This window comes from Rheinheimera sp. 1928-s (genome assembly GCF_029269265.1).
In the GTDB taxonomy this organism is placed as follows: Bacteria; Pseudomonadota; Gammaproteobacteria; order Enterobacterales; family Alteromonadaceae; genus Pararheinheimera.
Window position 1 is genome coordinate 1035481 of the sequence record NZ_JARIXP010000001.1, and the last position, 57671, is coordinate 1093151.

The 57671-nt window shown below is 45.1% G+C and carries 44 protein-coding genes, 4 tRNA genes and 1 other RNA gene (2 of these 49 only partly in view); 33 read left to right on the forward strand and 16 right to left on the reverse strand.

Annotation, left to right across the window (positions count from 1 at the left end):
• Positions 1 to 1177 carry the final stretch of a TonB-dependent receptor gene (locus P3C17_RS04590; RefSeq protein ID WP_300928312.1) on the forward strand. 1637 nt of this gene lie to the left of the window's left edge, so 1177 of the gene's 2814 nt are visible here — the last part of the coding sequence; the start codon falls outside the window, past its left edge; the stop codon is at positions 1175 to 1177.
• 137 nt (positions 1178 to 1314) lie between these two features.
• Here the strand turns inward: P3C17_RS04590 and P3C17_RS04595 are convergent, their stop codons facing one another.
• A complete protein-coding gene (locus P3C17_RS04595) occupies positions 1315 to 2619 on the reverse strand; it encodes an alkaline phosphatase (RefSeq protein WP_300928313.1) in 1305 nt (434 codons plus the stop codon).
• A 260-nt stretch (positions 2620 to 2879) separates the two neighbouring features.
• Between P3C17_RS04595 and P3C17_RS04600 the strand changes: the two genes are divergently transcribed.
• The 6 genes from P3C17_RS04600 to P3C17_RS04625 all read left to right on the forward strand — a co-directional run bounded on the left by P3C17_RS04600 (position 2880) and on the right by P3C17_RS04625 (position 9892).
• Positions 2880 to 3476 (forward strand): Slp family lipoprotein, encoded by a 597-nt coding sequence (locus P3C17_RS04600; protein ID WP_300928314.1) that lies wholly within the window; start codon positions 2880 to 2882, stop codon positions 3474 to 3476.
• The gene (locus P3C17_RS04605; RefSeq protein WP_300928315.1) at positions 3439 to 4299 is read left to right on the forward strand and encodes a methyltransferase; all 861 of its coding nucleotides are present in this window, start codon (positions 3439 to 3441) and stop codon (positions 4297 to 4299) included. The genes P3C17_RS04600 and P3C17_RS04605 overlap by 38 nt, the downstream gene beginning before the upstream one ends.
• The gene (locus tag P3C17_RS04610; RefSeq protein WP_300928316.1) at positions 4299 to 5138 is read left to right on the forward strand and encodes an alpha/beta hydrolase; all 840 of its coding nucleotides are present in this window, start codon (positions 4299 to 4301) and stop codon (positions 5136 to 5138) included. The genes P3C17_RS04605 and P3C17_RS04610 overlap by 1 nt, the downstream gene beginning before the upstream one ends.
• A gap of 347 nt (positions 5139 to 5485) precedes the next feature.
• Positions 5486 to 7144 carry a long-chain-fatty-acid--CoA ligase FadD gene (gene fadD / locus P3C17_RS04615; protein WP_300928317.1) on the forward strand — a complete coding sequence of 553 codons (1659 nt, stop codon included), beginning with the start codon at positions 5486 to 5488 and terminating at the stop codon, positions 7142 to 7144.
• A gap of 78 nt (positions 7145 to 7222) precedes the next feature.
• A complete protein-coding gene (rnd, locus tag P3C17_RS04620; RefSeq protein ID WP_300928318.1) occupies positions 7223 to 8368 on the forward strand; it encodes a ribonuclease D in 1146 nt (381 codons plus the stop codon).
• A 156-nt stretch (positions 8369 to 8524) separates the two neighbouring features.
• Positions 8525 to 9892: a DUF4397 domain-containing protein gene (locus P3C17_RS04625; RefSeq protein ID WP_300928319.1), complete on the forward strand. Its 1368-nt coding sequence runs from the start codon at positions 8525 to 8527 to the stop codon at positions 9890 to 9892.
• Between the two features lie 47 nt (positions 9893 to 9939).
• Here P3C17_RS04625 and minE read toward each other — a convergent pair whose 3' ends face one another.
• Genes minE through minC form a run of 3 tightly spaced genes read right to left on the reverse strand, consistent with a single transcriptional unit; the run spans position 9940 to position 11728 of the window.
• Positions 9940 to 10200 carry a cell division topological specificity factor MinE gene (minE, locus tag P3C17_RS04630; RefSeq protein ID WP_008900582.1) on the reverse strand — a complete coding sequence of 87 codons (261 nt, stop codon included), beginning with the start codon at positions 10198 to 10200 and terminating at the stop codon, positions 9940 to 9942.
• Positions 10201 to 10204: 4 nt separating this feature from the next.
• Positions 10205 to 11014: a septum site-determining protein MinD gene (gene minD / locus P3C17_RS04635; protein WP_300928320.1), complete on the reverse strand. Its 810-nt coding sequence runs from the start codon at positions 11012 to 11014 to the stop codon at positions 10205 to 10207.
• Positions 11015 to 11026: 12 nt separating this feature from the next.
• A complete protein-coding gene (gene minC, locus P3C17_RS04640; protein WP_300928321.1) occupies positions 11027 to 11728 on the reverse strand; it encodes a septum site-determining protein MinC in 702 nt (233 codons plus the stop codon).
• A gap of 141 nt (positions 11729 to 11869) precedes the next feature.
• On the opposite strand from minC, the gene P3C17_RS04645 reads away from it, so the two are divergent.
• The 5 genes from P3C17_RS04645 to P3C17_RS04665 all read left to right on the forward strand — a co-directional run bounded on the left by P3C17_RS04645 (position 11870) and on the right by P3C17_RS04665 (position 15149).
• On the forward strand, positions 11870 to 12148 hold the full coding sequence (locus tag P3C17_RS04645) for a YcgL domain-containing protein (RefSeq protein WP_300928322.1): 279 nt from the start codon (positions 11870 to 11872) through the stop codon (positions 12146 to 12148).
• Between the two features lie 3 nt (positions 12149 to 12151).
• On the forward strand, positions 12152 to 13303 hold the full coding sequence (locus tag P3C17_RS04650; RefSeq protein WP_300928323.1) for a lytic murein transglycosylase: 1152 nt from the start codon (positions 12152 to 12154) through the stop codon (positions 13301 to 13303).
• A 2-nt stretch (positions 13304 to 13305) separates the two neighbouring features.
• Positions 13306 to 13968, forward strand: a complete 663-nt coding sequence (locus P3C17_RS04655) for a fumarylacetoacetate hydrolase family protein (protein WP_300928324.1) — start codon at positions 13306 to 13308, stop codon at positions 13966 to 13968.
• A 13-nt stretch (positions 13969 to 13981) separates the two neighbouring features.
• Entirely contained in the window at positions 13982 to 14479 is a 498-nt protein-coding gene (locus P3C17_RS04660) for a YcgN family cysteine cluster protein (RefSeq protein ID WP_127686171.1), read from the forward strand.
• 64 nt (positions 14480 to 14543) lie between these two features.
• Positions 14544 to 15149 (forward strand): mechanosensitive ion channel domain-containing protein, encoded by a 606-nt coding sequence (locus P3C17_RS04665; protein WP_300928325.1) that lies wholly within the window; start codon positions 14544 to 14546, stop codon positions 15147 to 15149.
• Positions 15150 to 15210: 61 nt separating this feature from the next.
• Here the strand turns inward: P3C17_RS04665 and cysZ are convergent, their stop codons facing one another.
• Complete coding sequence (cysZ, locus tag P3C17_RS04670) at positions 15211 to 15927, reverse strand: sulfate transporter CysZ (protein WP_300928326.1); 717 nt, start codon at positions 15925 to 15927, stop codon at positions 15211 to 15213.
• Positions 15928 to 16106: 179 nt separating this feature from the next.
• Here cysZ and smc point away from each other — a divergent pair, with 179 nt between their 5' ends.
• The 4 genes from smc to P3C17_RS04690 all read left to right on the forward strand — a co-directional run bounded on the left by smc (position 16107) and on the right by P3C17_RS04690 (position 22971).
• Positions 16107 to 19520: a chromosome segregation protein SMC gene (smc, locus tag P3C17_RS04675; protein ID WP_300928327.1), complete on the forward strand. Its 3414-nt coding sequence runs from the start codon at positions 16107 to 16109 to the stop codon at positions 19518 to 19520.
• Positions 19521 to 19539: 19 nt separating this feature from the next.
• A complete protein-coding gene (gene zipA / locus P3C17_RS04680; RefSeq protein ID WP_300928328.1) occupies positions 19540 to 20379 on the forward strand; it encodes a cell division protein ZipA in 840 nt (279 codons plus the stop codon).
• A gap of 104 nt (positions 20380 to 20483) precedes the next feature.
• On the forward strand, positions 20484 to 22514 hold the full coding sequence (gene ligA / locus P3C17_RS04685) for an NAD-dependent DNA ligase LigA (protein WP_300928329.1): 2031 nt from the start codon (positions 20484 to 20486) through the stop codon (positions 22512 to 22514).
• 1 nt (position 22515) lies between these two features.
• Positions 22516 to 22971, forward strand: coding sequence for a DUF2919 family protein (locus tag P3C17_RS04690; protein ID WP_300928330.1), 456 nt, complete (start codon positions 22516 to 22518; stop codon positions 22969 to 22971).
• 7 nt (positions 22972 to 22978) lie between these two features.
• Here the strand turns inward: P3C17_RS04690 and P3C17_RS04695 are convergent, their stop codons facing one another.
• The 5 genes from P3C17_RS04695 to P3C17_RS04715 all read right to left on the reverse strand — a co-directional run bounded on the left by P3C17_RS04695 (position 22979) and on the right by P3C17_RS04715 (position 25725).
• On the reverse strand, positions 22979 to 24595 hold the full coding sequence (locus P3C17_RS04695) for a response regulator (protein WP_300928331.1): 1617 nt from the start codon (positions 24593 to 24595) through the stop codon (positions 22979 to 22981).
• A 621-nt stretch (positions 24596 to 25216) separates the two neighbouring features.
• A tRNA-Val gene (locus tag P3C17_RS04700) sits at positions 25217 to 25292 on the reverse strand.
• 116 nt (positions 25293 to 25408) lie between these two features.
• Positions 25409 to 25484: transfer RNA gene (locus P3C17_RS04705), tRNA-Val, on the reverse strand.
• A gap of 33 nt (positions 25485 to 25517) precedes the next feature.
• Positions 25518 to 25593, reverse strand: a tRNA-Val gene (locus P3C17_RS04710).
• Positions 25594 to 25649: 56 nt separating this feature from the next.
• Positions 25650 to 25725: transfer RNA gene (locus P3C17_RS04715), tRNA-Val, on the reverse strand.
• Positions 25726 to 25909: 184 nt separating this feature from the next.
• Here P3C17_RS04715 and gltX point away from each other — a divergent pair.
• Both gltX and P3C17_RS04725 read left to right on the forward strand, forming a co-directional pair.
• Positions 25910 to 27316 carry a glutamate--tRNA ligase gene (gene gltX / locus P3C17_RS04720; protein ID WP_300928332.1) on the forward strand — a complete coding sequence of 469 codons (1407 nt, stop codon included), beginning with the start codon at positions 25910 to 25912 and terminating at the stop codon, positions 27314 to 27316.
• Between the two features lie 130 nt (positions 27317 to 27446).
• Entirely contained in the window at positions 27447 to 28226 is a 780-nt protein-coding gene (locus P3C17_RS04725) for a DUF481 domain-containing protein (protein WP_300928333.1), read from the forward strand.
• A 78-nt stretch (positions 28227 to 28304) separates the two neighbouring features.
• Here the strand turns inward: P3C17_RS04725 and serA are convergent, their stop codons facing one another.
• From serA to P3C17_RS04750, 5 genes are all read right to left on the reverse strand, one after another.
• Positions 28305 to 29531, reverse strand: coding sequence for a phosphoglycerate dehydrogenase (gene serA / locus P3C17_RS04730; protein ID WP_300928334.1), 1227 nt, complete (start codon positions 29529 to 29531; stop codon positions 28305 to 28307).
• Between the two features lie 32 nt (positions 29532 to 29563).
• Positions 29564 to 30220 (reverse strand): ribose-5-phosphate isomerase RpiA, encoded by a 657-nt coding sequence (rpiA, locus tag P3C17_RS04735; protein ID WP_300928335.1) that lies wholly within the window; start codon positions 30218 to 30220, stop codon positions 29564 to 29566.
• A gap of 116 nt (positions 30221 to 30336) precedes the next feature.
• A complete protein-coding gene (locus P3C17_RS04740) occupies positions 30337 to 30942 on the reverse strand; it encodes a 5-formyltetrahydrofolate cyclo-ligase (RefSeq protein ID WP_300928336.1) in 606 nt (201 codons plus the stop codon).
• Positions 30943 to 31041: 99 nt separating this feature from the next.
• Positions 31042 to 31226: non-coding RNA, 6S RNA (gene ssrS, locus P3C17_RS04745), on the reverse strand.
• A 26-nt stretch (positions 31227 to 31252) separates the two neighbouring features.
• The gene (locus P3C17_RS04750; protein ID WP_300928337.1) at positions 31253 to 31558 is read right to left on the reverse strand and encodes a cell division protein ZapA; all 306 of its coding nucleotides are present in this window, start codon (positions 31556 to 31558) and stop codon (positions 31253 to 31255) included.
• 103 nt (positions 31559 to 31661) lie between these two features.
• On the opposite strand from P3C17_RS04750, the gene P3C17_RS04755 reads away from it, so the two are divergent.
• From P3C17_RS04755 to P3C17_RS04815, 13 genes are all read left to right on the forward strand, one after another.
• Positions 31662 to 32243 (forward strand): UPF0149 family protein, encoded by a 582-nt coding sequence (locus tag P3C17_RS04755; protein ID WP_300928338.1) that lies wholly within the window; start codon positions 31662 to 31664, stop codon positions 32241 to 32243.
• Between the two features lie 13 nt (positions 32244 to 32256).
• The gene (pepP, locus tag P3C17_RS04760) at positions 32257 to 33570 is read left to right on the forward strand and encodes a Xaa-Pro aminopeptidase (RefSeq protein WP_300928339.1); all 1314 of its coding nucleotides are present in this window, start codon (positions 32257 to 32259) and stop codon (positions 33568 to 33570) included.
• Between the two features lie 14 nt (positions 33571 to 33584).
• Positions 33585 to 34832 (forward strand): 2-octaprenyl-6-methoxyphenyl hydroxylase, encoded by a 1248-nt coding sequence (gene ubiH / locus P3C17_RS04765; protein WP_300928340.1) that lies wholly within the window; start codon positions 33585 to 33587, stop codon positions 34830 to 34832.
• A 16-nt stretch (positions 34833 to 34848) separates the two neighbouring features.
• On the forward strand, positions 34849 to 36054 hold the full coding sequence (locus P3C17_RS04770; protein WP_300928341.1) for an FAD-dependent monooxygenase: 1206 nt from the start codon (positions 34849 to 34851) through the stop codon (positions 36052 to 36054).
• A 275-nt stretch (positions 36055 to 36329) separates the two neighbouring features.
• Positions 36330 to 37409, forward strand: a complete 1080-nt coding sequence (gene gcvT, locus P3C17_RS04775) for a glycine cleavage system aminomethyltransferase GcvT (RefSeq protein WP_300928342.1) — start codon at positions 36330 to 36332, stop codon at positions 37407 to 37409.
• Between the two features lie 198 nt (positions 37410 to 37607).
• A complete protein-coding gene (gene gcvH / locus P3C17_RS04780) occupies positions 37608 to 37997 on the forward strand; it encodes a glycine cleavage system protein GcvH (protein WP_127021213.1) in 390 nt (129 codons plus the stop codon).
• A gap of 174 nt (positions 37998 to 38171) precedes the next feature.
• Complete coding sequence (gcvP, locus tag P3C17_RS04785; RefSeq protein ID WP_300928343.1) at positions 38172 to 41063, forward strand: aminomethyl-transferring glycine dehydrogenase; 2892 nt, start codon at positions 38172 to 38174, stop codon at positions 41061 to 41063.
• 350 nt (positions 41064 to 41413) lie between these two features.
• Positions 41414 to 42406 carry a PD-(D/E)XK nuclease family protein gene (locus tag P3C17_RS04790; protein ID WP_300928344.1) on the forward strand — a complete coding sequence of 331 codons (993 nt, stop codon included), beginning with the start codon at positions 41414 to 41416 and terminating at the stop codon, positions 42404 to 42406.
• A gap of 29 nt (positions 42407 to 42435) precedes the next feature.
• Complete coding sequence (locus P3C17_RS04795; RefSeq protein ID WP_300928345.1) at positions 42436 to 45054, forward strand: AAA family ATPase; 2619 nt, start codon at positions 42436 to 42438, stop codon at positions 45052 to 45054.
• Positions 45055 to 45362: 308 nt separating this feature from the next.
• Positions 45363 to 50471 (forward strand): hypothetical protein, encoded by a 5109-nt coding sequence (locus tag P3C17_RS04800; protein ID WP_300928346.1) that lies wholly within the window; start codon positions 45363 to 45365, stop codon positions 50469 to 50471.
• 269 nt (positions 50472 to 50740) lie between these two features.
• A complete protein-coding gene (locus P3C17_RS04805; RefSeq protein ID WP_300928347.1) occupies positions 50741 to 51418 on the forward strand; it encodes a hypothetical protein in 678 nt (225 codons plus the stop codon).
• A 157-nt stretch (positions 51419 to 51575) separates the two neighbouring features.
• Complete coding sequence (locus P3C17_RS04810) at positions 51576 to 52637, forward strand: ImmA/IrrE family metallo-endopeptidase (protein WP_300928348.1); 1062 nt, start codon at positions 51576 to 51578, stop codon at positions 52635 to 52637.
• Positions 52638 to 53029: 392 nt separating this feature from the next.
• A complete protein-coding gene (locus P3C17_RS04815) occupies positions 53030 to 53272 on the forward strand; it encodes a hypothetical protein (protein ID WP_300928349.1) in 243 nt (80 codons plus the stop codon).
• Positions 53273 to 53628: 356 nt separating this feature from the next.
• Here P3C17_RS04815 and P3C17_RS04820 read toward each other — a convergent pair whose 3' ends face one another.
• Positions 53629 to 54498, reverse strand: coding sequence for a CPBP family intramembrane glutamic endopeptidase (locus P3C17_RS04820; protein WP_300928350.1), 870 nt, complete (start codon positions 54496 to 54498; stop codon positions 53629 to 53631).
• A gap of 958 nt (positions 54499 to 55456) precedes the next feature.
• On the opposite strand from P3C17_RS04820, the gene P3C17_RS04825 reads away from it, so the two are divergent.
• Complete coding sequence (locus tag P3C17_RS04825) at positions 55457 to 56806, forward strand: alginate export family protein (protein ID WP_300928351.1); 1350 nt, start codon at positions 55457 to 55459, stop codon at positions 56804 to 56806.
• A gap of 680 nt (positions 56807 to 57486) precedes the next feature.
• On the forward strand, positions 57487 to 57671 hold the beginning of the coding sequence (locus P3C17_RS04830) for a type II CAAX endopeptidase family protein (RefSeq protein ID WP_300928352.1). Its footprint extends 673 nt past the window's final position; 185 of the gene's 858 nt are visible here — the first part of the coding sequence; it begins with the start codon at positions 57487 to 57489; its stop codon lies beyond the right edge, outside the window.

Consider the following 57671-nt stretch of genomic DNA (forward strand, 5'->3'; position numbering starts at 1 on the left):
TGGTTTTGTTGAGGTGATAGTTCCGGTACTTGAAGATCTGGAACTGACAGGTGCTGTGCGTTATGACAACATCGGTGAAGTGACCTCTGATTTCGTTTACAACGAAGACGGTGTTGCCGGTCCTGGCAGCTACAAAGTAAACGATTCAATGAATGACACGACGTACAAGCTGGCATTGCGTTACAACGCAACTGAAGACTTGTTACTGCGTGCTTCAACAGGTACAGGTTTCAAAGCTCCATCTATGTTAGCTTTAGGTCAGCCTAAAGTTGAATTTGGTGTAACAAGCGGTGCCTACCTGTGTCCATTCGCTGGTACTACAGATCCACTGGCCGCCGTATGTAGCGTTTCTCCACAGCAGTTTGAAGCGTTCAGCCAGGGTAACCCTGGATTAAAACCAGAAGAGTCGAAGCAGTACACTTTAGGTTTTGTCTATGCTCCTGACAACAACTTCAGTTTCAGCATGGATTACTGGAACATTGAACTGACTAACCTGGTGACTTCAGTCACTGAGTCTCAGATCGTTGCAGATCCAGTACGTTACCGTGATTTGTTTACTACTAAAACAAACAAAGCCACTGGTCAGGAAGAACTGGCTATTGTATTTGCAAGCGTGAACGTAGGTCAGTCTAAAAATTCTGGTCTCGACTGGGATTTAACAATAGGCAATGACTTATCTTTTGGTCGTTTAAGCACTACCTTAGCTGGTACTTATGTACTGGACAGCGAATACACTCGTCCTGGTACTACTAATGACTGGATCAGCAGCTTAGGTCGTTTTGGTGATGACAACGCAGTTGTATTCAGAACTGTAGCTAAATTCATCAATACCTTAACCCATGGTGATTTCGCTCACAGTGCAACTCTGAATTACCGCAGTGGTTATCAGGATCAAGCGCAATCTGCAGCAAGCCGCTATGTGCGTTTAGGCTCTGTGAATGGTGTTGGTGTGGACATGCAGCTGAGTGTTCCTTCGTATGCAACCATTAATTACCAGACAAAGTATCAGGCTATGGACGCTTTAGGTGTAACCTTCGGTATCAATAACCTGGCAGATCGTGCTCCGCCATTATCATTACGTTCAGGTGGTGCTGGTCACCAGGTGGGTTTCGACCCTCGTTATACTGACGTTTATGGTCGCACTTTCTATTTAGGTCTGGACTACAAGTTCATGTAATCTGAAGAAATGTGAAGGGAGCAGAGCTAAAGTACCAGCTTTGTTTCCCCGACAAAATAAAAACCCCACTGCATGCAGTGGGGTTTTTTATTTGATTTTTAGTTTGCCTCAGGCTTGATCTGCGCCGTTGGAAAACACTATTTTTGCTGAATAAACTTGATTAACTTAGCGGCGATGTCTGTATTGTCCTGAAAACCGGCAAACTGCTGTTTATCAGCACCATAAGCCAGGACTGGCACATCGGCTGCTGTATGGCCGCTGCTGGTCCAGCCTGTGGAAGAATAGTGGTCTATACGCTGTTTTACGGCAACAGCTAAGGCTTTCTGCCCTTCAGTACGAGCTTTGCTCAACAGTTGTTGCTCATCAGCATTCAGTTCCAGACCGGTTAAACCTAACCAGGCCTGATACAATACTTTGTCATCTTTGAGTGCCAGCAATTGGCCAGCTATATAGTCACCTGTATGTTTTACCTTTTGAACTACATCCCGTTTCCAGCTGTAGTTGCCGTTGGCACCTAAAGACAAACCACCGGTTTCATGGTCAGCTGTGATCACTAATAAAGTATCAGGGTGGGCATCAACATAAGCTTTGGCCACTTTAATCGCTTCGGCAAAGTCGTGCATTTCAGCCATAGCACAGGCGATATCATTGGCATGACCACACCAGTCAATCTGGCTGCCTTCAACCATCACCACAAAACCTTTCTCAGCAGGAGACAACAGTTCCAGCGCTTTTTCTGTCATTTGTTTTAATGGCAGAGGTTCTGGATTATCTAAAGTACTGACAAAACCTTTAGGGGCAAACAAACCTAAAGCCGGCAACTTATTCAGTGATTTTAACTCTGTCCAGCTGTCTGTGTACTGGTAACCCGCTTGTTTAAACTCTTCCACCAGATTACGGTCTTTACGAATGAAATAGCTGGTACCGCCACCGAGCATTAAGTCTGCCACAATACGGCCATTCACTTTATTGTCGATGTAGTCGTCTGCTATCTGATCATAATTCTGGCGGCTCTTGTCATGCGCTAAAAAACCGGCAGGGGTGGCGTGATTAATCTGCGCTGTCACCACCACGCCAGTTTGCATACCCTTAGCTTTGGCAATTTCCATCATAGTGGTTAACGACTTGTGATCGTGATCTACAGCTATAGCTCCGTTGTAAGTTTTGTGCGTACTGGATAGTGCTGTCGCTGCTGCAGCTGAGTCTGTCACTACTGTGTCATCATCAGGGTATGTACTTGCATTACCAATCCATAACTCATCAAAAACGGTGGATTCCACTACTTTGGTGTCCGGGTTATCCATGTAATAACGGTAAGCAGCTAAATAAGCTGGGCCCATACCGTCACCTATCATATAGATAATGTTTTTTGGTGCGGCAATTGCACCTGCTGACACACAACTAAGGCAAGCAATACTGATTAAACTAAGTTTTTTTAACATAAAAGGCTCTGTAGATAGCTGGAAATCTGGTGTTACCAGAGTCAATAGGTAAGGATATCTTACGTCAGTGACTAATTTATGACAAAACTGTAAATGCAAAAAACGCGACCAACAGAGGTAAAAGCAGGACTGAAATGCCTTCTGGCTGAACTTCTTATATAAGTGTTGCAGAGCAGATCATGCATGGCTTAGAGTAATGATGGAACTAAAGTAAGTCCACCTTATCTAACAGGCTGTAAAGTTAACGAGGTTAAGAAGTCATGAGTAAGAAGTTTGCTGTTATTGCTTTGAGTCTGATGATTCTGGCAGGTTGTGCCAGTTATCCCGAACAAGTACGTATAGCCGATAATGTGGCGCTCACCAGCTATGAGAATGCTGCTCAACAAAATATTGATTTTGGTACGGCGCGATGGAGCGGAGTTATTGCTGAAGTCAGTAATAAAGCAAACCAAACCCGGCTGGAAGTGGTTTATTTCCCCTCAGGTACCAACGGACGTCCTCATGTTTCTGACCAAACGAAAGGCCGTTTTGTTGCCTATATCAAAGGCTTTTTAGACCCTATGGTGTATCAGCCTGGAAAGTCAGTCACAGTACTGGGTGAATTGACTCGTTCAGAAATAGGCAAAGTGGATGAATATGAATACCGTTATCCTGTGATCAAAGATGCAACTGTGTATCTGTGGCCAAAACTGCAGGATCGGGTTGAAGTCATTGAGACCTGGCCTATGATGCGCCCATATCCTTACTACTGGGGTTACGGCCCGGGTATACGTATCCGAACGACCACAAAACAACAATCGACAACACAAGGCCCAGTTCATGTTGACAATAATAAACAGAATAAAGTGCAACCTTAATGTAGTGCTGCTCGGAGCTGCGCTTTGTAGCGCAGCCGCTGTAGCCGAAACTCCCTCCGCTCCTGATTTAACGGCTTTAGCTGAGCACTCATTTCGTAGCGAGGAAGATAAAGCCAGGAACAAACATCGTCATCCGGTAGAGACGTTAAGCTTTTTTGGCATCAAGCCAACTATGTCTGTACTGGAGATTTGGCCAGCCCGCGGTTGGTATACCGATATTCTCGCCCCCTATTTAAAAGACCAGGGCAAACTGACTATCGCCAACTTCCGTGTGGATGATGGCACTATGCAGGATGACAGAAAAATATTCTGGAGTCGCATTAGTGAAAAGCTGACTCAGCGCATTCTGAAAAACAAAGAGCATTATGGCTCAGTTGAACAAACTGAATTTGATCCGCCAGGTTATATGTTTCTGGGGTTAACCCAGCAATACGATATGGTGCTGAGTTTCCGCAATGCTCATATCTGGAATGAACAAGGTTATTTGCTGGATGTATTTCGTTCCGTGTTTGATGTACTTAAACCCGGTGGCGTATTTGGCATTGTCGAGCACAGAGCAAGTCGGGTATCTGAAATTTCCAGCTCTGCTGTGGAAGGTTATCTGGACGAGTCTTATGTAATTGCGGTAGCAGAACATGCTGGTTTTAAACTGCTGGCTAAATCAGAAATTAATGCCAACTCAAAAGACACCAAAGATTACCCTAAAGGTGTGTACGCTTTACCTCCCACTTTAGCTATGGGCACAGTGGAGCGCGAGAAATACCTGGACATAGGCGAAAGTGATCGCATGACCTTAAAGTTTGTTAAGGCCAGCAGCGAATAATGTCGGCGCTGGTGTTTTCCTTGCCTGCCTTGTCGTTGGCTGGCTGGCAGCAAGGCTTGGCTTCAGCACGAGTTACTTTGTGTTTGCATGGTTGGCTGGATAATGCCGACAGTTTTTTACCTCTTTCTGTCTATTTGCCCCAACTGAATTTGGTGGCTATAGATTTGCCTGGCCATGGTCAGTCACAGCACCGCAGCTCTGATGCCCATTATCATTTTTTAGACTGGATCTACGATGTCGCTACCCTGATTAAAACTCAAGGCTGGCAGCAGGTGGATATTATCGGCCATTCGATGGGCGGTATGATAGGTTCAGTACTCGCAGCTGTTATGCCTCAGATGGTACGAAAGCTGGTGCTGATTGACAGTATCGGCCTGGTAACAGGTGAGGCCTGCAATACGACACAACAAGTGCGAACTGCAATCAGTCACAGATGGCAAAGCCCAAATAAACAAAAACCTGTCTACAGCGACTTACAAAGTGCCGCTTTGGCCAGACAAAAACAAAGTGATTTTGATATCAATTGTGCGTTAATTCTTGCCAAGCGTGGCACAGAGTTGTGCGCTGGTGGGTTGACCTGGTCTGCCGATATGAGATTACGTGAATCTTCCGCATATCGTTTAATGCAGAGTCAGGCCATGCAACTGCTAAACGATATCCAATGCCCCGTACTGGCTGTTCTGGCCAAAGATGGTCTGGAGATGATGCAAAAGGCAAAGCAGGAGTATCAGGCTCACTATAGGCAGCTAGAGTTGGTTGAGATCCAGGGGGGGCATCATTGCCATATGATGCAACCAAAAATAACAGCGGACGCAATTCGTCAATTTTTACTGTCCTGATTGTTTTTTATGCTCTGCAATCCTGCAGAGCACCCTTACGGGCCAGCTAAAGCTGTTAAAAATCGTTCCTGACGATTTTTTATGCTCTGCAATCCTGCAGAGCACCCTTGCGGGCCAGCTAAAGCTGTTAAAAATCGTTCCTGACGATTTTTTATGCTGTTATAGTCAATGCCAGAACTGCCGTTCTGCAGACAATTGTTAAATCTGAACAATTGTGGGATGATGCCGTATTAGAGTAAAAACTCAGTGTCCTTTGTGCCAGAATTAAACTATGTCTGTGCAAAGGGCCGAAGCACTAACTATAACTACTATAACTAAAAAATAATAAATACCACGAGGAGAGGACAGTGGATCGAGTCTGGTCAAAAAATTACCCTGAAGGCGTTCCGGTTGATATCAATGCCGACCATTACGCATCATTACTGGAAGTCTTTGATGAAAGCATCAGAGACTACGCCGACAGAACCGCCTTTATCAATATGGGCAAAAGCATTACTTATGCAGAGCTGGATAAGCTGAGCTTAAAGTTTGCCGCTTATTTGCAACAACAGTTAGGTATGAAACAAGGTGACGCCGTCGCTGTGATGATGCCAAACTTGCTGCAATACCCGGTTTGTATTTTAGGTATTTTGCGCGCTGGTTGTGTGGTGGTGAACGTTAATCCACTGTATACACCACGTGAACTGCAGCATCAACTTCTTGATTCTAAAGCTAAAGCTATAGTGATTGTCGAAAACTTTGCCCATACCTTGTCTGATGTACAAGACAAAGTGAAGTTGGATCATGTGATCCTGACGCACATGGGCGATATGTTAGGTCTGGTGAAAGGCACTATTGTCAATCTGGTGGTCAAGCATGTGAAAAAGCTGATCCCGGCCCACAACCTGCAAAAGTACATAAGTTACAAACAAGTGATAGCTGCTGGCGATGAAGCGGCTTATAAAAAACCAGTGGTTGTTGGAGATAATTTAGCTTTCCTGCAATACACAGGCGGTACTACAGGTGTTTCCAAAGGTGCGATGCTGACGCATCGTAATATGGTTGCGAACCTGGAGCAGGCCGATGGTTGCATTGGTCCTGTGTTAACCAAAGGCCAGGAGTTTATTGTTACAGCCTTGCCGCTGTACCATATCTTCGCTTTAACTGCTAATTTCCTGATGTTTATGAAATATGGTGGTACTAACCTTCTGATCACCAACCCAAGAGACATGCCCAATTTTGTCAAAGAGCTGGCGACCTATCCTTTTACCGCTTTAACAGGTGTCAATACACTGTTTAATGGTTTACTGAATACCCCTGGTTTTGCCCAGCTGGATTTCAGCAGACTTAAACTGGCTTTAGGTGGCGGTATGGCCGTTCAGCGTCCTGTGGCTGAGCGCTGGCAGAAAGTCACTCATACTCGCTTGGTGGAAGGTTATGGTTTAACAGAATGTGCGCCTCTGGTCACGGTCAGCCCTTATAACCTGCCAGCTTACAATGGCAGCATTGGTTTTCCTGCGCCTTCGACTGATATCAAGCTGGTAAACGATGATGGTGTTGAAGTGGCTGCTGGCGAAGCTGGTGAAATGTGGGTCAAAGGTCCACAAGTGATGAAAGGCTACTACGACAGACCAGAAGAAACGGCAAAAGTACTGAACGAAGATGGCTGGTTAGCGACAGGCGACATAGCCCGTATGGATGACGATGGTTTCTTCTATATAGTTGACCGTAAAAAAGACATGATTTTAGTCTCTGGTTTTAACGTTTATCCGAATGAAATTGAAGAAGTAGTGGCGATGAACGAAAAAGTGCTGGAAGTTGCCGCTGTAGGCGTTCCGAACGAAGCTACTGGTGAAGCCGTGAAGATTTTTGTGGTGAAAAAAGACCAGAGCCTGACAGATGCTGAATTAATTCAACACTGTAAGGAACGTTTGACGGGCTATAAAGTGCCGAAGCTGGTAGAATTCCGCACTGAATTGCCAAAAACCAATGTGGGTAAAATCTTAAGGCGAGAGCTGAAAGGTTGATCCAGAAAAAACCGGCGCAGGCCGGTTTTTTTATGCTTAAAAGTCAGAGACAGAAATAAAGAAAATCAAGGATATCAAATGACGTATCAGCTTATTACCACTTCATCTGCTTTAGCTGCTTTTTGTGCGCAAGCCGCCAGTGCTGAGGTGTTAGCTGTGGATACTGAATTTGTCCGCCAAACCACCTTATACCCCAAGCTTGGTTTAATTCAGCTGTTTGATGGCAAACAGCTGGTGTTAGTTGATCCTTTAGCTATTGATGACTGGAGCTCCTTGCAACAGCTGTTTGCTAATCCGTCGGTTTGTAAGGTCGTGCATTCCTGCAATGAAGATTTAGAAGCCTTAGCTACTAAAAGTTTATTGCCAATATTGCCTCTGATTGATACTCAACTGGCGGCAGAGCTGGCAGGTTGGGGTGGCAGTCAGGGCTATGCCAAGCTGGTGCAAAGAGTCTGTGCTGTGGAGCTGGATAAAAGTGAATCCCGCACCGACTGGATAGCCCGGCCTTTATCGGTTTTGCAGTTGGATTACGCCGCTAAAGATGTAGAGCATTTGCTGGACGTGTATCAGGCGCTGAAAGCTGAACTGGTCGCAAAAGACCAATACGAGCTGCTGCTTGCTGAAGGTGAACATTTAATAGCACGTCGCTCTTTTGGTTTACCTTTGTCATTTCGCCATCTGGAGCTGAAAAACAGCAATTTGCTGACGCCACGTGAGCTGGCTATTTTGCGAGAGTTAGTGATCTGGCGACAGGACTATGCGCAGCAGCACGATATGGCATTGGGTTTTATTTTTAAAGATCATCATTTACTGGATATTGCTAAACGCCGTCCCGGCAGTCTGGAATCGATGTTTAATATTCCTGAGTTACCGGGGCGTGAAGTGCGTCGACATGGTAAAACAGTGTTAGCTCTTATTGAACAAGCCAAAGCGTTACCGCTGGAACAATGCCCACAGCCTTTTTATCACACTGATGTGTTCGCTGGGTTTAAAGAAGAGCTGCAGCGCATTACAGATGCAATTAAAGCGGCGGCTAAAGCGTCCGGTATTCCGGCAGAATTTATCGCGGTTCGACGGCAAAGTACCGAGTACTTTAACTGGTGCTGGCGGGTCAGTGACGAAGACAGAGCTCAACTGCCTGTTCCTGAGTTTTTGCGAGGCTGGCGCAGGAATATTTTGCTTAAACACTTACCTGTTCCTGCCCACATTCAGTCACTGATCTGAATTCACTGATCATACGTAATACAGCCCTATTCACAGGATGGTTTAGTAGATTTTTTCGGCTAAACCATGCTGTTTTTTGCAAAAATCTGCGCTGATCCTGTTGAAAAACCATTTCGTAACTCTTTTGCTACATCAACAATCAAAAGGGTAAATACAATGAAATGGAGTAATAAATTAGTTGCTTTGACTATTGCGCTGCTGGCTATCGGCGGATGCAATGACTCAGACCCGGAACCAGTAATCCAGCCACCACCTCCTGTAAACGCTAATATCAAAGTAGTTCATGCAGTGTCAGATGCTCCTGATGTTGCAGTGAACGCTAACGGTAATGTTGCCGTAGCGAATCTTGCATTTGGTGAAGCTGCCGGACCACTTTCCGTGGCAGCCGGAAATTTCAATACGTCCGTTGATGCGAAACTGCCCGGCGATACTTTGACTACAGTGATCCCCCAAACCAGTCTTTCGCTTACTCAGGCCACAGACTACGTAATCTTTGCCACAGGGAAAGTTGCAGATGACAGTATTGAACCTCTGGTGGTTAATTTCCCACAAACCGCGGTGAGTAGTGGTAACGTGCGTCTGCGCGTCGTGCATGCTGCTGCGTCTGCACCCACTGTCGATGTGCATTTAACAGCTCCGGCTGATGCGTTATCTGCTGGAACTGTCGCTGCAACCCTGGAGTTCAGCGATGCAACAGGTGATGTGACTGTGCCAGCCGGGGATTACAGAGTTCGTATTACTCCGGCAGGTAACTTAACCACAGTGGTTTTTGATTCTGGCACCGTGGCTTTAGCTTCAGGAAGCGACTTAACTATTGCTGCTTTGGATAGCAGGTTCGCCGGACCTTCACCTGTGTCTTTATTAGCTTTAGTTCAGGGAGGTAACACAAGTCTTGAGCTGTTGGACACAGGTTCAGTCTCTGCTGTGCGTGTAGTGCACGATGTATCCGATGCACCTGCTGTGGATATCTTAGTGGACGACGCAGAAGCTATTAATGCACTCGCTTTCCCTGACTTTACTGGTTATGCCGAACTGGCCCCTGATACTTACAACGTGAAAGTTGCTGCTGACGCTGACAATTCCGTGGTGGTGATTAACGCCGATTTAGAATTAGAAAGCGGTGCTTATTACACAGTGCACGCGGTAGGTTCTTTAACAGAAGAAAGCATTGAACCTTTGGTTGTGATGGACCACCCGCGTCGCATCGCCACAGCAGCACAAATCCGCGTGATCCATGGTTCAAGTCTGGCTGGTCCGGTGGATGTTTATCTGACTGCGAACTCAGACATTTCTGCGGCCGCAGCGGCGCTGAGTAACGTGCCTTTTAAAGCGGATTCCGGCTATATTCAGGTACCAGCAGGGGATTATTTTGTCACAGTGACACCTACAGGCAGTAAAACAGCAGCTATAGGCCCAGTAGCAGTCACATTAGACGCCAATAGTATTTATACCGCAGTAGCTCGCGATGGTGAGGGCTTAACAACGGATCTGGGGTTGATCCTGATGGATGACTTTAGTAACTAAGAGTCGCATAAAAGAGGCAAAGTCACAGACTCTGCCTCTTTTCTTTACTACTTCTTATCGTCAGGAAAAGTAACGTTTAATTCCAGCACAGATAGTTCATCTGAGCTCTTTTCCAGTGATACCGAAACCTGATCGTCAGCTATATCCACATACTTGCGAATCACTGCCAAAATATCGCGCTCCAGTTGCGGTAAATAATCCGGGCTGTTGCGGCGGTTGCGTTCATGCGCAACGATAATTTGTAACCGCTCTTTGGCAGTTGAAGCGGTATTTTTTTTCGTTGAACGGAAATAATCCAATAACGACATTCGCTTAGCCTCCAAATATACGTTTCAGCAAGCCTTTTTTCTCCACGTTCAGGAAACGGAAAGGCACTTCTTCGCCAAGCAAGCGGGCGACCGTATCTAAATAGGCCTGGCCAGCATCGCTGTCTTCGTCCAGAATCACCGGAGTACCAGAGTTGGAGGCGTTTAAAACCGCCTGAGACTCAGGGATCACACCCAGCAGTTTAATCGCCAGAATTTCACCCACGTCTTCAACACTCAGCATTTCACCTTTGAGAACACGCTCTGGGTTGTAACGGGTTAACAACAAGTGTTCTTTGATGCCTGGTAAACCTTGTTCTGCACGGCGAGATTTGCTGCTCAGCATTCCTAAAATACGGTCTGAGTCACGCACTGAAGATACTTCAGGGTTAGTCACAACCACAGCTTCGTCGGCAAAATACAACGCCATCATAGCGCCTGATTCAATACCAGCAGGCGAGTCACAGATGATGTAATCAAATTCCTGTGCCAGCTCGTTCAGAATACGTTCTACGCCTTCTTTACTCAGCGCGTCTTTATCACGGGTTTGTGAAGCAGGCAGAATAAACAGGGTGTCGATACGTTTATCTTTGATCATCGCCTGTTTTAAATTCGCTTCACCATTAATCACGTTAACGAAGTCGTATACGACACGACGCTCGCAACCCATGATTAAATCCAGGTTTCTTAAGCCAATATCAAAATCGATAATGACGGTTTTGAAACCGCGCATGGCGATGCCTGTACCAATAGCCGCGCTTGACGTAGTTTTGCCTACGCCACCTTTACCTGATGTAACAACAATGATTTTTGCCATCGCAAAATATCCTTAAAGCAAATCTGCTAAAACCAACTTATCGTCCTGCAACCCAATGCAAGCCGACTTACCCCAATATTCGCCTTGCAGACTGTCACTTAACCAGTAACTTCCGGCTATGGAGATCAGTTCAGCTTCCAGCTTGTGACAAAACACGCGTTTTTGATTATCTCCGGCAGCTCCTGCTATGGCTTTGCCACGCAGCGTACCGTAAATATGTATATTTCCATCAGCAATGACTTCAGCGCCAGCACCTACAGTACCACGGATCACTAAATCTGCACCTTTGGCATAAATTTGCTGGCCAGAGCGAATATTTTGCTCCACCACTTTGGTTTCCATCACAGGAGCAGCAGTTGCTGCTTCAGTTTTGGCTTCAATTTCTTTTGTTTCTTTAGCCGGTGTTTTGCTTTTACTTAGCTGAAGTGCGGCTAAACCTGCGGCCTGAGCCACTTTTTTCAGTTCAGCTGAAGCACCACATACACCCACCAAGACCAATTCAAGTTCTTTGAAAACTTCAGCAATAGCTTCAAAATCAGGAGCTTGAGTAACAGACTCGACATTAATCACCACAGGCGCGCGGTAAAAAAAGGCAGGAGCTTGCGCCAGTTTTTGTTGCAGCTGAGTTTTTACGGCAGCAGCAGACAGGTCCTGACAATACAATACAGACAGTGGAAACAAACTGCCTTTTAATTCAAAGGAATGATCAGACATAGCTCAAAATGCGCACTTTATTATTTGTTTAATGACGGCAAAAATTCGTGTCAGCCTTTATTCGCTTGGTACGCAAGGCTGGTGCTTCATGTTATAGTTTGCGCCCCTGTTAGGCAAGTTAGTCAGAGTAGTTTTTGTCCTATGCTATGTGTTGTTTATAAAAGTCCTAAACTGGACCAAACCTATTTGTATGTATTGCGCCGTGATGATTTTAGCGCTGTACCTGAAGCTTTACTTAAAACCTTTGGTAAACCTATGCTGGTCACGCTGATTAATCTGGCGACCAAAAGCAAATTAGCCCATGCCGATATCGACAAGGTCAGACAACAGCTGACAGAGCAGGGCTTTTATTTGCAGTTACCTCCGCCGCCTGAAGATTTGCTCAAAGCACATAAAGAGAGCCAGCCCAACAAGGAGTAGTACATGAAGTTCACTCAAATCGCAGTTATTGTTGCCAGCAGCTTATTATTGGCTTGTACCACTACTGTCTCAGGCAAAGCTCAGACTGCAACTGAAGTCGTAAAAACACAAGCTGCCGCCACAACAGAAACTAAAGCACCAGTAAAGCCCCAAGCTAAAGCCGCCACTGCGGTAGCGACAGCTGAGCCTGCTCAGGCCGCAATCACCAAAGGCAGTTTTGAAAACTATGTAGCGTCTTTAAAACAAGAAGCCTTACAAAAGGGCTATTCCAAAGCTTTAGTTGATGAAGTGTTTGCCAGCCTGAAACATTACCAGTCTGCTGTGGTCGCTGATAAAAAACAGCCTGAATTTACTGAAACTTTAGATACTTATTTACCTAAACGTATCAGTAAACAGCGTATAGCGCTGGCTCGCAAATACTACAAAGAACATCAAAAAGAGCTTGACGCTATAGGCCAGAAATATGGCGTCCAACCCCGTTTTATCGTTGCCTTATGGGGGCTCGAAAGCAGCTTCGGAAAAATTATGGGCAACTACTCAGTGCCTTCGGCTTTAGCCACTATGGCCTATGATGGTCGTCGTGAAGCCTTTTTTAAATCCGAGTTTTTTCTGGCGCTGGATATTCTGCAGCAAGGCCATGTCAAATTAGCGGATATGAAAGGCTCATGGGCCGGTGCTATGGGTCAGAGTCAATTTATGCCAAGTGCTTTTATGTCCTATGCTCAGGATGGTGACGGTGATGGTCATATCAATATCTGGCAAAGCCGCTCTGACGCTTTTGCCTCTATTGCTAATTATTTAAAAACCCGGGGCTGGGACAATAGCCAAACCTGGGGCAGGGAAGTAAAAGTACCAAAAAACTTTGATTTCTCTTACGTGATCCCAAAAGGCAGCAAAGACAGAACTCAGTGGCTGCAGTGGTGGGCTAAATCTGAACGTTCTTTAGCGGCATGGCAAACTTTGGGCGTTCGCACCACTGAAGGCAAAGCTCTGCCCAAGCGAGATATCAAAGCTGCTTTGGTGATGCCGGATGACGAACAAGGCCGGGTGTATCTGGCGTACAGCAACTACCAGACACTGATGCACTGGAACCGATCTTATTATTTTGTCACCAGCGTAGGTTATCTGGCTGATTTAATAGTGGCTGAGGATTAAACATGAGTTATCAGCATAAAGATGTTCAGGGACAGGTTATTCAGCTGCCTTTAGGCAAAGTGCTTTGCATAGGTCAGAATTATCAGGACCATATAGCTGAGATGAACAGCAAAACAGCACCAGAAGCACTGTTTTTCATCAAACCCAATACGGCAGTGGTTGATATCAATCAGCCTTTTCTGATCCCGGACCAGTTAGGTGCGGTGCATAATGAAACTGAGCTGGCGGTGCTGATCAAAGCACCTTTAACCAAAGTAACTCCACAGCAAGTGCTGGATGCGGTGTGGGGTTATGGTCTGGCGCTGGATTTAACGCTTCGGGATCAGCAAAAGAAATTAAAAGAGCTGGGACGGCCCTGGGAAATTGCTAAAGGTTTTGATGGTGCTTGCCCTGTCTCTGGTTTTGTTCCCGCTGAGCAACTGGGTGATGTACAGCAATTACAGTTTAGCTTGATGGTAAATGGCGAACTGCGTCAGCAAGGCGATACCCGCATGATGATCCGTTCCGTGATTCAAATGATCAGTGAGATGTCGCAGTTTTTTACCTTGTTACCTGGCGATCTGGTACTCACCGGCACACCAGCAGGTGTAGGGCCACTTTATAGCGGCGATCAGTTAGAATTAACTCTGGCTAACAAGCTATATATTAAGACGTCAGTACGCTGACAGAGAGGTTGAAGTGTTAACAGCAAAATTCTGGGAAACCAAAAGCCTGGAACAAATGACAATAGAAGAGTGGGAAGCTGTCTGTGACGGCTGCGCCAAATGTTGTCTGAATAAATTTATTGATGATGAAGACGAAGAGGCTGAAGGCCCAACCGATTACATCAAGCCGGATGAACAAATCCATTTTACCAATATCGCTTGTCGTTATCTGGACAGTCACAAATGTGCCTGTACTGTGTATGAGCAACGTACAGTCTTGGTGCCGGATTGCGTGAAGCTGACGCAGGACAATTTAAAAGATATCTTTTTTATGCCAAACAGTTGTAGCTACCGCCGTTTGCATGAAGGTCGTGGTTTACCGTCCTGGCATCCGCTTCTGAATAACGGCAAAAAAAGCCTGATGCATAAAAAACAAATGTCAGTGCGGAATAAAACCATTTCAGAAGACGAGGTCGATATGGAAAAGTTTGAAGACCATATTGTGACCTGGGCTATAAACGATCTGGATTAAACATTTTCAGTCTAAGTTCAGTTGTACAAGGAAAAATAGCGTTTTTTGAAGAAGGGTGGTGATTGTGCAAGAAGCCATGCAGATTTTGCATCAGTTAAGACAGTTAATGGCCAGTTTTAGTCCGGCTATAGTGCAGATGGTGATCAGTGCTGTCATCATCCTGATTTATATCGTTTTAAGTCGCAGAATAGCGCCGTTTTTATACCGTACTATTGCTGCCAGCGTATTAAAAGATGAAATGAACCGCCGTGCTCTGGTGGTGTTTCATATTCTGCTGTTTTTATTGTTAGTTGTTATTCTGAGCGTGGTCTGGGGGATCGACATCAAAGGTTTGCTGGTTCTTGCCTCCTCAATGATAGCGGTGATAGGTGTGGCTTTGTTTGCCGCCTGGTCATTGTTAAGCAACATCACCGCCTTTTTTATTATGTTGGGTCAGCGTAACTTTGCGCCTGGTGCTGAAGTCAAAATTATTGATGGTGCAAACCATGTCGAAGGCAAGGTGGTGGAAATCAATTTGTTCAGCACAGTGTTGCTGACCAAAAACAACGAGCAGATTGTCTATCCTAATAACCTGATTGTGTCCCGCCCTGTGATAGTGCAACATCAGTTCAGAGCGGATAAAAACAAAATCGTAAACAGATGGCGGCGTAAATTCCCAGAACAGAGATAAGTTAAAATGGGGTCAGAACACATTAGTTACGCATAACTAATGTGTTCTGACCCCATTTTTATTAGTCAGGCAGGCGCAAGGCTTCTCTGAATTTATCCACCCACATGGCCGTAGCGCCACACACCGCCACCGGCATAATCAGTAAATTAATCAGCGGTACCAAGCTCAGTACATAGACAGTGATACCAAAAGCATAGCTATGTTTCCACTGCAGTTTTAACGCCTTTCTCATTGTAGTAAAAGGTACTTTATGGTTATCAAAAGGATAGTCACAGTACTGAATCGCCAGCATCCAGCTGCAGAATAAAAACCATAACAACTGGCCTATGCCCGGCAGGATAAAAAACAGCAGTAAAAAACCAATAGCGCGGGGCAGGCAATAGACAAACTTCTGCCATTCACGCCCCAGCATACGGGGGACATCTTTTAAAAAAGCGGCAAGGCCCTGATCGGGCAATGGCTGACCTGTTAAATGCAGTTCTGTTTTTTCTGCCAGCAAAGCATTAAAAGGTGCAGCGATAAAATTAGCCACCATAGTAAAAGTTAAAGCTAAACCCATCACAATAGAAAACAGCGCCAGAGGCCAGACTAAAAAGCCAACAAAGCCCAACCAGTCTGGCAAGGTGGCCACCACCTGATCAACCCAGCCGCCCAATTGACTAAATAAATAGCCAAAAGCCAGCGCAAACAGCACCAGGTTGATGCACAGTGGCACCACCACATAACGTTTTAAGCCTTTGACCCGAATTAAGTTCAGGCCTTTCATTAAATAATGCATCCTTTGAACTCCTGCAGGAACGAATGAGCCGAGCATATAGGCCATGTATCTGAGTCGCAAGAAGAAATCCGTAAGCAACTTTTTCAGTGTCCTGACACAAAGCGGCCGTGACAGCAGCCCTGCTGTTCTGTTACATTCACTTTTGTTAACAAAACCTCGGCCTTATTGTTCAGGGACAGATGCGTCTTAAGCAAATTAAATTAGCGGGTTTTAAATCCTTCGTTGATCCCACTCAGGTGGCTTTTCCTGCTCAGATGACTGCTGTAGTGGGACCAAACGGCTGCGGTAAATCTAATGTAATTGACGCCGTGCGCTGGGTGCTGGGTGAAAGCTCAGCGAAAAACCTGCGTGGTGATGCGATGACAGACGTTATCTTTAACGGCTCCACGCAGCGTAAACCTGTGTCTCAGGCTTCTGTAGAACTGATGTTCGAAAACACGCAAGGCCGTTTGCAAGGCACGCTGGCTGATCGCAGTGAAATATCCATCAAACGTTTAGTGACGCGGGATGGCCAGTCGAATTATTTCCTTAATGGCACTAAATGCCGCCGTCGTGATATCACAGATATTTTCCTTGGCACGGGCTTAGGCCCACGCAGTTACGCCATTATCGAACAGGGCATGATTTCGCGGCTGATAGAATCCAAGCCTGCTGACTTACGTATTTTTATCGAAGAAGCGGCTGGCATTTCCAAATACAAAGAGCGCCGGCGCGAAACCGAAAACCGCATTAAACATACTCGTGAAAACCTGGACCGTTTATCTGACGTGCGGGAAGAGCTGGGTAAAAACCTCGATAAGTTAAAACGCCAAGCTGCAGCTGCGGCACGTTTTAAAGAACTCAAAGCACAGGAGCGTAAGCTCAAAGCCGAATTGGCCTGTGTGAAATGGTTACACTTTCATGGCCTGCTGCAAAAAACCGAGTTGGACATTCAGCACAAGCTGACAGAAATAGAACAGTTTCAGGCGGCTCAATCCGGTGATCAGTTGCTGGTACTGCAACTGAAAGAGCAGCAACAGGATTTACGTACCGAACAGCAGCAAGTGCAGCAGCAGTATTATCAGGTCGGTAATCAGATCACCCGCCTGGAGCAGCAACAATTGCACCAACGTCAGCGCCGCCAAAGCCTGACTGATGAATTACGCTCCTTGCAGCTTACCTTGCAGGAAGCCGACTCTTATATGGCGCAGCAGCAGGAGCAACTGGCTGAACTCGAGTTTCAGCTTGAACATGCAGCACCGGATAGTGAACTGAAACAAGAGCAATTTGAAACTCTGACCGAACAAGCCGAGCAAGCGCAGGAACAGTTAGCCAGCGCTCAGCATGAATTACAACAATGGCAGCAACAGTTTTTTGCACTGCAGCAACAGCAGCAACAAAACAAGCTAAAAACCGAACACAGCCAGCAGCAGCAACAGCAATTACTCAACCGTATCAGCCAGCTCCAACAGGAACTGGGTCAACTGGACGCTGCGGCCGACTCGAAAGCCGCAGAGCCATTAGTGGCAAAGCAGCTGCAGGCACAGCAGCAACTTGAACTACTGCAGCAGCAAAGCTCTGATGCCGAACAGCGCTATCAGGATTTGCAACACAATGTGCAGGAACGCAAACAACAGCAGTTGGTGCAACAAAGCGAGCTGAAGCAGTTGAAGACTCAGCAGGATAAGCTCAACCAAATTCAGTTGCAGGTGAATCAGCAGCAACAACAACTGTTAAAGCAGCTTCAGATTGAAGCCAAATGGGCGAAGGCTGTGAGCTTGGTGCTGGGTGAATTGCAGCATGCTACAGCAGAGCAGGGCACTAAACAGGGAACTGACCAAAGTTATGTCTCACCAAGCCAGCTTGATGCTAAAATCGGTACTTTAGCAACAGTGATCCGTTCTGGCCTCTACCCGGACTCGTTCCATACTATTGTGCTTGCCGACAACCTGGAGCAAGCCAAAGCAAAACAACAGCAATTAGAGCCGCAGCAGTCGGTGATTTGTCCTGAAGGCATTTGGTTTGGCAGCAATTGGCAGCTCGTGCCCGGGCAGGCGGCTTCAGATAACTACTTAACACGGCAACAGCAATTGCTGGAACTGGCTGAACAAATTCAGCAGCTTGAACAGCAACTTTTGGCAGAGCAGCAACAGGCACTGCAATCCGACGCCGAACTTGCAGAGAGTAAACAGCAATGGCAGCAAAGCATTCAACAGTTGCAACAAGCTAAAGATTTACTGCAAAAAGTCAGCACTGACCTTTTATTACTGCAACAACAGCAGCAATTACAGCAGCAAAGACGTTTGCAGGCATCCGCTGAGCTGACAGCGCAGCAGCAGGATTTTGAGTTGTTAAGTCTGCAACTCGAAGAACTGGAGCAGCAATCTGAAGCATTGGACGAACAATATCAGACGCAAAAAGCCAAAGAATGGCAGTTGCAGCAACAACTCAGCCAGAGCCAGCAACAGCATCAACAACTGAAACAGCAACAGGATTTAATTCGCCAACAACTGCAGCAATTGCAACTGGAACAACAAAGCTTAAGTAAGCAAATCACGTTCAGCCAGCAGAATTTACAGCGCAGCCAACAACAACAACAGCAACTGCAGCAGCGCCATCTAGTAGTGCAGGATCAACTGGCTGAAGTATCAGAACCCGATGGCGAACAACACGAAACTTTACAGTTATTGTTGGAACAACGAGCTGAAGTTGAACTTTTAGTGCAGCAAAAAGCCGAAGCTTTGCATTTGTTAGAAGAAAAGCTGCGTCAGGCCGAACAGGGCCATCAAGGTGTGGCGCATGTATTAACGCAAAAGCAAAAAGAGTTAGCAGATTTACAGTTAAGTGCAGAAGGCTATCGTGTGCGAGCCAACAATATGTTGGAGCAGCTGACAGAACTGCAGGTGAACTTTAAGGAGCTGAGTGAAACTCTACCGCCTGAAGCGAATGAGCAGGAATGGCAACAGCAACTGGAAAAAACGCAGGATTCAGTGTCACGCTTAGGCCCTATTAACCTGGCGGCTATTGAAGAGTTTGAACAGCAGGACGAGCGTAAGCAGTATCTGGATGCGCAGCATCAGGATTTAGTCTCCGCATTGGAAACTCTCGAAACTGCTATTCGTAAAATTGACCGGGAAACCCGGCAGAAATTTAAGGAAACCTTTGAACAGGTCAATGAAGGCTTGCAAACTTTGTTTCCAAAAGTCTTTGGTGGAGGTAGCGCCTATCTTGATTTAACCGAAGAAGATCTGTTAGAAACAGGTGTAACTATCATGGCGAGACCGCCAGGCAAAAAAAACAGTACAATTCACTTACTCTCGGGTGGTGAAAAAGCGCTAACCGCTTTATCATTGGTGTTTTCGATTTTTCGATTAAATCCGGCACCTTTTTGCATGTTGGATGAAGTTGATGCACCTTTGGATGATGCAAACGTCGGCAGATTTTGTAATCTGGTACGGGAAATGTCTGAAACTGTGCAATTTATTTATATCAGTCACAATAAAATTGCCATGGAAATGGCGGCACAATTAATGGGGGTGACCATGCAGGAGCCCGGTGTGTCCAGAGTTGTGGCTGTAGATGTGGAAGATGCCGTGAAAATGGCACAAGCCTAAAAACTAAAAGGTAAAAGAGATGGCTGAGGAATTACGTTTAGTCTTGATTGTTTTGGGTGTGTTGGGTATCAGCGCTTTAGCTTTACATGGCTGGTGGACAGTCCGGAAAAATAACAAGGACAACAGCAAATACGATGTAGACGCTGCTGCAAACTCCGGCCCTAAAGGCGATGGGTTTGATGAGTTGGGTATTGGTCGTAAGCGTGTATTGCAACCAGGCGAAAAGCCGCAACCAAAACCTGCGCCAACAGTGCCGCCAAAAGCCAACAAATTACGTGAACCGGTCAAAGTGCGTCGTGAGCCGGAATTAAATGAACCCTCTTTAGATATGGGCAGTTTTTCTGCTACAGACGAGCCTTATGCTGAAGCTGTTGCCGAAGAGCAACAAGCTGCCTACGAAGCAGAAAAAGATCAAAGTGCACAGGCGCCAGCAAACGAAGTGCTGATCCTGTACGTATTGTTGCCAGAAGGCGAAGAAATTAACGGCTCTCTATTATTGCCTTCGTTGCTGATGCTGGGCTTTAAGTACGGCGAAATGAATATTTTCCACCGTTTTCAGGACAATGCAGGTTCAGGCGAAGTGCTGTTTTCACTGGCCAACATGTTTAATCCAGGTACCTTCGATTTAGAAGAGATGGAAAAAATGAATACCCGTGGTTTAAGTTTGTTTATGACCTTGCCAGGGCCTGGCGAAGCTTTACAAAACTTCAACCTGATGCACAGTGCTGCAAAAAAACTGGCCGATGAATTCGGTGGCCAGGTGCTGGATGGTCAACGCTCAGTGCTAACAGTACAAACAGTACGGCATTATGTGGAAAAAATCCGTGAGTTCCAGCGTCAGCGCCTGATCCACGGTTAATGCATTACAGCTGTTAAACAGGCCCCGTCATCGGGGCCTAGTTATTTTAGAATTTAACATTTTAGAATTTAAGATTTCAGACTTTAAGTGTCCGGGTAAACCAAATGAACCAAGCTATCCAACAACGCCTGCAGCAGCTGAAAGATCAACTGGCTTTTCATAACCACCAGTATTATGTGTTAGACAACCCAAGTATTCCGGATGCCGACTACGACCAGTTGTTCCAGGAGCTACAGCAGATAGAGCAACAGCATCCGGAGCTGGTGACCGCAGATTCACCGACTCAGCGGGTTGGAGCTGCACCTTTAAGCAAATTTGGTCAAATCAGCCATCAGGTGGCTATGTTGTCGCTGGATAACGCTTTTGACGCCGATGACTTTGCTGCTTTTTACAAACGTATGGCCGACCGTATTGATGCCAGCAAAGATTTTGAATTTTGTGCCGAACCAAAGCTGGATGGGTTAGCCGTCAGTATTCGTTATGAACAAGGCCTGTTGGTACAAGCTGCTACCCGTGGTGATGGTTTTACCGGTGAAGATATTACCTCCAACGTCAAAACCATCCGTGCCGTGCCGCTGAAGTTACAAGGCGAAGTACCGGCTGTGTTGGAAGTACGTGGTGAAGTTTTTATGCCTCTGGCAGGTTTTGAGGCGATGAACGACAAAGCTCGCGTCGCAGGCGATAAAGTCTTTGCTAACCCACGTAATGCGGCGGCAGGCAGCTTACGGCAATTGGATCCGAAGATCACCGCGAGCCGGCCTTTAATGTTTTATGCCTATGCGGTAGGCGCAGTGGAAGATGCAGCTCAACTTTTAAACAGTAAAAGCCATTATGCCCGTTTGCAGCAACTCAAAGGCTGGGGTTTACCTGTTTGCCCGGAAATCCGCCATGTCACCGGCTTACAGGCTGCTTTGGAGTATCAGCAAAACATTCTGACTAAACGTGCTGTTTTACCTTACGAAATAGATGGCGTTGTACTGAAGGTGGATGATTTAGCGCAGCAACAGGCGTTAGGTTTTGTCGCCCGTGCGCCACGTTGGGCTATTGCCTTTAAATTTCCGGCTCAGGAAAAAACCACCACTTTACTGGACGTTGAATTCCAGGTCGGTCGCACCGGCTCTATTACGCCTGTTGCGCGATTAGAGCCCGTTATAGTGGGCGGAGTCACTGTCAGTAATGCGACTTTGCATAATCAGGACGAAATAAACCGTCTGGGCGTCAAAGTAGGCGATACCGTCATAGTGCGCAGGGCAGGGGACGTGATCCCACAAATTGTTTCTGTAGTGTTGGAACAGCGCCCTGAAAATGCGCGTGATATCCTGTTTCCAAGCCTTTGTCCTGTTTGCCAGTCCAGCATTGAACGGGTTGAAGGTGAAGCCGTAGCGCGCTGCACAGGCGGCTTGTTTTGTGCTGCACAGCGAAAAGAAGCGCTGAAGCATTTCGTTTCACGCAAAGCCATGGATATTGAAGGCTTAGGTGACAAAATTATTGAACAGTTGGTGGATCAGCAACTGGTAAAAACTCCGGCTGATATTTTCCGGCTGGATATGCCAGCTTTAGTTGGTTTAGAGCGTATGGGCGAAAAGCTGGCGCTTAAATTGCTGAAATCCATAGAGGATTCTAAACAAACCACCTTGCCACGTTTTATTTACTCTTTGGGTATTCGTGAAGTAGGCGAAGCAACGGCCCTTAATTTGGCCAGCCATTTTGCCGCTTTGGATGCAGTGCAGCAAGCAAGCATTGAACAGCTGTTAGAAGTACAGGATGTGGGTGCTGTAGTAGCAGGGAATATTCAGCATTTTATGGCGGAAGAGCATAATGCTGCAGTGATCCAGCAGTTAATTGATGCAGGTATTCATTGGCCTGAGATTGAAAAACAGCAACAAGGTGAACAACCTCTGGCTGGATTAACAGTGGTTTTGACCGGCACCTTAACCAGCATGGGCCGTGATGATGCCAAAGAAAAACTGCAGCGTTTAGGGGCTAAAGTATCTGGTTCTGTTTCTGCTAAAACTTATGCAGTCATAGCGGGCGACAACGCGGGCTCTAAGTTGGCTAAAGCCACTGAACTGTCGGTACCGGTCTGGACAGAGCAACAAATGCTGGAGCTGTTTTCACAGCATGGATTGAACTGATATGTCTGAATTTTATCCTCTGCTGGATAAGTATGGCCTGACCCGCATCCCTATGCGTTTTTATGCCGTGTTGTTGCTGGTGTTAAGGCCTTATCTGCTGTGGATTTTAGTGTTGACGATGCCAGAAGGCGGTGACAAGTTAATGGCCGCCGTCTATCCAAAAAGCAGCGATTTCTTAACTGCTTGTCTGATTTGTGCACCTTTGTTGCTGGTTGTGGCTGCATTAAGTCAGCGCAAGGATAAGGGGCATCAGGGCTGGTTTAAATTATGGCGGCAAAGTCGTTGGATTATGCTGACAGTTGTTGCTATAGATCTGGTGCACAGCCTGACTCACTTGCCCAACTATGTGATGCTCAAAGCACCCTGGTTACTGATATCACCAGCACTGCTGTTGCTTAGCTTATGGTGGCTGCTGAAGAACCCAGTGATGAAACAGGTTGTGACTGAATGGCCTTAACCCAGACTTAAATCGCTATTTTCTGCTGGCTTTGCAACTGCTGCCAGCGTTTTTCCTGCTCTTCATTCAGTTTGGCTCTCGACAACATTACTTCACATTGCAAACGCAATTGTTCAGTTTGAACGGAGGGATCAATGTTTTCTGTGGATCGTAATGACTGCAGCAAATTCAGCGCAATACCCACGTTACCGGGCATAATAGTAAAGGCCTGAATAAAAGCGCTCAGCGCCTGATGCAACTGGCCTTTTTCGTAAAGCAATACTGCGTTGTTGTTAAATTCCCTTGGTCCCATAGGTAAGCTTTCGCGTTCTTGCTGCTCTTGTTGCAAATAAGTGATAAACACAGGATCTGCATTTTTTAACTGATAGGCATCTTGAGTCAGTTGTTTAAGTAACTCGCGGGAACTGCTTAATAAACCTACTTCATGCAGAGCTTTGGCTTTGTCCAGAATATCTTCAGCCCCTTGTGTTACAGGTTTTTTCTCCAGTGCCAGCAACAGCTGCTTCGCTTTTTCTATCTGATCTTTTAGATAATAAATCCTCGCCTGCACCACCACTTGCTGCTCTTCTTTGCGCTGATCCGGAAACAATTGGCGCATATTGCTTAAAGTGTCATTGGCAACTTTAGACAAGCGATTAGTTTGCTCCTCTTCGTCCACACTTAAGGCGTAATCAATAGAAGCGCGAGCCAGATTCAAATACAAATCAGGCTGCTCATAAATAGAGAAACGGGCAAAACGCAGCAAGTCTTTAGCTGCTTTAAACTGATGTTCGTAGTCATGGGTTAAGCGGGACAGATGCAACAGCTTTTGCTGGCGCATTAAGTTGCGTGGCGCCATATCAGCCGCTTGTAGTAGTTCAGACTGGGCTTTTTTATATAGTTGCTGGTGCAGATGAATATCCGCCAGTAAATCCAAAGCCGCCAGTTTCATGTCAGCTTTATGCAACAGAGGTTGCAGCAGCGAGATGGCTTCAGGGTAACGTTCACGCTGAATTAAACAGCGTGCCAGCCCAAGTTTAACCCAGTGCAGATTTTCGTGATGAATAAGGCTGCTATAAAACTGCTCTGCTTCGGTCCAGCGACCGGCTTGTTGCAGTATCTCGCCCTTAATTTTCAGCAGCATAGAGTTGTATTTAGGCTGATAGCCTTGTTTCAGCCATTCATCCAGTTGCTTCAGAGCCGGATCAGTTTTTTTCTGATCCATCAGACTATACAAGGGGCGGAACAAGTTTTTACGCTGCACTGTGCGGTCAATACGGGATTTTAAGTCTTTAATGGCGTAGGGTTTCACCATAAATTCGTCAGGCTGTAACTCTAAAACGCTGTGCACCAGGCTAGGATCTGTCTCAGCGCTGATAAAAATGAAACCTGTGCAATGTCGAAATAAATTACGCGCTTTCAGCTCCTGATACAGCTGATAGCCATCTTTGCCATTCAAATTAAAAGAGCAAATGATCAAATCAAAAGCTTTGTCACGGCATTGAGTTAAAGCTATAGCGGAGTTTTCAGCGTAGTGGAAACTGGTGTAGCCCAGAGTTTCCAGAGCATAACGCAGATAATTCTGGGTTAACGGCTGCTCATCTACAACCAGAATTTGGATGTCTTTATTAAGTTTTACTGCCATAAATGAATCAGACACCTATTATCATTTCTATCAAATATAGCGACTAAACAGGTAAAAAGCTGCAAATTTTTCAAGTGAATTCAATGGCTAATATTTTTCTGATTTGGGAAAATTATAAATAAGTGAAAAAATGGTAAAAATATAATATGTAAGGTGATTAGAAACAAGAGGTTAGGGACTTTTGGTGCTTTCCGAAGGAGTTGTACGTTCGGTGTTTATCAAAGAAGTGGTGGATGCTACTGGGATTTAATTAGCGAGTCTTGGGTTTTGTTAAGAGAGTGATGCTTTTCTTTAAAGGGGATGGTGGATGCTACAGGGATCCAATTAGCGAGTCTTGGGTTGTGTAAAGAGTGCGATGCTTTTTTATCGAAGGAATGAAGGAGTGGTGGATGCTACTGGGATTTAATTAGCGAGTTTTGGGTTTTGTAGAGAGTGCGATGTTTTTCTTTAAAGGGGATGGTGGATGTTACAGGGATCTAATTAGCGAGTCTTGGGTTTTGTAGAGAGTGCGATATTTTTCTTTAAAGGGGATGGTGGATGCTACAGGGATCCAATTAGCGAGTCTTGGGTTGTTTAAAGAGTGCGATGCTTTTTTATCGAAGGAATGAAGGAATGAAGGAGTGGTGGATGCTACTGGGATCGAACCAGTGACCCTCGCCTTGTAAGGGCGATGCTCTCCCAGCTGAGCTAAGCATCCTGGGGTATTCTGTATTACATCACTTCTTAGAGTAAAAGTGAGGTGGTGGATGCTACTGGGATTAACCAGCCGCAGCCTCTTCTTTATAAAGGGTGGCGATGCACTCTTTAAAAAGATGGTGGATGCTACTGGGATCGAACCAGTGACCCTCGCCTTGTAAGGGCGATGCTCTCCCAGCTGAGCTAAGCATCCTGGGTGTTCACTATACCTAAGCATCGTAAGAGATGGTGGATGCTACTGGGATCGAACCAGTGACCCTCGCCTTGTAAGGGCGATGCTCTCCCAGCTGAGCTAAGCATCCTGGGCATAACAACATGACTACAACGATTTATCTTTTAAAACAACTGTACTAAAAGATGGTGGATGCTACTGGGATCGAACCAGTGACCCCCGCCTTGTAAGGGCGATGCTCTCCCGGCTGAGCTAAGCATCCATCGTGTGGTCGGCCGTCATTATAGGGGGCTCGGTTTTTGTGTCAATAATATTTTTAGCTTTGTGAACTGTATGCTGTAAAAGTAGTCAGTTAAATCTTTTCCTGCATCGCAGCTTCGGCCGTGCAATCACAGCTTCGCGTTGGTACAATAGCGCCCAATTTTTTGGCCTTCAGTGGATTCATTATGTCTATAGTTACTCGTTTCGCGCCAAGCCCTACAGGTTATCTGCACGTTGGTGGCGCCCGTACAGCGTTATACAGCTGGCTGCATGCCCGGAAAACCGGCGGTACTTTTATCCTTCGTATTGAAGATACCGATTTAGAGCGTTCATCGCAGGAATCTGTGGATGCCATTTTAGAAGGTATGGAATGGTTAGGTCTGGATTATGACGACGGCCCTTATTACCAAACTAAACGTTTTGATTTATATAAAGAAGTGGTTGCTCAGCTGTTAGCAGAAGGCAAAGCGTACAAGTGCTTCTGTACTGTTGAAGAAGTAGACGCTATGCGTGAAGCGCAAATGGCTGCTGGTGAAAAACCAAAATACAACGGTATGTGGCGTGATCGCACTGATCACCCAACAGACAAGCCTTATACCATTCGTTTTAAAAACCCGCTGGATGGCGTTGTGGTGATTGACGATTTAATCAAAGGCCGCATTGAAATTGCCAACGCTGAGCTGGACGATTTAATCATTGCCCGTAGTGACGGCACTCCAACTTATAACCTGACTGTTGTGGTAGACGACTGGAAAATGGGTATTACTCACGTTATTCGTGGTGATGACCATGTTAACAACACGCCACGTCAGATGAATATTCTGGCCGCTTTGGGTGCTGAACTGCCGAAATACGCTCATGTGCCGATGATTTTAGGTGACGATGGCAAACGCTTATCCAAACGTCATGGCGCTGTAGGTGTAATGCAATACCGTGATAACGGTTTCCTGCCTGAAGCTTTGATCAACTATTTGGTGCGTTTAGGCTGGTCGCATGGCGATCAGGAGATTTTCAGCAAAGAAGAACTGGTGCAGCTGTTTGACTTAAGCGACTGTAACCGTGCGCCATCTGCTTTTAACACCGACAAGCTGATTTGGTTAAACCAGCACTATATGAAGACTCTGTCACCAGACTACGTCGCCACGCATTTAGCCTGGCATGTGGCCGATCAGAAGCTGGATATCAGCACTGGCCCTGCCTTAGCTGATCTGGTGAAAGTACAAGCTGAGCGGGTGAAAACCTTAAAAGAACTGGTCGAAGTCAGTCGTTATTTCTACGAAGACTTCAGCGAGTTTGAAGAAAACGCCGCGAAAAAACATTTACGTCCTGTGGCTGCAGAACCGCTGGTTGCTGTTCAAACCAAGCTGGAAGAACTTCAGGACTGGTCGGTGGAAGCTTTACACAAAGCCATTAACGATGCTGCTGAAAGCTTAGGTTTAGGCATGGGTAAAGTAGGTATGCCTTTACGTGTGGCTGTGACAGGCGGTGGCAACTCACCTGCGCTGGATGCAACTTTGGCACTGATCGGCAAAGATCGTGTGTTAAAACGTATCAGTATGGCTTTGGACTACATCAGCAAAAGAGCTGAATAATCATCCGTAAGGGCGATCGCTCTGGTCGCCCGTCTTACGTCAAAATCAAATACCGTAAAAGTGATATTCAGTTAGTGCTCATCTGTCACTGACAGAATAAGCGTTAATTTTTTTAGAAGGGTTATACAACATGCGTTTAGTAGTCGCATTGTCAGCAGTACTGTTGTGTTCAGCTGTCTCGGTTCAGGCACAGGATTTTCAGAAAAAACATGGTGAAGAAGAAAGCACTATTCCGCCTTGGGGCGGTGATATCGAAGTGGGTGTAGTATTAAGCCGTGGTAACACCGAAGCCACTGCAGTGCGTACCAATGCCGAATTACAGCACGAGTTAGAGGATTTCCGTAACAAATACTATATACAGACCCTGTTGCAACGAAATACTCAAACTAACAGCGCTACAGGTGAAAAAGAAGACAACACTACAGGTCAGCGTGTAGGTCTGACAGCCCAAAGTAACTATAAATTTTTCCGTTCGGACAGCAGTTTGTTTGGCCGTGCAGCTTATTTAAATGACCGCTTTGGTGCTTTCCGCGAACAATCATCAGTTGCAGTTGGTTATGCCAACCGTTTATACGAAGAGGGTCAGAACTACTTAGATTTTGAAACTGGTCCTGGTATGGCGTATGACAGACCATCTGAGGGAGAAAGTAACTCGGGTATGATTTGGTACGCCGCAGGTAACTTTGAGTATCACTTCTCTGACACCAGTAAGTTTAAACAAACACTGGAATATGCGATTTCGTTAGATGGTCATAACACCAGCTATACCAGCCGTAGTGCAGTGACAGCTCAAATCAATAACCAACTGGCTCTGCGTTTAAGCCTGAATATCAAATACGATTCGGATGTAGGTGCGGATAAGAAAAGCACAGACTCAGAAACAGCCGCTTCAGTGGTGTATTCGTTCTAACAATGAAAATGGGGTCAGATCACATTATTTGCCTGGCAAATAATGTGATCTGACCCCATTTTGAAGAACGACGGGTGGTTAGTGCAGAACGCGGGCGCGCAAAGTACCTGGAATCGACTTTAACTCGTTCAGAGCCAGTTCGTGATCCAGTGAATCGATGTCGATCACCACATAACCAATCTCAGCATTAGTTTGCAGATACTGACCTGAAATGTTGATGCCGTGCTTAGCAAAAGCTTCGTTGATTTTGGTCAGCATACCAGGCTGGTTTTTGTGGATATGCAGTAAACGTGAACGGCCTCTGTGTTCTGGCAGCGACACTTCAGGGAAATTCACCGCTGACAAGGTTGAACCGTTGTCGCTGTATTTCACCATCTTGCCTGCTACTTCAAAACCGATATTTTCCTGTGCTTCCTGAGTAGAACCACCAATATGTGGTGTCAGGATCACGTTGTCGAATTCACGCAGCGGGCTGATAAATTCCTCATCGTTGCTGGTTGGCTCCACCGGGAATACGTCAATAGCAGCGCCAGCCAGTTTTTTCGCCTGCATCACTCTGGCTAAAGCGTCGATATCGACCACAGTGCCGCGTGAAGCGTTGATCAGAATGCTGCCTTGTTTCATCAGGTCCAATTCAGCTTCGCCAATCATATTTTTAGTCTGAGCTGTTTCAGGCACATGCAAAGTCACCACGTCTGAAGTTTTCAGCAAAGTGCCAAAATCAACCTGAGTAGCGTTGCCCAATACCAGCTTGTCTTCGATATCGTAAAACTGCACACGCATACCGATGTTTTCCGCCATGATACTCAGCTGAGTACCAATATGGCCGTAACCAATAATGCCTAAAGTTTTACCACGGGCTTCAAAAGACTGAGTCGCAGTTTTTTGCCAGACACCACGGTGGGCCGCTGCATTACGCTCTGGAATACCACGCAGCAGCATAATGATTTGACCTAATACCAGCTCAGCCACAGAGCGGGTATTGGAAAACGGAGCGTTGAATACCGGAATACCACGCATCAAGGCAGCATCTAAATCGACCTGATTGGTACCAATACAGAAGCAGCCAACAGCAGCCAGCTTCGTGGCAGCATCCAGCACTTTTTCGGTCAGTTGGGTGCGTGAGCGAATACCAATAAAATGCACGTCACGAATTTTTTCAATCAGTTCAGCTTCATCCAAAGAGGTTTTCAGATACTCAATGTTGCTGTAGCCCTGATTCTTAAAGCTTTGCACCGCACTTTGGTGCAAACCTTCCAGTAACAGGATCTTGATCTTGTCTTTGGGCAGCGAAAATTTTTCCATTTTACTTCTCTTTAACTTGTTGCAATTTAAATTCAATTAAGTACTAAAGTACCCTGAGCAGTGCCAACTAATACTATATCTGCCGCACGACGGGCAAAAATACCGTTGGTGACTACGCCAACCAGGTTGTTTATTTGTTGTTCTAATTCTTCTGGCTCTGTAATTTTCAGGCCATGCACATCTAAAATAATATTGCCGTTGTCGGTCACTACATTTTCACGCCATACAGGGCGACCGCCTAATTTTTCCAGCTCACGGGTGACATAAGCACGAGCCATAGGAATGACTTCAACAGGTAAAGGAAATTTTCCGAGCACATTCACTTGTTTGGTTTGATCGACAATACAAACAAACTTTTCGGCTACTGCTGCGACAATTTTTTCGCGGGTCAGTGCTGCGCCACCGCCTTTAATCATATGGTTTTGCGGGTTAATTTCGTCGGCACCATCTACGTACACACCAAAACTTTCGACGTCGTTTAAGTCCAGTACAGTTATGCCTAAAGCACGCATTTTTTCAGTCGATTGCACTGAACTGGACACTGCACCTTTGATCTGATCTTTGATAGTGGCCAGCGCATCAATAAAGTGATTGACGGTGGAGCCAGTGCCCACGCCGACAATAGTCTGAGGCGCTACATAATCCAATGCTGCCCAGGCGGCATTTTTTTTCATCTGATCTTGAGTCATAGGTCTACCGGAAAGTTTTTGAGCCACGTTTAGCCATACAGATGGATAGTAGCCGAAAAGGGGGATCCGGCAAAAGGGGCAAAAGAAAAAAGAACTTAAAGAATTTTAGAATTTACTTATTGTTCACTAAAACAGCGGAACTTGGTTGGAGTGCAGATCATAGACAACGGGATATCCCAGGCTTCGACTGGTACTGCATCCACTTGCTGGCAATCATGGGCTAAGCCGATGAATGCTGGTTTTTTCGCGCCAGAGCTTTTCGTATCAGAGCTAAGCTGGCTTAAGGTTCTGTCATAAAAGCCGCCACCCATACCTAAACGTTGACCTTGCAGGTCAAAGGCTACCAAAGGCGTAAAAATCAGATCCAATTGGTCGACAGGGCACAACAGACTGCAATTAAGCTTTGGTTCGCCTATGCCAAACTGATTGGGTTTTAATAAGGTATCAGGGGTATACAGCTGAAACACCAGATAACCAGATACGACAGGATGCAATAGCGGCAGGTATAAGTTTTTGCCTTGTTGCCATAAAGCTTGAATAAGCGGGCTGGTATCCAGCTCACCATCGTTGGTCAGGTATAAAGCAATGTGCTGAGCTTGTTGTACTTCAGGACGAGGCAGTAGTTGTTGCACTAAATCCAGACTGGCCTGGTGTTGCTGTGCTGCAGATAAAGACCGGCGCAAACTGCGAATATGCTGACGAAGCTGTTGGCGTGAAGTCAAAACACTGAACCTGAAGATTTAAAGATAAACCGGACTATAAAACAGAAAGGGTTAGCTGCAAAGCTGCGGTTTTAACAACGAAGGATTTATCCGATAAAATTGTTCTCCGAATTGCCGTGTCAAGTATCAGCCCTTGAACCTAAGGTTCAAGGCGGGAGTCAGTTTGTCACCGTAGGCTTCTCGGTACGAGCCGAGCCTGCACAAAAGCAACAATAAGGAGCCCCTAAAGTAAAACAATTATCGGCTCAGGGACATCTACCTAATCACTGACAACTCAGAGAACGCCGTAAGTATAACACCGGCTTTTTGATTATTCCGCCTTCTTTTTCACTTCTACGAGCTCATTGCATAAATTTAGCGCAATCATCAGCAAAACATCCTCGTTCATATGCACACCTGGTTTAAATTTTGTACTGGCAACCCGTTGTTCAAGCTCATTGATAGCATCTTGCAGTCGTTGTTCTTCACCCAAAGGGCAGGAAACTTTTAATACCCGGCCTAAAACCGAGATAGTCAGTTGCTTAGGTTTTGTACTGGCAGCAGGTTTTGCAGCTGGTTTTTTCACTACAGCTTCAGCTGGAGGTGGGTCAACAGGACGAAATTTACGTAAATGCATGATAGAGACCTCTGGGCCTGCGATTGGGGCGTCCATCTGTTGGCGGGTAGAACCAGCAAATGGTAGGATAGCTGCCTTGAAAAGTCGCTTGGGCCGAAAAATTATGACGACAGAAAGTTTTAAATCTTACGATCACTGGACCAGTTTGCTGGATCAATCTTACCTGATGGCGTCGGCCGCCGAAGTACATGGCTTGATCGCAGGTTTGCTAAGTGCCGGTGTGAGCGCAGAACCGGCGAAGATTTTACCAGTTCTGCACGACTTCTTAAATGACGGACAAGCCTTATCTGCCCCTGTTAAAGCAGATATTTCCGACTTAATTATGCAAACGTCCGAATCTTTGGCACACACCGACTATTCCTTTGCTTTATTGCTGCCAAGTGATGACGATTCCTTGCCTGAGCGCCTTGAAGCCATGGTGGAATGGACTCAGTCTTTTTTAGTCGGTTTTGCCATTCAGCAAACCGATTTATCCATTTGTTCGGCCGATGTAAAAGATGCGATAGAAGAGCTGACCGAAATCACCAAAATTGACGTATTTGCCATAGATGACAACAGTGCAGAAAGTAACGAAGAGTCGTACTTTTTAGTGTTGGAGCATATCCGGATGTTAGTGCTGACTTGCTTTAACGAAGTAGGGCTGAAATTCAGCAAAAACGAAGTTCAGAATAAGACGTTGCATTAAGAGCCTTTAGTAAATGACAGTGAACATCTATTCAAACAGACGTGAGCGCTTGCTTACCTCTATTTCAAACAACAGCGTGGTGTTAGTACCGGCAGCTGTGGAATTAACCCGTAGCCGCGACACTGAATACCCTTTTCGTCAGGACAGCGACTTCTTTTATCTGACTGGTTTTAATGAACCAGACGCGCTTTTGATCTTAAGCAAAGATAATTCTGGTAACACTGCTAGTCTGTTGCTGTGCCGCCCGAAAGACCAGTTGGCTGAAATCTGGCAAGGTCGGCGCTTAGGGCCAGAGCAAGCCAAAGCCGTATTGGGTTTGGATGCATTGCCTATTGCAGAGCTGGAAAACGAGCTTTTAAAAGCGCTGAATCAAAAAACTACGCTTTGGTATGCGCAGGGTACTTATGCTGAATTTGACGCCAAAGTAGCAGCCACTTTAGCCACCTTACGACTTTATCCAAAGCGTGGTTACGTAGCACCTACAGTGCAACAGGATTTACGGCCTGTGACTGCAGAAATGCGTTTGTTTAAAGATGAAGACGAAATTCATCAGATGCGTCAGGCGGGTTATATCAGTGCCAAAGCGCATAAAAGAGCAATGCAAGCAGCGAAAGCTGGTGTGTGGGAATATCAGCTGGAAGCTCATATTTTGCATGAGTTTGCCATGCACGGTGCACGTTTTCCTGGCTACAACTGCATAGTAGGAGCGGGTGAAAACGGCTGTATTTTGCATTACACCGACAACAGCAGTCAGCTCAAAGACGGTGATTTAGTGCTGATTGATGCAGGTAGCGAGTATCAGGGCTATACGGCGGATATTACCCGTACTTTCCCGGCCAGTGGCAAATTCAGCCCGGAGCAGGCCGCTGTGTATCAAGTGGTGCTAAATGCTCAGTATGCGGCTTGTGCCCAGGTGAAACCTGGCAATAAGTTTAAAGATGCGCTCGACGCTGCTTGTTTAGAGCTAACCAAAGGCTTACTGGAGTTAGGTATTTTACACGGCGAGCTACAACAGCTATTAAAAGACAACGCCTGCAAAGCTTATTTTATCCATGGTTTAGGCCACTGGTTAGGGCTTGATGTGCATGATGTTGGTGCTTACAAACTTGCTGGCGAAGAGCGGCCTTTTGCACCAGGTATGATTTTAACCATAGAGCCGGGTTTGTATATTCCAACAGGGTCGCTGTGCGATCCGAAGTGGTGGGGCCTGGCGGTACGGATTGAAGATAATTTGCTGGTGACAGTCGAAGGTCACGACAACTTAACAGAGTTAGTGCCCAAAGAGATTGCGGAAATCGAAGCTTTAATGGCGCAAGTTTCAGCCTAACTACAGGAAACTTTATGTTGCAGACTCATAGTACAGAACAACCACTGGATCTGGTGATCGCAGGCGGTGGTATGGCCGGATCTATGCTGGCTTATGTGCTGCTAAGTCAAAACCCTGCATTAAAGCTGGCTGTGATTGAGCAAAGTTCAGAACTGGGTACTGACGAGCAACCTTCTAAAGCCAGCTTTGATAGCCGCAGCATAGCGCTGGCGCATGGCAGTGTGGAGCTGCTGCAGCAATGGGGTTTATGGCAGGATCTGCAACAAAGCGGCTGTGCTATTAAACATATCCATATTTCCGACCGTGGTCATTTTGGTAAAACCTATTTAAATGCCGCCGATCATCAATTAACTGCTTTAGGTCAGGTGATTGAAGTCGAAGCTATAGGCGAAGTGTTGTGGCAAAAACTCAAAGCCTTCACAGCACAAGGCCGTTTAAGCTGGTTTTATAACGACGCAATTAGCGCGTTAAATCCAACCGCAGAGCTGCAGCACATTAGCCTGCAAAGTGGCGCTGTGCTGCAAACTAAGTTGCTGGTCATTGCTGAAGGTGGTTTATCACCCAGCCGCACTTTAGCTGGTTTTGAGCTGAAATCTGATGACTATCAGCAGCATGCACTGATTGCCAATATAGGTTTAGCGGAATCTCATCAACACAAAGCCTTTGAACGTTTTACGCCAACCGGGCCTTTGGCTTTATTGCCCTTAACCCGGCAGCGTTATTCACTGGTCTGGACCTTAACGCCCGAACAAGCGGCGCATCATTTAAACCAACCAGATCATGAGTTTTTAGCCGCGTTGCAACAAGCCGCAGGCCATAGGGCTGGTGTATTTAAATCGGTAGGTCAGCGCGTGGTATATCCGTTAAGTTTAAAGCGGGCCACTGAAGCGGCGCGCCATCGCACTGTATTATTGGGTAATAGTTTGCATAACCTGCACCCTATAGCAGGTCAGGGTTTTAACCTGGCCATCCGCGATATTTTTAGTTTAAGTTTATTGCTGCAAAAACATCAGGCAGATGCAGGTTGCTATGCATTAACCAAAGCCTATCAGCAGGCGCGTTTGCCTGATATGCAGCAAGTGATTTTGTATACAGACTCTTTAGTGCGGTTATTTTCCAATTCATCGCGCCTGATGGCGCTTGGCCGTAATACAGGTTTATTCGCGTTAAACCTTTGTCCTGATTTAAAACAAGCCGTGGCTAACCAGGCCATGGGTCTGAATTCTATTCGCCAGCTAAAGGCGCTTTTGACCAGCGCTTAATGGGATCTTATTACTTATGTTAGATCTGGATATTTGTATCGTCGGCGCAGGCAGTGCGGGTTTAACCCTTGCATTATTGCTTGCCGACTCACCGCTTAAAATTGCCGTGCTGGATAAAGAACCGGCGCCAGAGCTTATAGCTCCCAGCTTAAAACGGGTTAGCGCGCTGAATCAGGCGTCAAAACGCTTGTTGAGTCAGCTTGGTGTTTGGCAGGACTTAACATCAGCTGCGCCTTACACCGATATGAAGGTATGGGAAGCCGATAGTTTTGGCCGTATCGAGTTTTCTGCGCTGGAGCAAGGTTGTGACGAGCTGGGCTGGATCGTGGATAACGAACAGCTGCGTGCCGTGCTTTACAGCAAACTGAAAAGCAAAACCAATGTCAGTTGCCTGTTTCAAAGCACCATTTTAAATATCAGCAATAGCGAACAACAAAACCTGCTGACGCTGCAAGATCAAAGCCCAATGCTGTGCAAACTGCTGGTAGCGGCAGACGGCGCTAACTCTTTTGTGCGCCAGCAACTGCAAATGCCTATCGCGTTTTGGGATTACCAGCATCAGGCCTTAGTGGCACAAATCCGCACTACTGAAGCTCATCAAAGCTGTGCCCGTCAGGTGTTTTTACCGACAGGCCCACTGGCGTTATTGCCATTAGCTGACCCGAATCYGGTTTCTATTGTCTGGAGCACTAGTCCGGAGCAGGCCGCTGAACTGCAAGCTATGCCAGCCGATCAATTTAATAAAGCCTTAACGGCGGCCAGCAATTCGGTATTAGGTTTGCTCTCTATCGAGTCAGACCTCAATAGCTACCCGCTAAAAATGCGTTATGCCAGCGAATGGGTGCTGAATAAAACTGTGCTGGTGGCCGACGCTGCCCATACGATTCACCCGTTAGCGGGGCAGGGCATGAACCTGGGTTTAATGGACGTTGCCGCATTAGCAGAACTAATAAGTAAGCAAATCAGTGCGCAAAAGCCAATTAATGAAGAACGTATGCTGAGAAGTTACGAACGCTGGCGTAAAGCTGAAGCACAAACCCTGATCGCCGCTATGGAAGCCTTTAAGCAAGGTTTTGGCCGGCAAAACCCGGTGCTGAAATTAGTGCGTGGTATAGGAATGTCGCTGACTGACAAACTACCTTTCGTAAAACAAAAAATAATGGCTGCGGCTTTAGGTGATTCTGGCGATCTCCCAATAAGGGCGAGGCCTGCAGCCAAATAAGCAGCTGTTAAAAGGCCTAAAATGGCAGGGTTATATGCTGTAACCCTGCTATTCGCATTATTAAATCTAATCCAAAAGGGGCTGTTGGCCTCTGGCCCCATCGGTTATAATCCGGTTCATCTTAAAAATGCCATTCGGTTATAAGCAGATTTCTGTGACAAGCGAATGACAAGTTCCTGAGTAGTTTGAAGTTGCATAACGCGGCCTGAAAGCTCCAGCAGCACAGGCCAGAACTTATTGACTGCTTCGGCAGCGAGAAACTGGAAGAAATACAGATGGCCCAAAAAACAGTGTTATTCGCCAAGCATGTAGAATGTGGCGCAAAGATGGTGGACTTTCACGGCTGGGATATGCCGCTGAACTACGGTTCACAAATTGAAGAACACCACCATGTCCGCCAGGACGCTGGTATGTTCGACGTCTCTCACATGACTATCGTTGACCTGCAAGGGCCAAACACCCGTAATTTCCTGCGTTATTTACTCGCCAACGACGTCAACAAACTGACTGTGTCAGGCAAAGCCTTATACAGCGGCATGTTAAACGAAGCCGGTGGCGTAATTGACGATTTGATTGTTTACTTCCTTGCTGAAGACTTCTTCCGCTTAGTAGTGAACTCAGCCACTCGTGAAAACGATCTGGCCTGGATCAACAAACAAGCAGCCGAATTTAATGTCACTGTGACCGAACGCCCAGAGTTCGCCATGATTGCAGTGCAAGGCCCACAAGCCAAAGCCAAAGTAGCCACCTTATTAACAGAAGAGCAAAAAGCAGCTGTTGCTGGTATGAAGCCATTTTTTGGTGTTCAGGCCGGTTCTTTGTTTATTGCTACTACTGGCTACACAGGCGAAGACGGTTACGAAATCTCTTTACCTAACGAAGAAGCCGCTGACTTCTGGCAAAAACTGCTGGACGCTGGTGTAAAACCAGCTGGTTTAGGCGCTCGTGACACCTTACGTTTAGAAGCAGGCATGAACCTGTATGGCCAGGATATGGACGAAACTGTGTCTCCGCTGGCAGCCAACATGGGCTGGACTATTGCGTGGGAACCAAGCGACCGTAACTTTATTGGCCGCGCTGCCTTAGAACAACAAAAAGCTGCCGGCACTATGAAGCTGGTAGGTTTAGTGATGGAACAAAAAGGCGTATTACGTCACGGCCAAAAAGTTGTGACTGAAGGCGGCGAAGGCGAAATCACCTCTGGTACTTTCTCTCCTACTTTAGGTTTCAGTATCGCTATGGCCCGTGTACCAGCTTCGACTGGCGACACAGCCGAAGTGGATATCCGCGGCAAACTGGTTCAGGTGAAAGTAGTGAAGCCTAACTTTGTTCGTATGGGTAAAAAAGTAATTTAATAAATACAGCGGCTTGCTTTATCTGAAACGTTTTTGTCTAAGAAATAAACAGATAAGGTGAGCTGCCTTATGCTTGCGGCAAAAGCGTAGCTTCGCTATGTTGTTTGCCAGAGTCAGTCAGTAGACTGGCTGCGATCAAATAGCAGATGTTTAAACAGATAACTAAAAGCCACCAAGGTCTGATTTAAGGAATTTAAAATGAGCAACATCCCTAACGAATTAAAGTACGCTCCGTCACACGAATGGGTTCGTGACGAAGGCAATGGCGTTTTCACCGTAGGTATTTCTGAGCACGCTCAGGACCTGTTAGGTGACATGGTATTTGTTGAATTACCAGACGTGGGTGATGTAGTTGCTCAGGGCGACGACGTAGCTGTAGCTGAGTCTGTAAAAGCAGCATCAGACATCTACGCTCCGGTATCTGGCGAAATCGTTGCAGTAAACGATGCATTAAACGATTCTCCAGAGCTGGTTAACAGCGCACCATACGGTGACGGTTGGATGTTCAAAATCAAGATTTCTGACGAATCTGAACTGGCAGGCTTATTAGACGCCGCTGGTTACCAGAGCGTTGTTGACTCTGAATAAGTCGACGTTAAGTATCTAGAAAAGCCCTGTTTGCACAGGGCTTTTAATTTGTGAAAACATTTAGCGGGCAGGGGAAACCCAACCCAACAGGGATTTTACAAACAGCTGGGCCAAAACCCGACGCTGTGCGTAAAGATCCAGCATATTGTTAAGACCATTTAGGAACTTCAAGGCATGACCACTTCAGCTGTGAAAACCCTGTCGCAACTTGCGAACCATCAGGAATTTATTCAACGCCATATAGGCCCGGACGCTAACGAAACAGCAGCTATGCTGGCTGAATTAGGCGTAAGCAGCATGGAAGAGCTGATCGCACAAACTGTGCCTGCTTCCATTCGCCTGCCAAAGCCATTGGCAACTGGTGAAGCCACAACTGAAGCGGACGCTCTGGCGTACTTAAAAGCTGCTGCGAACAAAAACAAAATGTTCAAAAGCTACATTGGTATGGGCTACCACCCAACACTGACACCAAACGTGATTTTACGTAACGTGTTAGAAAACCCGGGCTGGTACACTGCGTACACCCCATACCAGCCGGAAATTGCTCAGGGCCGTTTAGAAGCTCTGCTGAACTTCCAACAAATTTCTTTAGATTTAACAGGTATGGAGCTGGCATCCGCTTCATTACTGGACGAAGCCACTGCAGCTGCTGAAGCTATGGCGCTGGCTAAACGTGTAGCCAAGAGCAAAGCCAATACCTACTTTATTGCTGACGACGTACACCCACAAACGGTTGACGTAGTGCGCACCCGTGCGGAAATGTTTGGTTTTGACGTGATCATTGGCAAAGCCACTGACGCAATCAACCACGACGTCTTTGGTGCTTTATTACAGTACCCTTCAACAACGGGTGAAGTGCGTGACGACAGCGCTTTAATCGCTGCCTTACAAGCGAAAAAAGCCGTAGTAGCAGTAGCCTCTGACATGATGAGCTTATTGTTATTAAAATCGCCAGGCGAATTAGGTGCAGACGTTGTATTAGGTTCTGCCCAGCGTTTTGGTGTGCCTATGGCTTTTGGTGGCCCACACTCAGCATTCTTCGCTACCCGTGACGATTACAAACGTTCTATGCCAGGCCGTATCATAGGTGTGTCGAAAGACCGTCGTGGTAATCAGGCTTTGCGTATGGCAATGCAAACCCGTGAGCAGCATATCCGTCGTGAAAAAGCTAACTCTAACATCTGTACTGCACAGGTGTTGCTGGCGAACATGGCCTCTTTCTTCGCTGTGTACCACGGCCCAGAAGGCCTGAAAAATATCGCACAACGTATTCACCGTTCTGCTGACGTATTTGCAGCTGGCCTGCAAGCCAAAGGCGTGTCTTTAGTTCATAACACTTGGTTTGACACTGTGACCTTTAAAGTGGCTGATCGCGGCGCAGTAGTAGCCCGTGCTATCGCTGCTGAAGTGAACTTACGTACTGATATCGCGGACAGCTTAAGCGTAAGCTTCCACGAAATGACAAGTGCTTCTGACATAGCTCAGCTGTTTGATATAGTCCTCGGCGCTGGCCATGGCTTAGACGTAACCAAGTTAGACGCTGACATCGTTGCTAAAGGCTCAAACTCTATTCCTGCAGATTTAGTTCGTACTTCCAAGTACTTAACGCACCCGGTATTTAACCAGTACCACAGCGAAACTGAAATGCTGCGTTATATCAAAAAGCTGGAAAACAAAGACTTAGCACTGAACCACTCTATGATTTCTTTAGGTTCGTGCACCATGAAGTTAAACGCTACAGCCGAAATGATCCCGGTGACCTGGCCAGAATTTGGTTCACTGCACCCGTTCGTGCCACGCGACCAGGCTGAAGGTTACTACGACATGATTGGCGAACTGGCCAACTGGTTAGTAGAAATCACAGGCTACGACGCTGTGTCTATGCAACCAAACTCAGGCGCACAAGGCGAATACGCCGGTATGATCGCCATTCGTAAATACCACGAAAGCCGCGGCGATTCACACCGTAACGTCTGTTTAATTCCTGTGTCTGCGCACGGTACTAACCCTGCAACAGCAGCTATGGCGTGCTTTGAAGTAGTACTGGTAGATTGCGACAAGAGCGGCAACATCGACATGGCCGATTTAAAAGCCAAAGCCGAAGCCGTATCAGACAAGTTAGCCGCCATTATGGTGACTTACCCTTCCACACACGGCGTGTTTGAAGAGTCTATCCGCGAGCTGTGTGACATAGTTCACGCGCACGGTGGCCAGGTGTATATGGACGGCGCTAACATGAACGCTCAGGTAGGTATTACCTCTCCTGGCTTTATCGGTGCTGACGTATCGCATTTAAACCTGCACAAAACCTTCTGTATTCCTCACGGCGGTGGCGGCCCAGGTATGGGTCCTATTGGCGTGAAGAAACAATTGGCTCCGTTTATGCCAAACCACGCAGTCGTTAAAATTGAAGGCACTGGCGCGGACAACGGTGCAGTATCTGCCGCACCATTTGGTAGCGCAGGCATTCTGCCAATCAGCTGGATGTACATCAAAATGATGGGTGGCGACGGTTTACGTCAAGCCACTGAAATGGCGATTTTAAGCGCTAACTACATGGCGAAAAAACTGGGCGACCTGTTCCCTGTGTTGTACGTAGGTACCAACGGCCGCGTAGCGCACGAATGTATTATCGACATGCGTCCACTCAAAGAAAAAACAGGCGTGACCGAAATGGACATCGCCAAACGTTTAATGGACTACGGCTTCCACGCCCCAACTATGTCATTCCCGGTAGCCGGCACGCTGATGATCGAGCCTACTGAGTCTGAAAGCAAAGTGGAACTGGACAAATTTATCACCGCCATGACTTCTATCCGCAATGAAATTGCCAGGGTAGAAGCAGGGGAGTGGACTGCAGACAACAACCCGCTGCACTTCGCCCCTCACACTATGGAAGATATTTTCGACCCAAGCTGGGACCGCCCATACGAGCGTCAGTACGCTGCATTCCCTGCACAGTACGTGGCAGAAAACAAATTCTGGCCAACAGTCACCCGTATCGACGACGTATACGGCGACCGCAACCTGATGTGTGCCTGCCCTAGTCCGGAAGATTATCGTTAATCGAAGGGGGTCAGATCCAACACCGCGCAGCGGTTTGGCTCTGACCCCAGTTTTCCAACTGGGGTCGGGCTTAGCTGATTGCAGGTGGTAGATGATTAGCTATTGATTTGCTTTGAAACCCGCCCTTTGAGGCGGGTTTTTTTATTACCTGTTGATATCAAAGATTGAGATGCACAATATTAGATGATGATAAGTTTCCCCAATCTCGAACAATTTTTATACCTTTACATCTTTCGGAGATGCTAATCTTAAATTTCGTATTTTATTCGTTAAATCAAAAGGGAAGCTTACCCTCAGTGATTTAGTATTGAGCCGTAGAAAGCGGTTCTATTTTATTTATAGGGAAATTCATGCAGCCGAATCTATTTCATTTTGCAACTTCAGAACTATCACAAGATGCATTTCTATGCTGGTTTTTGTCATGGGCGTCCGATCACAATAAAGATGCTAATGCACATCTGAATGACATCGCAAAATCCTTTATGGCTTTAATTTATAGTCGCGCTGAGCTGGACGTACCTGCTGTTTTTTCAACAGTTGAAGTTAAAAAGCAGGTAAACGGCATAGACATTCTTTGTATTGTCAATAATGACATGGCCATTTTGATTGAGGATAAAGTAGGTACAAAACAGCACTCCCAGCAACTACAAAGATACAAAAAATACTTGCTGGAAGACCTCGGTTTTACTTCTGAGAAAGTCATTCCTCTTTATATTCAAACTAGAGACCAAAGCGATTATCTAGAAGTTGAAGAGCATGGTTTTCATGTTATCCGACGTTGTGATTTGTTGGCGATATTCGAGGGTGAGAAAGGAATTATTGCTTGTGAAAAGAACGATATACTTCACGATTTCAGTGATTATCTGCGAGAGCTTGAAAACGATATACAAAGCTATGCAACATTGCCAATAAGTGAGTGGACTTGGAATTCTTGGATTGGGTTCTACTCAGAGATTCAAAAACATCTTCAATGTGGTCATTGGGGTTATGTCCCAAATCCGGCAGGTGGTTTTCTAGGTTACTGGTGGCATTCTATTGAAGCAGAGGGTTGCTCAGTTTATGCTCAGTTAGAGATGGAAAAGTTCTGTTTCAAAATATGCGTATATGACCACGAACAAAGAGCAGAACTTCGTCATTTATGGCATGGAAAAATTAAAGTTGCGAGCCTAAAACATGGTTTGAGATCGATGCGGCCTAAACGCTTTGGAAGCGGTGACTACATGACTGTAGCGATATTGGAGCAAGAGTATCGAGTAACAAACTCGGATAGCCGAATCAACCTTGTTGAAACACTAAAGGTTCTTAAAACTGCCCAACTTGTAATAGATGAATGCTTATCTTGATAACTGATTTTTAAAAAGGAATTAATTTCATGATTAGGAACGAATTTCAACGATTTATGCAGACATTACAAGGGGCAGGTGCAACGGACCCTGTCCGTAAACTTGCGAATACCGTTTTAGCTAATTTAGATGAAATAATTCCACTCGGTACTCATCAGGGGCAGCGCATAAGAAGAATAGTACAGTTGTCCCAAAATAATTGGGATAAAACCTCACCTGTTATTGACCCAATACCTGAAGGTATTGAAGACAGCGGCGTTAGGATATCCTCTCTAAAAAGATTAACCGTCGGTCCATTTAGAGGGTTTGCGAGGTCCGAGGTTTTCGATCTAAATAGCCGTCTCGTTTTAGTCTATGGGCCTAATGGAACAGGTAAATCTAGCTTTTGTGAGGCGCTGGAATACTCATTACTTGGAAATGTTGCAGAAGCTGAAAGCAAGCGTTTTAGAGATCAAAACGAATATCTTAAAAACGCATATGTGAATGCACTAAGACCGCCTCAAATTTTGGCAACCGATAGCTTTGGCAGTGATGTAAATATCGCGCCAAATGAGTCATTGTTTCGATTTTGTTTTGTTGAAAAAAACCGAATCGATAACTTTTCTCGTATTGCAGCCCAAGCTCCTGCAAGGCAAACAGAACTTATCGCAACGCTTTTTGGTTTAGAATCTTTTACTGAATTTGTTCGTAACTTTACGGCAGATATCGGTGGGCAATATATTGATCTGCAAGGTAAGCAAGCACTGTTACTGCAACAGAAGCAGCAAGCTCTTAATAGCGCTGTGCAACAGATTCAGGTTAGCACGTCAGAACTCCAGCGTATCACAAGGGAAGAACAAACTCTTTCCACCGCCTATAAGGGCGGCGTGACTTATGACCAAATGATACTTGAGCTGAATGGGTCAGAGCAGGCTTTAGGGCTAATTAATCAGCTAGATTCAGAGTTGCGCCAGCCACCACCACCTAGATCCAATTTAAGTAAAGCCATATTGGAAAACTTGGGTAGTGAGTTAGCAGTAATACTCGATGAATTAAAGAAAAAACAACAACAGCTTTCAGACGCGGGTCAGCAAGTATCATTCCAGCAGTTGTATGAAGCGGTGACGGCGGTTCAGCAAAGTAGTCCAGAATCATGTCCTGCTTGCAAAACGCCATTGTCTCATGTTGCCGTTAATCCATATTTGCATGCAGGTCATGAATTATTAAAGTTAAGGCAGTTAGCTGAACTTCAACAACATGAATTTTTGCTTCGTCAAAATGCCCATCAAAAGCTATTCAGCATCTGGCAAATATTAAATATATGTTTGCAGTTTTATCCACAAAACAACCCTTTGTCGGTATTGCAGCTCCATAACACTCCACCTGATTTGTCGTGGTGGGCACTGTTAATGGAGCAATTGCCTGATAATTACTTGCGATGGAATCATTTACAGGGTCAGGTTCAGCAACTTGAATTGCAAGATAAGGCAATAGATCAGGCTCTAGCTTTAAGAGACCGTAAGCAATTAGAGTTGAATCGACTCAGAGAATTTGAACGTCAAGTTTTGGTCTTAAATACACAAAAGAAGGCGGCACAAACCAATCAAGTTGAGGCTCAAAGACTGGTTGATACATTTCAAACTGAAAATGCTCAATTGATAGCGAGCGTAGAAACTGAAAAAGCTCTAATCGCCAAAAATCATGAAATCGTGTCGGCGTACAGCATATTTGTTCACAAACTCACAAGCTACAACAATCGATTACCAGCACAACTTGTAGAGGATTTGGGGGAGCTGGTCGTTACTTTGTATAACGCATTTAATCGTAACGATGCCCCAAACGAGTTATTAGCTAATGTTAGGCTTCCTCTGGCACAAAACCAGCGTTTGAGCATATCATTTCAGAACCAACCAGCGAATTCTTACGATGCATTACACATACTGAGTGAGGGGCACGTGCGCTGTCTTGGCCTCGCGATATTACTCGCCAAAAATCTTAAGGCAAACTCACCTGTATTGATCTTTGATGACCCAGTAAATGCGATCGATGACGATCATCGAGAGTCTATCCGCCGCACCTTATTTGAAGACAGATACTTTGCTGACAAACAAATAATCCTGACTTGTCACGGCGAAGAGTTTTTTAAGGATATACAGAATTTGCTACCAGTCGCAGAAGTGCAAAATTCTCGGCTATTTAGCTTCTTACCTAGGCTAGGTGAGCAGCACATACGAATTGATTTCAATTGTGCGCCACGGAATTACATTTTAGCCGCATCAGCTCATATTGACCGAAACGAGGTGAGGGATGCCCTCGCTAAATCAAGGCAGGCTTTGGAAGCACTCACAAAGCAAAAAGTGTGGAAATACGTAAGTCGATATGGAGACGGGAATTTAAGTATAAAGCTGCGCTCTGCGACATCTCCGATCGAGTTAAGAATGCTTACTGATCAATTGAGGAGCAAAATCGCAAAAGTAGATTTTGCCGATCAAAACAAGCAAATAGTTTACGAGCCTATAGATGCACTCCTTGGTATGAACGGGGAGAGCCGAGAATGGCGATATCTCAATAAAGGTACGCATGAGGAAAATGATAGAGCAGAGTTTGACCGACATACAGTGCAAACGATTATTGGATTGCTTGCACAGTTGGATGCTGTTCTCGGCTGATAACACTGAGGGATTCTTGTTTACACAATCAACATGGATAGTATTTCAATATGTTATCGACAAATGCTCGTTTTTCAATGTCACCTAGCAAGACATTGCATGCTTTAAGCGGCTCTTCTTTGTATGAATAGGATGCTAACGGGTTAAGTTTGGATTGAACATTGAAAATGAATTCAGTCTTAGTCGACAACAGCATAATGGAGGAAAAGTTTGTCGCATATCCTTGATATTTTTAAAGAAATGAGGCGTATATAGGGCGATTTATTCGTTTGTCGAAAGAACTCCTTTATCAAAGCGGAAGAAGAACTATGGAACTAAAAAAACAGAGTAATCCGTTTTCAACAGGAGGTGGCGGTGTCAATTTCGAAACAAGGGTTCAAGCGGCTTTTGCACTGTCAATATTAACTAAATCTTGTATTCCATGCTTGTCCAGGAAAATGAGAGCTAAGGAGCTTAAATTTCAGAACAAGTATGATGGAACAAACACTGATGATTTTGTCTTATTAGCCTCGGACAATGTTGGGCAAACCAGTAGTCTTTATGCACAAATCAAGCACCAGATTACTATTAGCGGAGATAAAGATTCTCTTTTTGCAGAGGTTATTAATAGCGCATGGAACGATTTTAAAAAAAGCACCTTCAATCGTGAACGTGACTATATTGCTTTGATAACAGGACCATTACCTAAATTAGATGTCAATAACACTCTACCTATTTTGGAGTGGGCTAAGTACTCGTCGAACTCAAAAGACTTTTTAAAAAAGTGCGAAACAGAAGGCTTCTCCAGCAAAGCAAAGATCCAAAAGCTAGAAATATTTAAGGCTCAACTTGCAAATGCAAACGGTGGATCTAACTTAACGGATGATGAGTTGTGGTTGTTCTTAAAAACATTCCAAATCTTACCTTTTGATTTGGATGCCCAGCATTCCGTTGTTGCTAATTTACTTTGTGCATTAATCGAGTGCTATTCTGATGAACCATCATCGCTGGTGCTGTCGAAGCTGGTTACTTGCGTTCAAGAATTTAATCAAAACGCGGGAATATTAACCCGCGATAATACTCCTACAGACGTAATACAGCTGTTTAGTAGCCCATGTAAAATAGACTTCGAAAATGACCTTAGAAAGCTCCAAGAGCGAAGCGAGCTTATTTTTGAAGGTATTTCGAACACAATAAAAGGTGTTCATATTGAGCGACTCGAGCAGTTAGCGAAAATCTCCGAACTTTATAATTCGAGTGACTTTTTGTTTGTCACTGGTGCAAGAGGAATTGGAAAGTCTGGAGCAGTTAAGGACTTCATATCAACTAAAAGTGATGATGTGCCAGTCTTCTATCTGCGGGCCGAAGACTTAGATAAAAGTCACCTTAACGATGTTTTTACATCCATCGGCATGATTTCATCATTAGGCCAAATTGAAGGACATTTTTCACTACTTAAAGAGAAGATTCTAGTTATCGAATCTTTAGAAAAAGTGTTGGAGCTTAATTACCCAGATACATTTAATGATTTACTTCAGTATGTAAAGAGACAATCCGGTTGGACCATAATAGCAACAGGACGAGATTATGCTTACCAGCAAATCATATTCACCTATCTACAACCTAGTGCTATTCAATTCAGTAGCGTGAATATTGATGAGCTCTCTGATGAACAAATTAAACTCGTTTTCGAACATTTCCCTGACCTAAAAAAATTGGCCTCAAATGACGCTTTACGTGGATTACTTAGAATACCGTTTTTTATCGATATTGCCGTCAGAGCTATTGTTAATGGTGCCGAATTTTCATCAGGCGATTCTGAAAAGGACTTCAAAGAAATCGTCTGGAAGACAGTAATTGCAAAGGAAGCGGATAGAAAGTTTGGGATGCCTGATAGGCGAAAACAGACATTCATAAATATTGCTAGAGAACGCGCCAAGAAAATGCTGTTTGGTATTCGAGCTAGTGGTTTTGACTCTGAAGTAGTGGCAAAACTTGAAGAAGACAACTTGGTTCTACGTGATGAAAGATCTTCTACTATCAGCCTAATGCACGATGTATTAGAAGACTGGGCGTTGGAAGAGTTTATTGAAGGTGAATATGCGGTAAATACAGGCGACGTAGTCGAGTTCTTATCAAATATAGGTAATGAGCCAGCTATGAATAGAGCGTTTAGATTATGGTTGTATAGAAAGCTTAAATCTAAAGATGACACAAATGAGTTTATAGAGAAGTTATTAATATCCTCTTCTATAGAAAGCTATTGGAAAGATGAGACAATCTCGGCAATTTTGCAATCTGAGTCGCCGGAAACGTTTTTATTCTTATTAAAGTCTGAACTCTTAAAAGACGATTGTTCTTTGTTGATCAGATTTTGCTTCATTCTCAGAATTACCTGCCAAAGGCCTAACCCAAAATACAACAGTTTATTAGTCAAAGATTCTAAAACAGGAATGCTAAAAACCCTCTTTTTGCAACCATTTGGGAACGGTTGGGGGGCTCTATTTAATTTTGTATTTCAAGTGAGAGAAAACTTAGGCAAAGCAATGACTACTCACCTAGTAGAAGTGATAGATCAGTGGTGCAGCCTTATAAATATATATGAAGATCTGCCTGATGCTTCGAAAACGGTTGGGTTATTAAGCTTATGGTTGTTAGATTCAGTAAAAGATTCATATCGCAAGGAAGAGAAAAGAAAAAAAATACTTAGTGCTTTGCTAAAAGTGTCAACTGCAATTGAAGAAGATTTTAATGTTCTAATGGAGCAAGATGTTTTTATCTCAAAGTGTTCACCCAGAAGACTTGGATATGTAGACCAACTCTCAAACTTAGCGCTTGTTGATACAGATGTAGCCATGTTATGTAAACGTAACCCAGACTTTGTCGTTAAACTCGCTTTGCATGAGTGGCTTCTAGAAGAACCCGAAGGTGATGAATTCGGGTTGAGCTCTTACGATAGTATGGATGTAGATGGGTATTTTGGGCTAGATCGAGAACGTGATTTCTTTCCTGCTAGTGGTGCGAAAGGGCCTTTCAAATATATTCTTCAGTCAAATCCCAAGCTGGGTTTAGATTTTATTATTAAGCTATGCAACATAACTGCACAAAAATATGCAGAGTCTAAATTCGCTGTCGCAGATGATAATGAACAGGAAACTTTTTATCCATATGAAACTGTAGTCAAGCAGGTAGTTATTCCGTTAAATGATGGATCTACTGTTACGCAGTATTGTTCTCCTCATCTTTGGAAGGGTTATAGAGCACTATCTACTTTACCTTATTTACTTCAGTGCTCACTCATGGCGCTCGAAAACTGGTTAGTAGATTACATAGATGAGTATGGTGAGAGCAATCAAATAGATTTGATCTTTGATTACTTGTTGCGTTTAAGCAATTCTGTTATGCCAACATCAGTGCTAGCATCTATTGCTACGGGCTTTCCAGAGAAAGTAGGAGTCGCGGCTTATCCATTATTAAAAACAACCAGCTTCTACTATCTAGATTTAATGCGTTCGTCTGAGGAAAGAGGGGAAAACGAGCTTCATTTCTTTAATTATAATCGAGACGTAATGTCTAAAATATATATCGAAGAGCGTAGGAGGGCTGCACTTAGAGCATGGAGAAACGAGTCTTTAGAAACTCTATTAACCAGGCTCCAACTGATCGCTAAGCATAGAGATTCTGCGTTAAAAATACTCGATGAATTAATAATTGAAGCAAACTCTAGTAACGAGAAAAGTCTTAGATATATGGTACATCGAGTTGATACTAGAACTTGGGAAGCTGTTGAGGATAAAGAAAAAAATAGAGTAATACTTCAAAGTACATCAGATCTTCCACAAGACTTAAAGGAAGATCAGCAACAGTTTTATGAAAGGAGTAAAGCGGATAATCAAGCTACCAAACTATACGTATGGGTTAACAAGTTATTCAATGACGGAGTATTTGAAAGTAATAACTTTGATTCTTATTCCAAAGCGCTATTAGCGGCTAAAGAACTACTTCAGTCATTACAAAATAATAAGCTTGAAAATTTTGCAGGCTTGGCAATTGGAACAATCACAAGAGTTGCAGCCGTTTGTATTCGCGATGCTCTTGAAAATTTGAGTAGAGAAGATCAAGATTGGTGCTTTGATATTATCTTAGAATCGATATTCATGCATGCCGATATTATCAACGGCACCACAACTCACGATAAGACTGATCATTACGGTGCAGGGGCATGTGCATTTGTTCTGCCGAAGTTGTTTGATTTAGAACTAGATTCTGAAAAAGAATCGAACTTGAAGTATGCATTAGCAACTGCCCTTACCCATGCAAACTTAGATGTTGGCCAAAATCTGGCCAAAGGAATAAGAGAATTTCTTTGGGCAAGAAACGCAAAACTGGCAACTAATTTTGTTATTGGTGCCATTGAATACGCTAAATTTAGAAAAGATAGCAGTCAACAAAGACAGTTTTACCACCTGCAAAATGGAGAGTTGCAAGCCGCTCTTGAGAGCTGGAACAATTTAGTCAATACATTTCGAGCTGATTTAATCGCAGGGAATCTGGAACAGTCCTTTAACACTATTAGTTGTGACAGTCATTCATCATGGTTTTTCCACTTGCCTATGTTAATGATTCCCCTTGCTCCTAAAGAAGACAAGTATATTCAACTTGTGAGTAATATAGTGATTTTGACTTATGAAAATGAGTATAAAGATCATCAGCAAAGCGATGATGAAAAAATTCATCATGACATTGTAAAGTCTATTAAAGACTGCTTAGTAGAGCATATTGTTCACTCTAGAAATAATGATTTTCTACCTTTTAAAGATCTACTTATATTAGGTTGCCGTAAAGCACCTAGTTTTATTTATTCGATTGTTTTGTCATTTAATGTGTTGGTAGAAAGAGAGGGGAATTATAATGAAGCATGGCGTCTTTGGTCTCTGCTGGAATCAGAGCTGCATAAGATAGCTATAAATGATATTGATGATCAGTCTAGCGATCGTTACCAAGGTGACCTTAATCGATTGTTAAGGGGAATGATGTATGCAGATACATCTTGGCAGGGAAATGAAAATGAAGAAATTGACATGAAAGCAGGAGCTGCTTATTTGTTAGGGTTTGCAAAGCGTTCTGCTAATAATAGTAATGTGTTCGAAGCATTAGCGTCATTGATCTATAACTTCTACAATGTATTTTTTGATGAAGGTATCAAAATTCTTGCTCAAAAGTACTCAGAAAATCCGCAATTAATTTCTAAGCAAATTAACACTTCCTTCTATTTGGAAATGGTTATTGGAAGATATTTGCAAATGGAAAATAGAGGAACACTCAGTAGAACAATGTATGAAGTTTGTCTTTCTCTGCTAAATGGCATTGTTGAGACAGGGTCAGCTAGAGCATATTATTTACGTGAGCACTTGATTCGTTCGAAGCGAATAAAGTAATAGAAGTCACTTGTTAGTTCTTTTAGCTAGTTGATATTTAATTACATGGACACTATGGAAGTCCCACGATCTTTGCTGGCTCTGGAAAACAGAATGGTTGTGTTTATTCCAAATTAAATAATTTTTCTGAAGGAAGTTTGGTGTTGGGTTTTGCCTCTTGCACCGATATTTAAGCGATGGAGCAGTTCATAGTCTATAAACTCTTTTGTCCGATGAAACCCAAAGATGTTGCCAACCAGCTACTTACACAACATCAAAAGGAATTGATAGTGCAAGACCAAGTAAAGCAAGCAGAGCCAACGCCAAGCTTGAGAAAGTTAAAAGTTTTTATGTTCGTGTTTACCGCAGCTTTTTGTATCTGGATGCTGTTTTATCCACGTTATGACTCTATGGAGCTGTTTGCCGGGCTGTTATTTTTCCCGGTCGCTGCAGTGCTTGCCTTTGCGAAACCAGAGGTTTTTGCACTGGATAAGCTTGAGCGAGTAACCACAGGGGTGAACCTGATCCTTCATATTATGGCGGTAGCTGGCTGTGTCACTTTAAGTCTTGTGCTCCGTATCAGGTTTTCAAACGAAGTCCTTTTGCTGCCGTTCTTTGTGCCTATGGCTTTGCTTTCGTCCTACATAGTCTGGGTGCTGGCGTATCGGTTAAGTTGGGCTTCTGTTGTTGTTTTAGGTGTGTTCTACACGCACAGTCTGATTATTTTGAGTAACGAGCTAAACCCGGCTGAAACTGAAGTTGTGATTAGCGGCCCTGTGGTAAGAAAGTACATAAGTACCAAGCCCCAAGCTCACATGTTGGTGATGCAGTATAGAAAAGAGAAACGACATATTCAGGTAGGCGAGGGGACTTACGAACGCACTGAAAAAGGTGATTTAATTTGTATTAAAGACAGAACAGGCTGGATTGGCCTTACCTCGGTTTGGTATGTGAAATGCCCTTCCTGAGTTGTTTATTTACTGGGGTAACGCCCGATTGAAGTTATTGTTGATAGAGCTGGGGGCTTGTTAAAAGTCCCTGATTGCCCTGAGATCGCACTTTTACCACTTTCCCGAAAACCCTACTAAGCTTAACTGATTGTTTTTTGTACCAAAGGTAACAGTTATGCTTGCATCAAAAGATCAGATTAAAGCCGACAGGCTACGAATGAATAACCCTTATGCTCATATGGACGAAGACGGCGGCTTTAGTGCTTTGCTGCCTGTTTATGTGGATAGTGGGAATCAGGATCCTTATTTATCGCTCAACAACGGCGATAACTCCGACGAAATCTGGCCACAACTTCCACTTACTCAAAGCATTTCGAGCGCGTTGGCGCAAGTTTCAGCAGCGCAAACCCCTGACTTGGCCGCTTCGAACTTCTACCAGCAGGGCAGTCAGAACCCTTATGCCGCCTACCATAATATGGATGACGACAGCGGCCCTGTTGCCCCACCTTTACCGCCTATTTTGACCTTTAGTCAGCTCACCAAAGCGGGCAATGGTGCTATTAAAGTGGCTGAAATTGAGGCTTTAGTGGAGCAACTTAAGCTGGCTATTTGGCAACAAAAGCATTTGTTATGGCCACAGGGTATTCCATCGGACCCCGTAGAAATGCTCGATCCTAAAGTCGCTTTGTATTTACTGGGTTATCAGGTGTATGAACGTCACACCCTCGGCGAGATTGAGCCCGGTATAGATGTGGCTGGCAGCATAGATAAAACCTCCAAACGAGTGGAGTTATCCAGAACCATGCGGCCCGAAGTGATGAACTTTACCGCTGCACATGAAATGGGCCACGCTGTGATGCATCAGCAAAGCGGCTTGCACAGAGATAAACCTTTGGATGGCAGTAATGCAGGCCAGCGTGATCAGATAGAAAAAGAAGCCGATAAGTTTGCGGTGCTGTTTTTAATGCCTGAAAAGCTGGTTCGAAGCCGCTTTGCTGAACGTTTCCCGCAAGAGGTACTGCAAGCCGAGGCTTTGGCTTATCTGCTGAACCGTTCAGGCGATCGCAAACTAGCGAAAACTTTGTCGAGCCAAAGAGGGTTGTCGCGCGCTTTGGCTGAACTAAGCAGCATTTCAGGCCAGCATGTATTGTCGCTGGCAGAGATGTTTAAAGTATCCAGAGAAGCTATGGCGATACGGCTTGAAGAGCTTAAGCTGGTGCCGGAGATTAAGTTTTAGAGCGGGCAGTTAAGGACAATGTTCTGGGCTGCACTGCAATAGCTGTTAGTTGTCTATAAACTCATAACGTTGATGTCGCCCCGTAAAGTCTGATCGGGGCGGCAAAGACCACCTTTATATCACTGCTATTGCTCCGGCTTCGCCAAAAACAAGGTAAAGCCGAGCCACTCAGGGCGTCCGGTTGTTGTCAGTACGGATGCCTGTTTTTAGTCAATCCGGGCTGAATAGATTTAGAAGTTTGTGATGGAAAGTAAAATGGGAATGCCAGCCTTGGTAGGCTCAAAAGCTGCCAGCGTATTCCTCCATAAGTCTTAATCCGGCCCATACACTCCAAAACCTATAAATGAAAGAACATCAAAACCTATAAATGATTGCAGGATATAGAACAAAATTTGGCGAAAACCAGATTCTGGCAAAATGCCGATCATAGCCGTTTAAACAAAGAGCAAATCAAAGTGCTGAACCGCTTGCTGGACGGCGACTTTGCCGACGGCATCAGCGGCAGCCAATACGAAAAAGTAGCCAAAGTAAGCCGCGCCACAGCCACCCGTCACTTGGTGCAACTGGTAGAGCAAGGTTGCCTGGTGCGTACCGAAGCGGGTGGGCGCAGTACCAGATATAAAATTGTGGGTTGAAGCTGCGAAATTGGGTCAGAATTAAAGACCAATCGATCAAAAGTAAGCTGTATTCAAGGCTCACTACAGAGGCAGATCCTATGGCAACTCAGAATAATTGGGCAGAAAGGAGTGTGAGTGTTTCGGCGCTGGCAAAAAATCCGCTATCTGCAGTAGCACAGGGCGAAGGTTTTGCTGTTGCTGTGCTTAACCATAATCAGCCAGTATTTTATTGTATGCCTGCGAAAGCTTACGAGGCGTTAATGGAGCTGGATTTAGCTGCTTTGCCACCATGCTGAAGCTAAAAGTGCCATTTGTTCGCAGAGCAAATTTACAAAAGAGCCCTGATCGAGCTCTTTTGGTGTTCAGTTGCCTGGCTAAACTTCTACTTTGGCTTGGCCTTTATCTGGATTGGACTTCAGCAAAAACCAGCAGACAAGTCCGACACCGAAAATTAACGCTGTTCTCAGTAAATCCACGTAAAGCTGTGGTATTTGCAGCTGTAGATTATCCATCAGCCCCTGTTGAATTGAATTGACTGTGCCATGAGCGAGAGCTGCCGGCCAAAAGCTTCCGCTTCTGATGGTAAGCCAACCCAAAAATAGTGAAGCGCCAATCATCTGCAATGGAAATAAAACTAAGGCTCCGAAAATTGGATACTCTGGAAAATTATATCCTAGCAGCAGGCCGGGCAAATGCCAGGCCCACCAAATTGCAGCCAGCAGCATGATGCCGGACAGAACGCCAAACTCGCGGGTAAGTTGGCCTTGTAAAAATCCACGCCATGCAAACTCTTCTCCGGTAGCCGCAACTAAGTTGAAGACAGAAAAAACGGTAGCGGTTAGACCTACGTTGACTAAAAACAAGAACCAGCCTTGCATTCCTTCACCCAATAGCCAGGCTTCTCCAGAGACAGTGACACCAGCAGTCTGAAAGCTAAACCAGCCAGAGCTGGCAAGCCCTGCTGCTACTAACAACCCAACTACAGCAAAACCTATAGCGGTTTGAACCACTATACCCAAAGGTAAATATCCGGGCTTACCCAAACGCCAGAGGACTTCAGACCGAACCGCCGGGGTACGTATGATGAAAACCAGTGCTAGTAGCGATGGCGACCACATAACAACTAAGAATATGGCTTTAGTTACAACACTATCCAGGCCAAAAATCAGAATGGCGGGGATTTGTCCACCCCAACTCAGTGCAAACGCCAGAGCAACATATAACGCGATAGCATTTCGGCTCATTGTGATATCTCCCGTACAGATAATCGGTTCAATAACGATGATTGGCTAAAACAAAGCAACTCTGAGCTTTGCCAAAGTTCAGGCTGCTGTAACAACTTACAGATCAAACGACTCACTTTTCTGACCGGCTTTTTGTGGCGGCACTCTACAACTCATGGTGGTGCTGTTCGGCACGAAAATGTAATGAGATCTGTGTCATAGAAGTTTTGGATGACTTGTAGAACGTATCGATAAAGCCATCTGCTGAGCTACAAAGATGTCTTCTGATTTCACAAGTCTTGGTGAAAATTCACACTTTCAATACTGATGAGTCCCCATGCTTTTTGCTATGTAGGAGTCGTGGATTGCGTCAAGTATCAAATACACCTTTGCAGAATGGAATTTGTTTTTCATCTGACGATGAACTTATCCGCAAGATCGGCACCGTGGCAGCAGCTATTGCACCGAAATGAGCTTCAGCTCTGGTTCGAGTCGTTAGTACGGAGTCTCTGTAGTGTGTCGTTTTGAGCAAAAGCGAAGCGGAGTGTCAGGAATGGATACTATCTTAAGAGATAATATCGCCCCCCAAATTTAAATGGCAATCTTGGCTCACTCGAGGCTGTGTTACAGAACGAGGTTTAGCTAAACGCAGTCCTGCATGGCATTCCAATGGTTGGTCCAAAGGAGCAAGGCCCGTGAGCAGAGTTCTGATAATAAACCGCAGCTTTTCAGGTTAGGTTTTATCGGTATAACCGACGTTATTTTTATTCATGCCAAAAAGCCCAGGTTACGGGCACGAAACGCGCGAAATCGCACTAACGACAGCGAAATCCCGGCTTGAGCATTTAAGGCAGCGAGAGCGGGCAACACATGCAGATGTCGATATCCAGGCGATGGTCCATTCCTATCATCTGCTGCCTGATAAACCTGTCGTTGAGCATTAGATTGCAGCTGGTTTTGTAAAAAAGGAGGTTAAAAGATGAGAGTGATACTTGGTTTTATTTTATGTTTTTTAACCGCGGGCTCTGTTTCGGCAGACTCGCCGCCAGCTTATGAGCGGCTAAGGCAAAATGAAAACTGGTCTGCATGGTGTCAGGATAATCTTAATAGCGAATACTCATATAAATGTTTACGGCCGATAAAGGACAGCTTACTTAGTGTAGGAGGCGAAGGTCGTTGGCGATATGCGATTATGAATGGTGCTAATTGGCAGGATAAGACAGATGCCAGTGATGGTGCATTTTTCCAGCGCTATGTGCTTTTTGCGGACTTGCGCCTTTCTCCCTCGTTCCGGCTTTATACACAATTATACAGTGCGCTATCGTCAGGATTGGAACAAGGCCCTTCTCCCTTAGATGAAAACGAGTTGAGTTTTCAGCAGGCGTTTTTTCAGTTCTCAGGTGATGAGAGCTGGCAACTAACAGTTGGACGTCAAGAGTTGGCTTTGGGTTCTGGCCGTTTGGTTGACGCAAGGGAAGGTGCTAACGTCCGGCGTCGTTACGATTCTTTGCGTTTAGTGTTACAAGTTAAGTCCTGGCAGATCAATACTTTTGTTGGCCGTCCCTGGCAAACCTCTCAGGGAAGCTTTGATGACAGATTGGATCACAATCAGGCGCTTTGGGGCATTTATGCTGTGTCTAATGAGGATTCATGGCATAAATTTGATATGTACTACCTTGGCTACAGAAATAATGAAGCCCGCTATTTTCAGGGGGCAGGTGAGGAGCTCCGACATACTTTGGGCTCCAGATTGTGGGGAACAAGCGGAGATCTGACGTTAAATTGGGAAGCTATGTTGCAGTTCGGCCGATTTAATAACCAAGATATCCGGGCCTGGAGCCTTGCAGCTGATACGAGTATTGCATTAGAACTTTATCCATTTAGCAGCGCAGGCGTATCAGCCAATATCGCCAGTGGTGATAAAAATCAAGACGATAATAAACTCGGGACTTTTAATCCGATGTTTCCAAGAGGAAATTATTTTTCGGAGTTAGCGATCCTTGGGCCAAGAAATTTCTACAACATTCAACCCTATCTAAGCTTTCAACCCTATTCCGCTGTTAAGGTCACTGCAGCTGTGAATTTTTACTGGAGATTGTCAACTAAGGACGGGGTTTATGGTCCTGGCGGTAATTTGTTGAACACAGATAGCAGCTCTGATCGGCGCTATGTCGCGACAGAGTATTCTCTTAGTACAACGCTGAGCTTAACAAAATCAACCGCATTGACTCTGGTTTATGGCCGCTCTGTCCCTGCCGCCCTGGTGCAACAAACCGGTAGCCGGGGAGCAACGGATTATGTCGAGTTTACAGCCAAAGTGCTTTTCTGACAGAGAGGTGCTTTTCCATTTGATGACGAGGTTAGCCTGACAGTGGGCTCTAACCGAACGTTCGGAGTAAAAGAACATTAGGATGCATTTATTGCAATTTTTTTGAGTCTCAATGTGCCCTATAGTGCGAAACGTCGGTGATAGCACAGCTAGTGAAGGAGTTTCCAGCTGGTTGAGGTTGCTCGGAGTGATAAATACTGTGTTGCCCAAAATTCCCGCCCAATTGGTACTCAGCGATAAGTTTTCCAACCTGGTATCTGCAGAATTGAACCTGGCGATTCGCCTTAGCGAAATGAGAGGCAGCACCCTCAGTGGCCTTTTGTTGTCGGTGCTAAAGTTGGGTTTTACGCTATAAAAGCGTCATTCACAGCAGATATTGGCGGAAGAGGTTGTCGCCAGGGCTTCACCTTCATTTGTTGTGGTCTAAACATGTGCCTATAAGTCATCGTCTCAGGCGGTTCATCGATCAAGTGGCTGAATACTTCAGTAAGGGGTCAACCGCTATCTGAGAAGCGTAGCAACATAGAGCTTCAATTTATTAAACAGGAAAACACCCATATGCGACTATCTGCACAGAAGCCGGAGTATCTTTCTCTGGTCGCAGAACATTCATTTGTCAGAAGATTATTATTGCGGATTCCGCAACCTTTACATCTATTGAGCCAACAGAGATCACCAGGATGAGCCGTAATGCGATTGCTTTATATGTTTTCCTGGCCATAGCTTTAAGTTGGTGTGTGCAGATACCGGCAATCATGCTATTTGGATTAGACAGCGCGGTAATCAACAATATATTCATATTGATCATGTGGTCCCCAACACTGCTGGCAGTTGTTTTTATTGTACGTAGTCCTGTTGTACGTTT

Bases quoted from the DNA above. Each gene is read 5' to 3' on its own strand.
- gcvT (WP_300928342.1), top strand. From the start codon at position 36,330: ATGGCCCAAAAAACAGTGTTATTCGCCAAGCATGTAGAATGTGGCGCA.
- ligA (WP_300928329.1), top strand. From the start codon at position 20,484: ATGAACCAAGCTATCCAACAACGCCTGCAGCAGCTGAAAGATCAACTG.
- P3C17_RS04605 (WP_300928315.1), top strand. From the start codon at position 3,439: ATGTTGACAATAATAAACAGAATAAAGTGCAACCTTAATGTAGTGCTG.
- P3C17_RS04650 (WP_300928323.1), top strand. From the start codon at position 12,152: ATGAAGTTCACTCAAATCGCAGTTATTGTTGCCAGCAGCTTATTATTG.
- P3C17_RS04750 (WP_300928337.1), bottom strand. From the start codon at position 31,558: ATGCATTTACGTAAATTTCGTCCTGTTGACCCACCTCCAGCTGAAGCT.
- serA (WP_300928334.1), bottom strand. From the start codon at position 29,531: ATGGAAAAATTTTCGCTGCCCAAAGACAAGATCAAGATCCTGTTACTG.
- P3C17_RS04695 (WP_300928331.1), bottom strand. From the start codon at position 24,595: ATGGCAGTAAAACTTAATAAAGACATCCAAATTCTGGTTGTAGATGAG.
- P3C17_RS04825 (WP_300928351.1), top strand. From the start codon at position 55,457: ATGAGAGTGATACTTGGTTTTATTTTATGTTTTTTAACCGCGGGCTCT.
- minC (WP_300928321.1), bottom strand. From the start codon at position 11,728: ATGTCTGATCATTCCTTTGAATTAAAAGGCAGTTTGTTTCCACTGTCT.
- gcvP (WP_300928343.1), top strand. From the start codon at position 38,172: ATGACCACTTCAGCTGTGAAAACCCTGTCGCAACTTGCGAACCATCAG.
- P3C17_RS04755 (WP_300928338.1), top strand. From the start codon at position 31,662: ATGACGACAGAAAGTTTTAAATCTTACGATCACTGGACCAGTTTGCTG.
- P3C17_RS04625 (WP_300928319.1), top strand. From the start codon at position 8,525: ATGAAATGGAGTAATAAATTAGTTGCTTTGACTATTGCGCTGCTGGCT.
- P3C17_RS04600 (WP_300928314.1), top strand. From the start codon at position 2,880: ATGAGTAAGAAGTTTGCTGTTATTGCTTTGAGTCTGATGATTCTGGCA.
- ubiH (WP_300928340.1), top strand. From the start codon at position 33,585: ATGTTGCAGACTCATAGTACAGAACAACCACTGGATCTGGTGATCGCA.
- P3C17_RS04820 (WP_300928350.1), bottom strand. From the start codon at position 54,498: ATGAGCCGAAATGCTATCGCGTTATATGTTGCTCTGGCGTTTGCACTG.
- gltX (WP_300928332.1), top strand. From the start codon at position 25,910: ATGTCTATAGTTACTCGTTTCGCGCCAAGCCCTACAGGTTATCTGCAC.
- P3C17_RS04790 (WP_300928344.1), top strand. From the start codon at position 41,414: ATGCAGCCGAATCTATTTCATTTTGCAACTTCAGAACTATCACAAGAT.
- gcvH (WP_127021213.1), top strand. From the start codon at position 37,608: ATGAGCAACATCCCTAACGAATTAAAGTACGCTCCGTCACACGAATGG.
- P3C17_RS04690 (WP_300928330.1), top strand. From the start codon at position 22,516: ATGTCTGAATTTTATCCTCTGCTGGATAAGTATGGCCTGACCCGCATC.
- pepP (WP_300928339.1), top strand. From the start codon at position 32,257: ATGACAGTGAACATCTATTCAAACAGACGTGAGCGCTTGCTTACCTCT.
- P3C17_RS04810 (WP_300928348.1), top strand. From the start codon at position 51,576: ATGCTTGCATCAAAAGATCAGATTAAAGCCGACAGGCTACGAATGAAT.
- P3C17_RS04610 (WP_300928316.1), top strand. From the start codon at position 4,299: ATGTCGGCGCTGGTGTTTTCCTTGCCTGCCTTGTCGTTGGCTGGCTGG.
- P3C17_RS04725 (WP_300928333.1), top strand. From the start codon at position 27,447: ATGCGTTTAGTAGTCGCATTGTCAGCAGTACTGTTGTGTTCAGCTGTC.
- P3C17_RS04595 (WP_300928313.1), bottom strand. From the start codon at position 2,619: ATGTTAAAAAAACTTAGTTTAATCAGTATTGCTTGCCTTAGTTGTGTG.
- rnd (WP_300928318.1), top strand. From the start codon at position 7,223: ATGACGTATCAGCTTATTACCACTTCATCTGCTTTAGCTGCTTTTTGT.
- P3C17_RS04795 (WP_300928345.1), top strand. From the start codon at position 42,436: ATGATTAGGAACGAATTTCAACGATTTATGCAGACATTACAAGGGGCA.
- rpiA (WP_300928335.1), bottom strand. From the start codon at position 30,220: ATGACTCAAGATCAGATGAAAAAAAATGCCGCCTGGGCAGCATTGGAT.
- minD (WP_300928320.1), bottom strand. From the start codon at position 11,014: ATGGCAAAAATCATTGTTGTTACATCAGGTAAAGGTGGCGTAGGCAAA.
- smc (WP_300928327.1), top strand. From the start codon at position 16,107: ATGCGTCTTAAGCAAATTAAATTAGCGGGTTTTAAATCCTTCGTTGAT.
- P3C17_RS04645 (WP_300928322.1), top strand. From the start codon at position 11,870: ATGCTATGTGTTGTTTATAAAAGTCCTAAACTGGACCAAACCTATTTG.
- cysZ (WP_300928326.1), bottom strand. From the start codon at position 15,927: ATGCATTATTTAATGAAAGGCCTGAACTTAATTCGGGTCAAAGGCTTA.
- P3C17_RS04655 (WP_300928324.1), top strand. From the start codon at position 13,306: ATGAGTTATCAGCATAAAGATGTTCAGGGACAGGTTATTCAGCTGCCT.
- zipA (WP_300928328.1), top strand. From the start codon at position 19,540: ATGGCTGAGGAATTACGTTTAGTCTTGATTGTTTTGGGTGTGTTGGGT.
- minE (WP_008900582.1), bottom strand. From the start codon at position 10,200: ATGTCGTTATTGGATTATTTCCGTTCAACGAAAAAAAATACCGCTTCA.
- P3C17_RS04800 (WP_300928346.1), top strand. From the start codon at position 45,363: ATGGAACTAAAAAAACAGAGTAATCCGTTTTCAACAGGAGGTGGCGGT.